This window comes from Parafrankia soli, assembly GCF_001854695.1.
Taxonomy (GTDB): domain Bacteria; phylum Actinomycetota; class Actinomycetes; order Frankiales; family Frankiaceae; genus Parafrankia; species Parafrankia soli.
In genome coordinates this window covers 1-57671 of sequence record NZ_MAXA01000001.1, presented here as the reverse complement: position 1 = coordinate 57671, position 57671 = coordinate 1, and the positions used below count along the sequence as shown (strand labels likewise).

45 protein-coding genes and 2 pseudogenes (1 of these 47 running past the window's edge) are annotated in these 57671 nt (G+C 72.0%); 21 read left to right on the top strand and 26 right to left on the bottom strand.

Annotation, left to right across the window (positions count from 1 at the left end):
- A protein-coding gene (locus BBK14_RS00225) for a glycosyltransferase (protein ID WP_071059151.1) crosses the window boundary here: on the bottom strand, nucleotides 1-148 show its beginning. Its footprint begins 776 nt before the window's first position; only the first 148 of its 924 coding nucleotides appear in the window; its start codon is at nucleotides 146-148; the stop codon falls past the left edge of the window.
- Entirely contained in the window at nucleotides 145-1464 is a 1320-nt protein-coding gene (locus tag BBK14_RS00220) for a glycosyltransferase family 4 protein (RefSeq protein ID WP_235014153.1), read from the bottom strand. Before BBK14_RS00220 ends, BBK14_RS00225 begins: the two co-directional genes overlap by 4 nt.
- A gap of 345 nt (nucleotides 1465-1809) precedes the next feature.
- Here BBK14_RS00220 and BBK14_RS00215 point away from each other — a divergent pair, with 345 nt between their 5' ends.
- A complete protein-coding gene (locus BBK14_RS00215) occupies nucleotides 1810-3339 on the top strand; it encodes a lipopolysaccharide biosynthesis protein (protein ID WP_071059147.1) in 1530 nt (509 codons plus the stop codon).
- A gap of 21 nt (nucleotides 3340-3360) precedes the next feature.
- The gene (locus BBK14_RS00210; RefSeq protein ID WP_071059145.1) at nucleotides 3361-4617 is read left to right on the top strand and encodes a glycosyltransferase; all 1257 of its coding nucleotides are present in this window, start codon (nucleotides 3361-3363) and stop codon (nucleotides 4615-4617) included.
- 53 nt (nucleotides 4618-4670) lie between these two features.
- On the opposite strand, the gene BBK14_RS00205 is transcribed toward BBK14_RS00210, so the two are convergent.
- The 5 genes from BBK14_RS00205 to BBK14_RS00185 form a co-directional block, all read right to left on the bottom strand.
- The gene (locus BBK14_RS00205; protein WP_241831000.1) at nucleotides 4671-6095 is read right to left on the bottom strand and encodes an O-antigen ligase family protein; all 1425 of its coding nucleotides are present in this window, start codon (nucleotides 6093-6095) and stop codon (nucleotides 4671-4673) included.
- 2 nt (nucleotides 6096-6097) lie between these two features.
- Nucleotides 6098-6934 carry a hypothetical protein gene (locus BBK14_RS00200; protein WP_241830999.1) on the bottom strand — a complete coding sequence of 279 codons (837 nt, stop codon included), beginning with the start codon at nucleotides 6932-6934 and terminating at the stop codon, nucleotides 6098-6100.
- Nucleotides 6935-7117: 183 nt separating this feature from the next.
- On the bottom strand, nucleotides 7118-8290 hold the full coding sequence (locus BBK14_RS00195) for a glycosyltransferase family 4 protein (RefSeq protein WP_071059138.1): 1173 nt from the start codon (nucleotides 8288-8290) through the stop codon (nucleotides 7118-7120).
- Nucleotides 8287-9348, bottom strand: a complete 1062-nt coding sequence (locus BBK14_RS00190; RefSeq protein ID WP_071059136.1) for a polysaccharide pyruvyl transferase family protein — start codon at nucleotides 9346-9348, stop codon at nucleotides 8287-8289. Before BBK14_RS00190 ends, BBK14_RS00195 begins: the two co-directional genes overlap by 4 nt.
- Before the next feature lie 57 nt (nucleotides 9349-9405).
- A complete protein-coding gene (locus tag BBK14_RS00185) occupies nucleotides 9406-10512 on the bottom strand; it encodes a hypothetical protein (RefSeq protein ID WP_071059135.1) in 1107 nt (368 codons plus the stop codon).
- Nucleotides 10513-11354: 842 nt separating this feature from the next.
- Between BBK14_RS00185 and BBK14_RS00180 the strand changes: the two genes are divergently transcribed.
- Both BBK14_RS00180 and BBK14_RS00175 read left to right on the top strand, forming a co-directional pair.
- Nucleotides 11355-12257, top strand: coding sequence for a tyrosinase family protein (locus BBK14_RS00180; RefSeq protein ID WP_071059133.1), 903 nt, complete (start codon nucleotides 11355-11357; stop codon nucleotides 12255-12257).
- Between the two features lie 9 nt (nucleotides 12258-12266).
- Nucleotides 12267-12626, top strand: coding sequence for a hypothetical protein (locus BBK14_RS00175; RefSeq protein WP_071059130.1), 360 nt, complete (start codon nucleotides 12267-12269; stop codon nucleotides 12624-12626).
- Nucleotides 12627-12771: 145 nt separating this feature from the next.
- Here BBK14_RS00175 and BBK14_RS00170 read toward each other — a convergent pair whose 3' ends face one another.
- Together BBK14_RS00170 and rsmI are read right to left on the bottom strand one after the other, a co-directional pair.
- On the bottom strand, nucleotides 12772-14301 hold the full coding sequence (locus BBK14_RS00170) for a carbohydrate-binding protein (RefSeq protein ID WP_241830998.1): 1530 nt from the start codon (nucleotides 14299-14301) through the stop codon (nucleotides 12772-12774).
- 929 nt (nucleotides 14302-15230) lie between these two features.
- On the bottom strand, nucleotides 15231-16232 hold the full coding sequence (rsmI, locus tag BBK14_RS00165) for a 16S rRNA (cytidine(1402)-2'-O)-methyltransferase (RefSeq protein ID WP_071059126.1): 1002 nt from the start codon (nucleotides 16230-16232) through the stop codon (nucleotides 15231-15233).
- 40 nt (nucleotides 16233-16272) lie between these two features.
- On the opposite strand from rsmI, the gene BBK14_RS00160 reads away from it, so the two are divergent.
- Together BBK14_RS00160 and BBK14_RS00155 are read left to right on the top strand one after the other, a co-directional pair.
- Nucleotides 16273-17877 carry a dolichyl-phosphate-mannose--protein mannosyltransferase gene (locus BBK14_RS00160; protein WP_071059124.1) on the top strand — a complete coding sequence of 535 codons (1605 nt, stop codon included), beginning with the start codon at nucleotides 16273-16275 and terminating at the stop codon, nucleotides 17875-17877.
- A gap of 447 nt (nucleotides 17878-18324) precedes the next feature.
- The gene (locus BBK14_RS00155; RefSeq protein WP_018502051.1) at nucleotides 18325-18525 is read left to right on the top strand and encodes a hypothetical protein; all 201 of its coding nucleotides are present in this window, start codon (nucleotides 18325-18327) and stop codon (nucleotides 18523-18525) included.
- Between the two features lie 63 nt (nucleotides 18526-18588).
- On the opposite strand, the gene BBK14_RS00150 is transcribed toward BBK14_RS00155, so the two are convergent.
- Nucleotides 18589-19935, bottom strand: coding sequence for a hypothetical protein (locus BBK14_RS00150; RefSeq protein ID WP_071059122.1), 1347 nt, complete (start codon nucleotides 19933-19935; stop codon nucleotides 18589-18591).
- Nucleotides 19936-20325: 390 nt separating this feature from the next.
- On the opposite strand from BBK14_RS00150, the gene BBK14_RS00145 reads away from it, so the two are divergent.
- From BBK14_RS00145 to BBK14_RS00115, 7 genes are all read left to right on the top strand, one after another.
- Entirely contained in the window at nucleotides 20326-22110 is a 1785-nt protein-coding gene (locus tag BBK14_RS00145; RefSeq protein ID WP_071059120.1) for a glycoside hydrolase family 15 protein, read from the top strand.
- 176 nt (nucleotides 22111-22286) lie between these two features.
- Nucleotides 22287-23981 (top strand): FAD/NAD(P)-binding protein, encoded by a 1695-nt coding sequence (locus BBK14_RS00140; RefSeq protein ID WP_241830997.1) that lies wholly within the window; start codon nucleotides 22287-22289, stop codon nucleotides 23979-23981.
- A gap of 29 nt (nucleotides 23982-24010) precedes the next feature.
- Nucleotides 24011-24445, top strand: coding sequence for a hypothetical protein (locus BBK14_RS00135; RefSeq protein WP_071059118.1), 435 nt, complete (start codon nucleotides 24011-24013; stop codon nucleotides 24443-24445).
- A 207-nt stretch (nucleotides 24446-24652) separates the two neighbouring features.
- The gene (locus BBK14_RS00130) at nucleotides 24653-26140 is read left to right on the top strand and encodes an FHA domain-containing protein (RefSeq protein WP_071059116.1); all 1488 of its coding nucleotides are present in this window, start codon (nucleotides 24653-24655) and stop codon (nucleotides 26138-26140) included.
- A gap of 164 nt (nucleotides 26141-26304) precedes the next feature.
- Nucleotides 26305-27264, top strand: coding sequence for a DUF305 domain-containing protein (locus BBK14_RS00125; protein WP_241831034.1), 960 nt, complete (start codon nucleotides 26305-26307; stop codon nucleotides 27262-27264).
- Nucleotides 27265-27520: 256 nt separating this feature from the next.
- Complete coding sequence (locus tag BBK14_RS00120) at nucleotides 27521-29203, top strand: SulP family inorganic anion transporter (RefSeq protein WP_241831033.1); 1683 nt, start codon at nucleotides 27521-27523, stop codon at nucleotides 29201-29203.
- Between the two features lie 111 nt (nucleotides 29204-29314).
- Complete coding sequence (locus BBK14_RS00115; RefSeq protein ID WP_071059111.1) at nucleotides 29315-30040, top strand: YceI family protein; 726 nt, start codon at nucleotides 29315-29317, stop codon at nucleotides 30038-30040.
- A gap of 104 nt (nucleotides 30041-30144) precedes the next feature.
- Here BBK14_RS00115 and BBK14_RS00110 read toward each other — a convergent pair whose 3' ends face one another.
- The 3 genes from BBK14_RS00110 to BBK14_RS41530 form a co-directional block, all read right to left on the bottom strand.
- Nucleotides 30145-31920, bottom strand: a complete 1776-nt coding sequence (locus BBK14_RS00110; RefSeq protein WP_071059109.1) for a regulator — start codon at nucleotides 31918-31920, stop codon at nucleotides 30145-30147.
- A 23-nt stretch (nucleotides 31921-31943) separates the two neighbouring features.
- On the bottom strand, nucleotides 31944-32666 hold the full coding sequence (locus tag BBK14_RS00105; protein WP_071059106.1) for a cysteine hydrolase family protein: 723 nt from the start codon (nucleotides 32664-32666) through the stop codon (nucleotides 31944-31946).
- 797 nt (nucleotides 32667-33463) lie between these two features.
- Nucleotides 33464-36049, bottom strand: a complete 2586-nt coding sequence (locus BBK14_RS41530; protein ID WP_338045404.1) for an MFS transporter — start codon at nucleotides 36047-36049, stop codon at nucleotides 33464-33466.
- Between the two features lie 143 nt (nucleotides 36050-36192).
- Here BBK14_RS41530 and BBK14_RS00095 point away from each other — a divergent pair, with 143 nt between their 5' ends.
- Nucleotides 36193-36921 carry a TetR/AcrR family transcriptional regulator gene (locus BBK14_RS00095; protein ID WP_071059104.1) on the top strand — a complete coding sequence of 243 codons (729 nt, stop codon included), beginning with the start codon at nucleotides 36193-36195 and terminating at the stop codon, nucleotides 36919-36921.
- A 159-nt stretch (nucleotides 36922-37080) separates the two neighbouring features.
- Nucleotides 37081-38895 (top strand): protein kinase family protein, encoded by a 1815-nt coding sequence (locus tag BBK14_RS00090; protein WP_071059102.1) that lies wholly within the window; start codon nucleotides 37081-37083, stop codon nucleotides 38893-38895.
- A 52-nt stretch (nucleotides 38896-38947) separates the two neighbouring features.
- On the opposite strand, the gene BBK14_RS00085 is transcribed toward BBK14_RS00090, so the two are convergent.
- From BBK14_RS00085 to BBK14_RS00035, 12 genes are all read right to left on the bottom strand, one after another.
- Nucleotides 38948-39427 (bottom strand): hypothetical protein, encoded by a 480-nt coding sequence (locus BBK14_RS00085; RefSeq protein WP_071059100.1) that lies wholly within the window; start codon nucleotides 39425-39427, stop codon nucleotides 38948-38950.
- 95 nt (nucleotides 39428-39522) lie between these two features.
- A complete protein-coding gene (locus BBK14_RS00080) occupies nucleotides 39523-40008 on the bottom strand; it encodes a DNA glycosylase AlkZ-like family protein (RefSeq protein ID WP_071059098.1) in 486 nt (161 codons plus the stop codon).
- Nucleotides 40009-40107: 99 nt separating this feature from the next.
- Nucleotides 40108-41436, bottom strand: coding sequence for a CE1 family esterase (locus tag BBK14_RS38650; RefSeq protein WP_241831031.1), 1329 nt, complete (start codon nucleotides 41434-41436; stop codon nucleotides 40108-40110).
- Between the two features lie 110 nt (nucleotides 41437-41546).
- On the bottom strand, nucleotides 41547-42956 hold the full coding sequence (locus BBK14_RS00070; protein ID WP_071059096.1) for a wax ester/triacylglycerol synthase domain-containing protein: 1410 nt from the start codon (nucleotides 42954-42956) through the stop codon (nucleotides 41547-41549).
- Between the two features lie 335 nt (nucleotides 42957-43291).
- Nucleotides 43292-43951: a DUF4232 domain-containing protein gene (locus BBK14_RS00065; RefSeq protein ID WP_071059094.1), complete on the bottom strand. Its 660-nt coding sequence runs from the start codon at nucleotides 43949-43951 to the stop codon at nucleotides 43292-43294.
- 54 nt (nucleotides 43952-44005) lie between these two features.
- The gene (locus BBK14_RS00060; protein ID WP_071059092.1) at nucleotides 44006-44761 is read right to left on the bottom strand and encodes an ABC transporter ATP-binding protein; all 756 of its coding nucleotides are present in this window, start codon (nucleotides 44759-44761) and stop codon (nucleotides 44006-44008) included.
- Nucleotides 44734-45684: an ABC transporter permease gene (locus BBK14_RS00055; RefSeq protein WP_420849104.1), complete on the bottom strand. Its 951-nt coding sequence runs from the start codon at nucleotides 45682-45684 to the stop codon at nucleotides 44734-44736. The genes BBK14_RS00060 and BBK14_RS00055 overlap by 28 nt, the downstream gene beginning before the upstream one ends.
- Before the next feature lie 49 nt (nucleotides 45685-45733).
- The gene (locus tag BBK14_RS00050; protein ID WP_071059090.1) at nucleotides 45734-46771 is read right to left on the bottom strand and encodes an ABC transporter substrate-binding protein; all 1038 of its coding nucleotides are present in this window, start codon (nucleotides 46769-46771) and stop codon (nucleotides 45734-45736) included.
- 82 nt (nucleotides 46772-46853) lie between these two features.
- Nucleotides 46854-47777, bottom strand: coding sequence for a TauD/TfdA dioxygenase family protein (locus BBK14_RS00045; RefSeq protein ID WP_071059088.1), 924 nt, complete (start codon nucleotides 47775-47777; stop codon nucleotides 46854-46856).
- Nucleotides 47778-48214: 437 nt separating this feature from the next.
- Entirely contained in the window at nucleotides 48215-49504 is a 1290-nt protein-coding gene (locus tag BBK14_RS00040) for an ROK family protein (protein ID WP_071059085.1), read from the bottom strand.
- Nucleotides 49505-49744: 240 nt separating this feature from the next.
- Nucleotides 49745-49828: a putative leader peptide gene (locus BBK14_RS41855; protein WP_368672142.1), complete on the bottom strand. Its 84-nt coding sequence runs from the start codon at nucleotides 49826-49828 to the stop codon at nucleotides 49745-49747.
- Nucleotides 49829-49941: 113 nt separating this feature from the next.
- Nucleotides 49942-50763, bottom strand: a complete 822-nt coding sequence (locus BBK14_RS00035; RefSeq protein WP_020458368.1) for an AraC family transcriptional regulator — start codon at nucleotides 50761-50763, stop codon at nucleotides 49942-49944.
- 409 nt (nucleotides 50764-51172) lie between these two features.
- Here BBK14_RS00035 and BBK14_RS00030 point away from each other — a divergent pair, with 409 nt between their 5' ends.
- From BBK14_RS00030 to BBK14_RS34290, 6 genes and pseudogenes are all read left to right on the top strand, one after another.
- Nucleotides 51173-51844 (top strand): TetR/AcrR family transcriptional regulator, encoded by a 672-nt coding sequence (locus BBK14_RS00030; RefSeq protein WP_020458367.1) that lies wholly within the window; start codon nucleotides 51173-51175, stop codon nucleotides 51842-51844.
- Between the two features lie 363 nt (nucleotides 51845-52207).
- On the top strand, nucleotides 52208-53473 hold the full coding sequence (locus BBK14_RS00025; RefSeq protein WP_020458366.1) for an amidohydrolase family protein: 1266 nt from the start codon (nucleotides 52208-52210) through the stop codon (nucleotides 53471-53473).
- 300 nt (nucleotides 53474-53773) lie between these two features.
- Complete coding sequence (locus BBK14_RS00020; RefSeq protein WP_071059084.1) at nucleotides 53774-54529, top strand: NPP1 family protein; 756 nt, start codon at nucleotides 53774-53776, stop codon at nucleotides 54527-54529.
- Between the two features lie 307 nt (nucleotides 54530-54836).
- Entirely contained in the window at nucleotides 54837-55046 is a 210-nt protein-coding gene (locus BBK14_RS00015) for a hypothetical protein (protein WP_116429947.1), read from the top strand.
- Nucleotides 55047-55162: 116 nt separating this feature from the next.
- Complete coding sequence (locus BBK14_RS00010) at nucleotides 55163-56659, top strand: flotillin family protein (RefSeq protein ID WP_071059082.1); 1497 nt, start codon at nucleotides 55163-55165, stop codon at nucleotides 56657-56659.
- 37 nt (nucleotides 56660-56696) lie between these two features.
- Nucleotides 56697-56908: pseudogene (locus BBK14_RS34290) on the top strand (ArsR/SmtB family transcription factor); the annotation flags it as partial.
- Between the two features lie 491 nt (nucleotides 56909-57399).
- Here BBK14_RS34290 and BBK14_RS37965 read toward each other — a convergent pair.
- Nucleotides 57400-57671: pseudogene (locus tag BBK14_RS37965) on the bottom strand (IS1634 family transposase); the annotation flags it as partial.

Sequence of the window (57671 nt, the reverse complement as noted above, 5' to 3'; positions counted from 1 at the left end):
GCCCGACGCTGAGCGCCGCGAGGCACCGTCCGATGACGGACTCCTCGTTGTGCGCCGGCACGACGACGCTGGCCAGGACGACGCTGGCTGGGACATCACCGACGCCGTGCGGCGCCGGGGCGGAGCCCGCGGAGAGCGGTGCCGTCACCCCGTCGCCGATCTGAGCTCGTCGCCCTCGTGGTCGCCGCCAGGTGCCGCCGCCGGTGTATGGGAGCCGGCCTGCTCGCGGCGGCGTGGCGCCGGGACGGCGCAGTCAACCGGCCTCGGGCGGACCCGCTCGCCGGCCGGGCGCTCCCGCCCGGTGATGCGGTCGAAGACATCCACGTAGCCGGGGACCTGCAGGCTCCAGTCCAGTACCTCTACCGCGCGCTGCCGGCCCCGCTTGGACAGGTCGGCCCGCCGCTCCGGGTCATCGAGCAGCCGCTCGATCGCGGCGGCGAACCCGTCGATGTCGCCGGGTTCGACGTATTCCGCGATGTCCGCGGCGGTGACCCTGGTCTCGACGAGATCGAACGTGACCACGGGCAGGCCGTAGGCCATGTATTCCATGGTCTTGTTCATGGTCGACACGTTGTTGAGCGGGTTCATCGGGTCCGGTCCGACCGCCAGGTCGGCGGTCGAGAGGTATTTGTCGATCATCTCGTGGTCCGCGCGACCGGTGAAGGTCACGTGGTCGTCAAGATCCAGCTCCGTGGCGAGCGCGCACAGATCGTCATAGCAGTCGCCGAAACCGAGCAGGGCCATGTGGACGTCGGTGCGGCCGCGCTGGTGGACGAGGATGTCGAGGGCACGCAGCGCGTTGTCCACTCCGTCCTGCGGGCCCATCACCCCGAGATAGCAGAGCAGGAACTCGCGGCCTTTCCGCAGTTCCGGGTGGACTGCGCCGGGCCGCATCCGATCGGTGTCCGGGCCGCTGCGCACGACCGTCGTGTCCTGCCTGGTCCGGCCGCCACGGCGGATCGCGATCTCACGGTAGGAGTCATTGGTGGAGATGACGTGGTGCGACAGCCCGTAGGTGATGCGCTCGAGCGCGAAAAGGAAGGCGAGAAGAATCCGCGACGGGCGCTCGAAACGGGACTGGTAGACCTCCGGGCAGAGGTCGTGCTGGTCGTACACGAGGCGCACACCGCGCCGCCGATAGAATAACGCGAGCAACGCGTAGGTGTCCGGCGGATTGCACACCTGGATAACGTCGAAGCCGCGTTCCCGGTAGACCCGGCGCGCCAGCCGGGCGGTGCGCATCCAGCAGACAAAAAACTCTTTCATATATGAGAATACGCCGGACGTTGCGACGTACGGCTCGTACTTGTAGAGGTACACGTCGTCGAGCAGCTCACAGTCCGGGTCACCCGGCCCCTTGGGGCATATGACCCGCACCTCGTAACCGGCACTCACCAGGGCCTGACATTCCAGCCAGACCCGTCGGTCGAGCGGTACCGGCAGGTTCTGCACTATGATCAGCACGCGATTACTCAACGTCACTGCTCCCCCAGATTGACCAAGCGAACCTGCGGTGAGCGCCGCTGCTGGACAGGTCACCCACTGACGACATACTAGAACAGATGTTGTTCGATCCGTCCGGCCCTTTGGGGAACTCGAGATGAACCGGGCGGTCAGGCCGGTCAACGCATCAGGGTACAGTGCCCTGACCATGCGTTTTAGCGGAAAGCTTGATCGTTTGTGGTGAAATCCCGCACCGAGCCGGCCTCGCGATCTGCTCGCCGACAAGCATTCTTAGACGGAAAGCAAGGACGCTGGCTCGACACCTCGGAACTGAACCAGGGCCTTGCCGGGCGGTCCCGGAGAGGTGTGGCGGCGACGGCCGGCGCCCAACTCTGGCGATTGTTCACCCAATTCGGCTCAACGATTATTCTGGCCCGGCTGCTGTCGCCGGACGCCTACGGCCTCGTCGGGATGGTGCTGGCGATCTCGGCTCTCGCCGACCAGCTGACGGACCTCGGGCTCTCCCAGGCCGTCATCCAGCGCAAGACGATCACTCACAGTCAGGTCAGCGCGCTGTTCTGGGTCAACGTCGTGGTCGGGTTCAGCCTCGCGGTGGCGCTGGCCGCGGCCAGCCCGCTGATCGCCCTGTTCTACGGGCACGACGAGCTCGTCGGAATCACCCTCGTCGTCGCGCCGTCATACCTGATCACCGGCGCCCTCGTACAGCACCAGGCGCTGCTCCAACGGCAGATGAAGTTCGGCTCCGTCGCGGCCCGCGACATGATCGGCCGGACCACCAGCATCGTCGTGGCCATCACTCTCGCGTCACTGGGGGCCGGCTACTGGTCGCTGGCGCTCATGCCGACCTCGGCGGCCCTCGCCCGGGCGGTTCTCGTCTGGACGGCCTGCGACTGGCGGCCGAGCCGACCGGCCCGCGCGGACGGCCTCGCGCCGATGCTGCGCTTCGGCGGCAGCGTCGCCGGCTCCGGCCTGCTCGGGTACGTCAGCCGCAACGCCGACAACGTCCTGGTGGGCCGGTTCGCCGGGCCGGCGGCCCTCGGCCTCTACTCCCGTGCGTACGCGCTGCTCCTGCTCCCGCTGCAGCAGGTCAACCAGCCGGTCAACATGGTCGCGATCCCCACCCTGTCCAGGCTCCACGACCAGCCGGACCGATTCCGCGACTACTACCGCGCCGCCGTGTTCACCGTGGCACTGCTCGCTCTTCCGCTGGTCGTGCTGATGGCGCTGCTCGCAGACGTGTTCGTCACCGGCCTGCTGGGCGCGCCGTGGAGCGGGGTCGTGCCGATCTTCAGAGTGCTGGCGATCGCCGGATTCGCCCAGGCGATCAGCTCGACGGCGACCTGGCTGTGGGTCTCGCGGAACCGGGCCGACAAGATGCTCAAGGTCGCCGCGGTGACCCGTCCGCTCACCGTGGCCTCGTTCTTCCTGGGGTTGCCCTGGGGGCCGGTGGGCGTCGCCTGGGCCGTCAGCATCGCCTCGGTGGTGACCGCCGTCCCGATGCTTGCCAGCGCCACCCGCGACACCCCGGTCAGGCTGTCGGATGTCGCGACCTCGATCGCGCCGGCCGTCCTCGCCAGCGCGGTGCTCGCCGCGGTGACCGCCGGGGTGCGGGCGGTGGTGGACCTGCCCCCGATCGCCGAGCTCGTCACCGCCGGGACGGCCGGCGTGGCGGCGTATGTGGCTGTCGTGTCGGCCATGCCGACCTGCCGGCGCCAGCTGCGCGGCGTGCTGCGCGGAAAGCGCGGGACGGCGCCGGGTCGGGGGCCGTCCGACGGCCCGGCTCCCGGATCCGTCCCGCCCCAGGATCAGTGGCCGCTCGCGGCGGCGGCCGAGCACGGCGCCCGACGCCGACGGTCACACCGGCGGTCTCGTTGATCTCGACGGAGGAACCGACCCATGCCCGAGCCCGACCCCCGCTCCGCCCCCGCGCGCGACGTCGTGTTCACCCTGTCCAGGGAGACGCTGCGGGACATGGCGATCCGCTCCTACATGCGGCCGCCGGACCGCGTCCTGCTCACCCTGATGCAGTCGCCGCGGGTGCGACGGCTACTCGTCGCCGAGCCGTTCCGCAGCCGGGTGACAGCGTTGGCGAAGGGCGACCCGGTGGTGGCCATTCCACCGACGAGCAGGCCGGACCGCTACGTCGTGTCCGCGCGCCGCTGGCGTCGCGAGGACCCGGTCTCGCCCGCGATGCTGCGCCACACCTACCGGCGCTACGACCGGGTGCTGCGACGGGCCGCGGAGCAGGCCCGCTGCGAGCGGCCCGTGGTCGTCACGACGTACCCGCTGCTGGCCGGGCTCGCCGAGCTGGAATGGGCCGACTCGGTCGTCTACTTCGCCCGTGACGACTGGGCGACCTACCCCCCGCTGGAACGCTGGCACCCGGCGTTCCAGGATGCCTACGCCGAGATCCGCCGCCGGCGGCGGCCGGTGGTCGCGGTGTCGGAGTCGCTGCGCCGGCGGCTCGCTCCCACCGGAGGCTCACTGGTCGTCCACAACGGCGTCGATCCCGCCGAGTGGGAGCGGCTGCCGCCGGCACCCGCGCTGACCACGGGCCTGCCCCGGCCGTGGTGCGTCTACGCGGGCACTGTCGACGACCGGCTCGACGTCGACATGGTCGCCCGGCTGGCGACGGAGAGCACGGTGATACTCGCCGGGCCCGTCAAGGACGAGCGACACGCCGCCCCGCTGCGGGCGTTGCCCTCGGTGGTCCTGCCAGGCCATCTCCCCCGGCCGGCCGTCACCGGGCTGATCGCCGCGGCGGACGTGTGCCTGCTACCGCACCGGGTGACCTCGCTGACGGAGGCGATGGATCCGATCAAGCTGTACGAGTACCTGGCGGCGGGGCGGCCCGTCCTGGCGAGCGACCTGACACCGGTCCGGGGCGTGGGACCGCGGGTCAGGCTGCTGGCGCCGGGCGACGATCCGGTGGCCGCGTTCAGGGAGGTCCGCGGCTGGCCGGAGGTGACCGAAGCGGAACGCCACCGGTTCGTCGCGGCGAACAGCTGGTCAGCCCGTCATGTGGAGCTGCTGGACTTCGCTCTTGGCGGCGATCCGGAGCGGCAGCGGCAGCGGCGGCCCGCGGCCCGGCCGGCCCCGCCGATCGAAGGCCACGCGAGGGCGACGTCAGCGAGGGCCGGCGAGGCGACGTGAGGCCGGCACCCGCGAGGGCCGGCGTACCCGCGGCCGGCCCTCGCGGCGCTGGTTCACGCGATGCCGGCGGGCTGCCGGGCCGCCGGGACGAGCTCCGCCACGCTTGGCTGGTCACCGCGCGGGTCCCGCCACTGGACGGGTGCCGCCGCGGCAGGCCCGGCCGGTGTGGGCACGGGCCGCTGTTCGAGTCGCCACAACGCGCCGGTGACACCCAGCGTCAGGTAGAACAGGCCGGCGAAGGCCGGGAACGACAGTGAGTCGAAGCTGTACGAGGCCGCCGCGACGGCGACGAGCATCGCGGCGAGGGCCTGGGCCAGTTCTCGGGTCGCCGCGTCGGCGGCGCGCCGGGCCACGCCGAACGCCATCGTGATCCCGCCGAGCATGACGATGACGAGCGCGGCCAGACCCACGTATCCGGAGGTGAGGATGGTCCCGAGGTACTGGTTGTCGAGGAAGAAGTACTTCGCCGGGATGAAGGTGCCCGGCCCGCGCCCGAACCACGGCCGCTCGCTGATGTAGGCCTGCGCGACCGCGTAGTCCGCGATCCGTCCCTGATAGCTGGGATCAGTCTTGTAGTTCAGGAACAGACTGCGCAGCGTGCCGAGCACGCCGGGCACGGCGGCACCGAACGCGCCGACCCCGATCACCAGCCAGACGAACACGTTGAAGCGCCGCCGCCAGCTCCACACGACGCTCTGGACCAGCAGCACGCAGCCAAGCCCGATGATCGCCGTCCGGGAGACGGAGAGGGGGGCGGCCGCCGCGGTCAGCACCAGCGCCCCGGCGGCACGCTGCCGGGCACCCTTGGTGACAGCGTGAGAAGTCCGGTACAGCGCCAGCGGGACGACCATGGCGACGACCACACCGAACTCGATGTAGTGCGACGCCGTGCCGGCGACCCGGGAGGTGCCGCCCCCTCGTGAGACGGACTCGAGCGCCGGGGACCACATCACGAACCCGGGAAGCCGCAGGTACCTGCTGTAGTCCTCGTGCGTCAGGTACTGGACGATTCCGAACAGCGCCATCACGGCCCCGAAGCACATGATGCGCGAGATCAGGACCTCGAGCCGGGCCCGCGAGGGAATTCCGTCGGCTGCCGCGAGCGCGATGCCGACGAGCGCCAGGACGGCCAGGATCGACCGGTCCGAGGCACGGGCCTCCACGCCGTCGAGCCCGCGGCGCTGACCGGCCACATAGGCGGCGAGCAGCGCACCCAGATAGATGAGCAACAGGCCCCGGACCGGCTGGCGGCCACGGCGGACCAGGCCGGGATGCAGCCAGGTGCACAGCCAGGCGCCGGCCAGCACCAGGCCGAGCAGGAACATCGGCCGGCCCGCAGCGCCGAGCGACTGCAGGGTGTTGCGCGCCGGGATGACGAACAGCAGCACGCCGAGGAGTGTCAGCACGCTCACCGCGTCCGGCCGCCACTTGGCGATCGGGAGCGCCGCCACCGTCCGGAGCGCCGCCCGTCCGGGCATCGTCACCGCGGGCGGCCGCTTCGGTCGAGGTCCGGCGGGACAGGCCCCGCCCCGAGTCGGCTGCCCGTCCGAATGGTCACCGTGTCCTCATTGACCGCCGCGGTCTCGTACTCCGGTGTGTCCCCGCCCGGTGTGTCCCCGCCTCGGCGCGGCGAGGCCAGTGGATCTCCCAGCGGATCCGGCTCCCGAGTCAGCGGGCTCCGCGGTGATCCGGCGTCCGGCAAGCTGTCGGGCCGGCCGGTTCCACCGGCCGCGGCGCGACGGCGGGCGGCGACGAAGCCGTCCAGCGCCACCGCGAGGCCCACCGCCGCGGCGAGCGCGACGACGCCGATGACGATCCGCTGGCGGGAACGACCCGGGTACTGGGCAGGTGAGAGGTTGGCCCCCTCCGCCGCCGACATGATCGAGTACTGTGCGCCCGGAGCGGTGACACCGGTGCTGGCCTGGTGCGCGACGAGGTGTCGGTTCGCCATCGCGACGACCTCCTCGACGGTGCGACGGGCCAGGTCGGGCGTCGGGCCCGTCACGCTCACCGACAGCACCAGCTTCGCCCTGGTCCAGCTGACCTTGTAGGTGGGGAGAAGGCCCATCTTGTGGATCTGCGCGCGGGACGCGTCGGCGTCCATGGCGCGTTCCTCGAGCGAGCCGGCGAAGCCGACGCCGCCGGAGTTCTCCACGCTGCCGGTCGGCGCACTCGCGCGGCTCGGCGGGGCGTTGACGAAGGCGTCCATGGCCGCGGAGTACTGCGGCTTCACTCCCGAAGTGGTGACCAGGGCGGTTGCGATCCCCACTGCCACAACCGCCAGGAACACATACCAGCGCCGAATGGTGATGCGCACGATCTGCCATATATCCATCTGAGCATTCCCTCCCCTCCCACGCCGCCGGCGCTCACCGACGGCAGATACTCTGATCGCCTTTTCGGCACGTCGTCAGACCCAGCGGGTCCTTGTTCCTCCCGTACTTCGCCTGGACAGCGCCGTCACGCGCCACCGGCGCCTTCTCGCCCGGCCCGCGGCAGATCACATCCCTCGCAACAGACCGGCCAACCGGCCCGCCTGCGCGCCGGTGTTGAACGTCGTCTCGACCGCCTGGCGGCCGGCCCGCCCCATTGCCGCGGCCCGGTCGGGGTCGAGCAGGAGCCCCGCCAGCTCCGCGGCGAGGGCGCCGGAATCACCCGGCGGAACAAGCAGTCCTGTCCGCCCGTGATCGACGTAGTCGGACATTCCCGGGGTTTCGGTGACCACGACCGGGCGGCCCGAGGCCATGGCCTCGAGAACGACACTGACGCCGCTGACATGTAGGTTCGGCCGCAGTGTAACCACCACCGCGGAGGCGCGAGCGTAGAGATCAACAAGATCGATGTGGCTCATTCTTGGATGCCGCTTCCCGAGCCTTGCGGGAATCGTCACCTCTCGGCCGGTCACCAGTTCCAGGCGCAGCCCGGTGACTTTTCCAGCCGCGTCCGCGATGGCGGCGAGAAGCGTATCGTGGTCCCGGTGCCGGTCGTTTCCGACGCTGACCACCAGGCCGGGTACCGGATCGGTTTCGGCCGGCCGGAAGAAGTCCGCGTCGATGCCGAAGGGCAGATGGGCGAGTCTGCGTTCGGCGACCTTCAGGACGTCCCGGAGCACCGGGAGCTGGGCGCTCGACAGCGCCCAGACCAGCTGGGYCGAACGCAGCGCGCGGGGCGCCAGCGCCAGTGCCCCCCGCGGCCGGCCCACCGGGTCGGTCAGCCAGATGACGCCGGTGGCGACCGGTCTGCCGCCCCGCCACCGCTCCATCGAGGCAGCCGGTACCCCGGCCCGTTCGTCCCAGCACAGCACCGCCTCCGCCGCCGCGTCGATCCGACGCGCGGCGACCTCCCGCCACTCGAAGCCCCCCAGCGCGCGGGTGGCTCTCGCGCCCGGCGCCCGGTGGCTCACGGCCGGCAGCGACCCGCTGGTCCGAAAGCCGTGGTCGGCAAGCCTGTTCAGCCCGTACGGCCAGACGTCCGGGACCTCGCCCCGGGCATGTCGACGTTCCCAGTCGTAGGGGTCGAGGCCCCGACTCAGGAGCACATCCACGACCGGCCGTGGCTCACGGTTCGTGTCGGCGGTGTCGGCACGAGCGGCCATCTCGGCACGAGCGGCCATCTCGGCACGAGCGGCGGTGTCGGCACGAGCACCGACGCCGTGTCGCGGTGGGGCGGTCACGGCGCGAACTCCCGGCACCTCTCCAGGGCCTCGTCCGCGCTGGTCGCCCAGTGCACGAGGTCGCTGTCCGAGGTCCACGCCTCGAAGGTCCCACTGACCTTTCCGTAGCTGTTGTCAAACACCGAGTGGGGGATGCCGAGAAGCAGGCAGAGAATGTGCGCGTGCAACCGGTCGGTCACCACGTAACGCGCGGTGCACAGGAGGCTCGTCGCCGTTCCCACGCTTATCTTCGCCATTGTTTCATAGGCCGCGTGCAGCGCGGGGCGGGCCGCCCGGTGCGCATCCGGATGCCGGCCCAGGGCATGCCGCTCGAGTTTCGGCAGCGCCTTCGCCGCTCTCCACCGCGCCGCGGGCAGGCCACGCATTCCCCAGTCGGCCCGACGTATGCCGGGGCCGGCCACGCCCGCGATGGCTCCGGTGCCCTCAACGTCATCGCGGGCAAGACACAGCACACCGTCGGGACGTACCGGCCGCGGCGGTCTCAGCGGGCCGTTGGCCAGGGCCGAGTCCGGCGCGAACACGAGCGGAACATCGAAGTTCTCGGTGGCGAACGAAAGGCTGCGCCGTTCACGGACCATGAGAGTGAAATGTGGGTGGGCCGCGGTCACGCGCTGGGCCTCGGAAAGCGCCGTCCGGCTACGGAAGGAAATACTCTGCGGAAGTTGGATCACGGTACGGTCCGGGAAGTCACGCAGGACCCGGACCCGGAGCTCCTGATGCCCCGGCCAGAGGTCACCGAAATTCCCCCCGCCGAGTAACAGGACAGGCCCCTCCGGCAGTGCCTCCCGTAACCGGTCCGGCCGGTAGCGCGCGGTGTCCGCGACGTAGGCGACCCTTACTCCCAGCTGTCGGAGAATCTGGCGTACGCCGAGCCAGATGGCCGAGTCACCACTGTTGCGGTGGTACGGGAAGTCGAGGAGCGCCACGTCGGTCGTCCCCGGCGGCAGCAGGTCGGCGACGGCGGCCGTGGCCCGCGTCGACAGGCTCTCGATCAGGCGGGCAGTGGATGCGACCGCTGCCGTCGAGGCGTACGAAACCCCTGTCGCGGCCTCCGTCATTACTCGCGTCCCCCAGCGTCCCGTAATCCTCGGATGGTCCGTCGATACAGCACCGCGTCAGGTCGTCGCGGCCCGGCCGTGCAGGGCCCGCCGCCACACAAGCCGGTGCACCCGCCGTGCGTCGGACCTCGCGATCGCCTCGGCAAGCGCCCTGACGAGCACGGGGTCACGGTTCGCCCGGCGAAGTTCACGCAGGTTCACGACCGCCCAGTGCCGGGGGCCTCGGCCGGGGAGGTCAACCCGCCGCACGACATCCGGATCAAGACCGGACGGGAAGCAGGTGAACTCGCCGAGCACGCCGAGGGACTCCAGGGCGAGCATCGTGCGCAGGCACTTCTCGCACCTGCCGCAGTTGAAGTCGCCGCCCGGGTTCTCCCAGCAGACCCTCAGGTTCTGCCGGACGACCGGGTGCCTCGCGATGAAGGCGACCTTCTCCTGGCGGGTGGCGTCACATCCGTCGTGCTCGATCGCGATCTGGTCGCTGGACAGCAACGGATCGGTGAGCGGGTGTGAGGCGAGCGGCTGCAGCTCGTGGTAGGCGAGAGTCCCGGCGACCAGCGCACGACCGAACCGCCGGGACAGCAGGTGCGCGACGGTGGCGAGCCCGGACGAGACGTAGGCGGGCCAGCTGACGTGCGGATCCGACAGCGCGCGCAGGTCGGTCTCGAGCTCGATCAGCTCCTTGCCGAGGCTCTCCACCGTCCGACGCAGGCTGTCGGAGACGACTCGTCGCAGCTCGACGTCCTCCAGACCGACGTCGAATCCGTGCACGTAGACGACCGCGTCCACCCTGTCGATGTTGCGTAGGAGCGTGTAGAAGCTGTCGACCCCGCCGGAGAAGAAGCAGAAGGTCTCGGCCGCCGCCGGCCGGGCCGAGCGGGCGGTCCCGGTCAGCACCTGTACCGGCTCGAGGGTGGGATACCACCGCGACATCAGTGCCTGGTAGTCGTCCACCCTGGCGGCCAGCACCTCGCTGATCGGCCCCGCGCACTCCAGAGTCACGCCGCGCCGCATGGCGATTGTCAGCGCAGTGGTCAGGCCGGCGTTCGCCGTCTCGGCAAGCTCGACGTCCGAGGAACGGAAGTACGCCTCTTCCACTCCCCTCAGGCCACGCACACCGATGGAGACCAGATCGCCCGGCGCGGACGAAACCTCCACCTTCATGGCTTTCCCCCCAATTATAGCCCTGATAGTGAGCAGGGTCGAGCATAACGGGATGGGGACACCGAGATACGGGAATTCTTGGATGTCCTCGCCCCATCTCGTCGAACGGTACTACCTCGGCGGAAGATCCGCCCGGAGCGGCTACGCGGCCACCGAGGGGAGCCGGCGCGGCCGCGCCGGCTCCGACGGCCCGAGAGCATCATCGGATGCCGATTGTTTGCTTGTCGTCAGAATTTGTTTGCTAGACGCCAGGAATCCGAAAGTGGCGCCACGGCCACATCTCCGGCGGCCGGCCCGGCGCCCGCCGAGCCGAATCGACTGCCACGAAAGAAGATCGGCCGCGGCACCCATTCACCAGCCCCCACCATCATGTAGCGGCGCAAACACGGAGAGTGCTTGGACGGTTTCCGGCAAGAATTCAAGCCGATTTGCAGCTACGCCCTCCGGTGTGTGCTTAAACTGGTGGGGCTCTCGCGCAGACAGGGTTCAAAGCATGAAGGTCGCAACGTCTCCATCATTCAACAATCCGATGCCGGTCCGTTACATCCGGTCGACCGGCAGAGAGTTGACCTGCCCCCGGCCGCCACGGACCGGCGGGGGATCAGGAAGGTGGACGGCAGCCAGGGATGCGTGTGGGCGCAAGGGAAGTCCACGCCAGGAACACCGCCGCCGGGTCGGTGGCGCGGGCAGCGGCAGCGGCTTCCAGGAACCAATCGGCCGGCGTCGGATATCCGACATCGACCGGCCCGGCCCCGAGGGGCCATCGCAGGTCGCAGTGTCGAGTCGTTCACAGGAATGCGTCGACGCGCCTACCGGGCGCGTCGGCTAGGGGGGAAGGTTACATGCCTGTTCGTCGAAGTATCTACGCACTCAGTCTGGCCGAGGTCCAGRCGTTCACCGACGCACTGAACACCCTGAAGCAGTCAGGTGTCTACGACCAGTTCGTGACACGGCATCACACCGCAATGATGACTTTCACACCGACGTCACAGACCGTACGGAACGCCGCACACAAGGGACCGTCGTTCCTGCCCTGGCACCGCCAGTCACTCCTCGAGTTCGAATCCGCGCTCGGTGYGGTCCTGCCCGATTTCGGAATCCCTTACTGGCCGTGGGAGGCCGACGCCGCGTTACCTGACCCGAAACAGGCGCCGATCTGGACGGCGGACTACTTCGGCGGGAACGGTCTGCAGAGCAACGGCTGGTATGTACAGGACGGGCCGTTCGTCAGCTGGCAGGCGATCATCCTGAACAGCTCGACGGGTCAGCTCGTCCCCCGTTCAAGGGCTGGACTCATCCGGAAGTTCGCGGTGGACACCGGCGCGACAACCCTGCCGACACAGGCGGACGTCACCGACTGCCTCACCGAGTCACAGTACGACCGCTCCCCCTGGATCGACTCCCAGAGCACGAGTCCGAGTTTCCGTAACCGGATAGAGGGCTTCCTCCGGCACTCCGGCGAGTCGTCCACCCAGGCGAGAATGCACGGCCGGGTGCATCGGTGGGTCGGCGGCGACATGGGCGTCAGCACGTCCCCGAACGACCCGATCTTCTGGCTGCATCACTCGAACGTCGACCGGATCTGGTCGGTGTGGCAGGCGTCCGGGCACGCCACCGACTACCTCCCGGTCACCGGCGGGCCGACGGGCCACAACCTGAACGACGCGCTGCTGGGTCTTGCCACGTCGGGAGTCACGCCCGCCTCGTTGCTGGACATCACCGCACTCGGCTACAGCTACGAGTAGGGGAAAGACATGACCGAGATGTCGCGCCGGCGGATACTGAGCAGCGCCGGAGTCGCGGGTGTGCTGGCTGCCACCGGGTTCGTCGCCACACGGCCGACCGAGGTGGAGGCCGCCACCGCGGATTCCCTCCGGTCCTTCCGGTCGGGCCAGATCAAGGACCTCAGGATCGGCGGGCGAGCAGTACGGATCGCCGAGAGCTCCAATGATCTCGTCGTCACCGTCGACGGGCGGCAGCTGAACCACGTGCAGATCCATCGGGACAGCCCCACCCGATACCTGTCCCACGTCTTCCCGCACCACGAGTTCGCGGACGTGAAGTCACTGGTCGCGGCCCTGGTCGAAGGCGACCGAACGCTCCTCGTTCTCTGAGATTCGCTGAGGCGAGTCTCCGCGCCAAGCGGCGGCCAGACGCAGCTGTCCGTGGGTCCTGGTCGCGACCGGGACCCACGGATCCGTACGAGTGGTGGATCAGGGGGCCGTCGGGCTCGGAGCGCCCGACGGCCCCCTGATCAACTCAGCATTTGGGGTCGTCGTTCACCGGACGGCCGGTGTCGGCCCAGATGTTGGACTGGTCGAACTTCACCTGGCTGCCCTTGAACGACTTGATCCCGTACAGGCAGTTGCGGCCGAACCGGTTGTTCACGAAGGTCACGTCACCGGCACCGTTGAGGGTGAAGCCGCCGCCGTTGATGAAGTTTCCGTCGAAGACAACCCGCGAGATCGGCCCGATGTTCTGCCCGAACATGTAGCCGGCGTTACTCGACTCGCCGGTCGTCTCGTTGATGGGAATCAGGGTGTTGTGGCGCAGCACGATGTTGCTGCCGCCGGTGGTCTGTACCGCGTCGTTGTGGCTGGACGGGGTCTGGGCGAGGTGATGAACGTACGAGTTCTCGATGAGGATGTTGTCGTTAATGAAGAAGCCGTCGATCGTGTTCGAGATGTTCAYCCGGCGGGCGGTGAAGTCGGCGGTCGACATACCGGAGTTCGAGGCGCCCTGCCCATCGATGGTGACGTCCTCGACCAGCAGGTTCTGGCCGAGGTTCTTGATCACCGCGGAACCCGACGACCGGCAGGAGACCCGGGAGTTCCGGATGACGACGTTGTCGGCCTCCACTCGGATGCACCCGCGCACATCCCTGTTCTCGATCACCGTTCCCGCGCGGGTGATGCGCTGGTCACCGGAGAGGAGGGTCAGCAACGTCCCCGCCCGGACGCCAGTGGTGCTCGCGTTGGGCATGCCGGCCGGGATCGGCGTGATACCCGACCCACCCGGTGCGGGCGGTGCCGTGCTCGGGCGCGGTTGCTCACTCGTCGGCGCGCTGGGAGTCGCGCTCGTGCCAGGCCGCGGGCTGCCGCTCACCGGCGGGGACGCGCTCGGCTGGCCGCCTGTGGTCGCCGCCGGCCCCGTCGGGGCCGGCGATGACGGCCTCCCGATGAGAAGGGACGCATCGTCCGCGTAGAGGAACTGGCCGGCGGGAAGCCGGTCGGCGACGACCGCGAAGTCCAGCCGGTGGCCCGTGGCGGTCGCCCGCAGGGAGACCTCGACCTTTCGCCAGGTGGCATCGTTCAGGGTGACGTTGGTCAGGGCGCGCGCGGCCGTGCGGGCACCGTCGAACTCGGTCAGCTTCAGCTGGACGCGGGTGCCCGGGGCGGTCGTGCGCACCCAGACGGCGCCGAGATAGGTCAGCCTGCCGCCGGTCCAGGTCACGGCGTCCGGAGTGTCGGTCAGGGTGATGGCGGGTACCCGGGCCCTGGCCGTGACGACCGCCGCGCCGGACCCACTGCGGCCGGGCACCGTCGGGGACAGGCGAGCGCTCTCGGACGGCCCGGCCGACCAGCCCGCCACCGTGTTCTCGAAGCCAGGGTTCGGAAGGAAGTTCACACCGGTCTGGTATCGCGGCTCGGTGTCGGCCAGCTGGATGGGCTTCCCACCCGCGTCGTCGCCCCCGAGCGCGGAGTGCAGGATCACGCCGGTCGTCCCGCCGACCACGACAAGGAGACAGAGGGCGGATAGCAGGATCTTGCGTCTGGCGGTTCGAACCACGCGGTCACGCCTGCGCCGGTCACGCCGCCCCACCCGGCGGCCCGCGCCACGCGAATTCTGTGCGGGGCCGTCCGGCCTTGCCTCGTCCTCGATGATGCTCTGATGCATCTGCAGCCAGCTCCAGAAGATGGATGGCCGGGTTCACGGGAGCTGTCGCCTGCTGGCGGCCAGCGGCTTGGAACCCGTTGACAGAATGTGCACCCCCCCGTTGAGAGCACTCCCACCGGGGCAGCCCGGTTCAGCGGGCGCGGGCGGGATGCATTCATCAGGATGCTTTCAAACTGATTCCTCTGATTCCGCCGGTCTTTCTTGACATAAAGCAAGCATCGGYGGCCGGTCGACAGCCACCGCCCGTCGACAGCCAGGGTCGCCAACAGCCAGGGCCTCGGAATTTGACACACAGCCGATAATCCATGCCTGGCAGGGTGGCTTATCCTACCCCGACCACTCCGCCTCGCCAATGGATACTCGTGGGGAGAGTGTGACGTCCGGTCTGATGGACGCCATCGGATGGACGTGGTCGGGCAGGCGCTGTCGGGAAGTGCTGTCGGGCAGGCGCTGTCGGGCAAGTGCTGTCGGGCAGGCGCTGTCGGGCAAGTGCTGTCGGGCAGGCGCTGTCGGGCAGGCGCTGTCGGGCGGATGCCGGAACGGTTGCTGAACGTCTGGGGGGCGCGGTAACCGTACGAGACCGCCGGCACCCCGGTACGGCCAAGCGGAAGGAATTCCACACCGAGACCACATATGAGAAAGGACCTGCCGTGGCCTCGCAAACCGCCGCGGCACGACGTGGCTCCAGGCCCTCATGGTCCGCGCGATGGTCTGTGCGAGCGGCACTGCACGGCACGACATCGCCAGGAATCACCGCCCCGAAGTGCGAGTTCCGCACCGGCGCCCTGGCGCCCCCGGTCACCCGGGCGGGCCGGGGCGGCTCACCCCTCGTCTGTTCCCGGGGTCTCTGTCCGTTCCAGGTCGCGGGCGGCGATCACCGCCGCGTACACCTCCCGGGGTGACAGGGAGTACTCGGCGGCCACCGCCTTACGCGCGTCCCGCGCCGGCATGCCGCCCGCCGTCAGGCGGGCCACCGCCGCGGCGAGCACCTCCGGCCCGGCCTGAGTGGGCGCCGCGGGACCAGCCCCCGGCCCGGCCGCGGCCGCGGCACCGGCCTTGTGCGGCCCCGTCTCTGCCCAGAGCGCGCCAACTGGTGCGCTCGCTCCGGCCTCCCGGGCGGGCCTGGCCGTCCCGGCGCTCGCGTCGCCGGCGATCACCAGGGTGAACTCGCCCCGGACGGTGCGCCCGTCGCCGGCCCAGTCGACCAGGCCGGCCAGGTCGGTGCGGACGATCTCCTCCCAGGTCTTCGTGAGCTCCCGGCACAGCGTCGCCCGGCGCGGCCCACCGAAGGCCTCCGCCAGGTCACGCAGCGACGCGCCCAGCCGGTGCGGCGACTCCAGGAAGACCATCGTCCGGCTCTCCGCGGCGAGCCCGCGCAGCCGTGACCGGCGTTCGCCCGCCTTGCGGGGCAGAAACCCCTCGAAGGTCCAGCGGTCCGAGGGCAGCCCGCTGACGGCCAGCGCCGCCGTGACCCCCGACGGCCCGGGGACCACGGTGATCGCTACCCCGGCCGCGGCCGCCGCCGCGACGACCCGGTAGCCGGGGTCGGAGACCGCGGGCATGCCCGCGTCCGTGACGAGCGCGACGGTGCGGCCGGCGAGCAACTGCTCGGTGAGCATCTCCGCCCGGGCACCCTCGACGGCGTCGTAACAGGAGACGACCCGCCCCGTGATCGTGATCCCGAGCGCGTGCGCGAGCCGGCGCACCCGGCGGGTGTCCTCGGCGGCGATCACGTCGGCAGTCGCGAGCACCTCGCCCAGCCGCGGGCTCGCGTCGCGCACGTCACCGATCGGGGCACCGCACAGCACGAGGGTCCCGGACACCCGACCAGTCTGCCAGGGGGCAGGACCTACCCTGATCGGTGTGACGGCGACGACGGCGCACCTACCCCGTTCCGAGACCGGCGCATCGGAGCCCAGCCGCCCGGAACCGGCCACTGCCGCCAGAACCGGCCGTACGCCGCGCGAGCGGCTGTGCCCGCCGATGCCCGGCGACCGCGCCGTCGGATGGCTGGCGCCCCTGTTCGTCGCGGTGACCGCCGGGATCCTGCGGTTCTGGCGGCTCACCGAGCCCCGCGGGCTGTACTTCGACGAGGTCTACTACGTCAAGGACGCCTGGGGCCTCATGACCGCCGGGTACGAGATCAACTCGAAGACCTGTGACGGGCCCGCCTACGTCGTCCACCCGCCGTTCGGCAAGTGGCTCATGGCCGCGTCGCAGTGGCTGTTCGGCCACGTCGACTGCGCGGGCACCCCGCACGGCAGCCCCGAGCTGGGCTGGCGCTTCTCGTCCGCGCTCGCGGGCACGCTGGCGGTGCTCGTGCTCGCCCGCGCGGCCCGCCGGATGTTCCGTTCGACGGTGCTCGGCTGCTTCGCCGGCCTCCTGCTCTCCATGGACGGGCTGGAGTTCGTGCAGAGCCGGATCGGCATCCTCGACATCTTCCTGATGACGGGCATCGTCATCGCCCTGGCCTGCCTGGTGCACGACCGTGACGACGGCCGGCGCCGGCTCGCCGACCGCCTCGACCGGGCCGCGGCCGGCGCCGGCCCGACGCCGGCCGACACGCGGTTCGGCCCCCGGCTCGGCCTGCGCCCGTGGCGGCTCGCGATGGGCGTGGCCCTCGGCGCGTCCATGGGGGTCAAGTGGAGCGCGCTGTACACGATCGTCGGCTTCGCCGCGCTCGCGCTGGCCTGGGACGTCGGTGCCCGCCGCACTGCCGGCGCCCACTCCCCCGTGCTGGGCGCACTGCGCCGGGACCTGCCCGGATGGCTGACAGGCTGCGTCGCGGTGCCCGTCGTGACCTTCCTGGCGACCTGGACGGGCTGGTTCGTCACCGACGGCGGCTGGTACCGCGACYGGCACGGGCACGGTTTCCTCGCCGCCTGGCACGGCTGGTGGGACTACCAGATGGAGGTGCTGCACTTCCACGAGGGCCTGTCCGACTCGCACCCGTTCCGGTCGACCCCGATGAGCTGGCTGGTGCTCGGCCGGCCGATCGCCTACTTCTACAGCTCCCCGGCGTATGGCGCCGAGGKCTGCACGGCGGTCAACGGCTGCTCGCGGGAGGTCATCGCGCTGGGCAACCCCGCCGTGTGGTGGGGCGGGACGGCGGCGCTGGTCGGCTCGCTGGCGCTGTGGGTGCGCGCCCATGACTGGCGGGCGGCACTGGTGCTCGTCGGCTTCGGCTCGGCGTTCCTGCCCTGGCTGCTGTTCCCCAGTCGGACGATGTTCTTCTTCTACGCGCTGCCCTCGCTGCCGTTCCTGGTGCTGGGGCTGACGGCGATGGCAGGGCTGGCCCTCGGGCCGCGCGACGCGTCCGAGACCAGGCGGCTCGCCGGCGCGCTGTCCGTCGGCGTGTACACGGTGATCGTGGTCCTGTTGTTCGCCTACTTCTACCCGATCCTGGCCGCCGAGGTGATTCCTTATTCATCTTGGCGAATACGTATGTGGTTTCCCGGGTGGATCTGACGGAATCAGCCCCGGACAGGGCCTCCACCCAGGGCGGGAGCGCCCGGAGAGAGCCGCCCGGGGCCCGCCGATCGGCGTGACGGCGGGCGCCAGCCCGACAAACAGACCACAGCCGTGTCTCATGTCACCTTTGCCGGAAAGTCCCCCTACCGGCGGCCACATCATGAAGTGGCACCATCACTGAGAGAAGGTCTTGGCAGAGTAAGGCCGGCACGGGGGAGACATTTCGACATGGCCAGTCACCGAAAGTCCACACCGACGGTAGCTAGCAGCAGCACACCACCGCCGAACGAGGGGGGTCACRCACGCCCCGACAACCCGATCGGGGATCGTGGATCGGTCACCACGTCCCTTGGCCGCGGAGACGGGGAGGCCCTGACAGGTCTCCTCGACACGATCGGTCACCGGCCACGGGTGTCCGGGGGACCAGGACTGAGAGGAAAGAGCATGGCGGATGTGTCGGTGCGCTTCGCGATGACCGATGACAGCGAGATCGTTCTGAACCTCTCGCTCACCCAGGCGATCCGTCTCACCGAGGCGATCGCGTCCAAGGTCAGCCAGGCCATGACCGAACAGCCGCGGGCCGGCATGAACGGCAGCAACGCCTATGGCCCGGGTGTGCGTCCGGGGCCGTACTCGACCTCCTGAGTCCCCACCGGGCAGCGTCCCGGCGAAACCTTGGGCGGCGCCGGCCGGGTGCGGCGCCGCCCGTCACCGCAGCGGGTACCCCGACGGCGGTCCGGCGGGCGGCCCCGCCCCCGGCCGGCCGGGGGTTCCCACCACCACGTCGGGACGTACCCGATCAGCCCGCACGGCGTCGCCGCGGGCCGCTTCGCCGCGGGCGGCTTCAGCCCGCATCGCTTCGGCCCGCTGTATTTCGGCTCGCAGTATCTCTGCCCGCAGCGTTTCGGCCCTCGCCATCTCCAGGCGCGCCGCCTCCGATCGGCCGAGGTCCGAGCGGTCAGGGTCCGAGCGGTCGAGGTCCGAACGCCCAGGGCCAGACCGGCCGACGTCGGACCGTGCCGGATCGACGCGTCCGACGAAGACATCGGGCCGCGGCGCCTCGCGCCGAGCCGGGTCCGCCTGGCGTCCCACCTCGGCGACCGGCCGGTCCCCACCAGGGCTCCCGACCGTCACGTCCTGGTTCCCCACCGCCACGGGATGCCCCGGCCCGGAGCCCGCCACGAGCACGTCGGGGCGCCGCACCGTCGGCGGACGTCCACCGGCGGGCAGCCCGGCCGCGCCGCCGGGAACGCCCGCGGGAGCCTCGGGCCGCCCCACAGCCACATCGGCCCGCCCGACAGCGACCTCGGAACGCCCCCCGGCCATGTCGGTACGCCCAGCGCCGCGCGCGCCCCCGGCATCGGCACGGGCGGCGTCCAGGCGGGCCGCGTCGAGGCGCGCGATGTCCCGGCGGGCGGCGTCCAGACGGGCGGCGGCATCGCGGCGCGCGGCGTCCGGGCCCGCGGGATCCAGGCGCGCGGAGTCCGGGTGCGGGACGTCGTCCGGCGGCGGGCCGGTGAGCTCGGCTATCAGCGCGTTCAGCAGGCTCAGGTCGCGGCGGCGGATCTCCGCCGCCGACGCGGCGTCGCCGTGGCCCGGGGCCAGCGCCGCGCGCACCCGGCCAAGCCGGGCACGCAGCGCGCCGACGTCCGCCGCGGCCAGCAGCCCCTCCCGCAGCACCAGGACGACGTGGCCGCCGTGGTCGACGACGTCGAAGGGCTGGCTCATCTCCATCGTGACCACCCGGATGCCCACCGGGGCCTCCTGGTCGTAGACCAGGCAGAGCTTGTCCTCGGCGAGGACCTCCGCGGAGCCGTCGTCCCACAGCACCGTCGCCCGGGCGGTCGACGGCGCGGCCGAGAGCACCGCATCGACCCGGACGCCGCCCCCGACCGGCTGCGCCTCCTCGTGTGACGCCGGATGCACGGACAGCACCGTGCCACGACGAGACCACACCCCGCCGCCAAGATCGTCCACCGGGAAAACCCGGTCGCCACGGGCGAACATGACAAGGCTGGCTCGACCGTCCGCGATGGTCGGCAGCTGCTCGGTCATGGCGCGATCGTAGGGCGCCCGCCCAGGCACCGGGCACCCGAGACCCTCCACAGCCCGCCGGGCCCTCCGCCGCGCCCCCCTCCCGCGACGGTCGCCGCAGCGGCGACTTCACCGTCAGAACAGGGACTTCCGCCCCGGGCCACCCGCCCGGAGCCCCCCGCGCCGGGCTACTCCCGGCCTACCCCGATCGGGTAGTGGGGGGCACTTTCGGCGGTGGCCGCCGGCCCGGCGGGACGGGCGGGATGGCCTGCCCGCTGGGATACCTTCGGCTGACCACGCCGAAGTGGGCTGCAGTGACCACTCCCCGAGGCGACGCACCGCCCGCCCGGGGGCTTCCCGCAAGGCCCGTCCTCCGGCCGCGCCCGGACATCCCCACCCGCGGAGGTCCGCATGCCCGCATCCGACTACCCGCCGATCGAGGAGCACGCGGTCATCGGCGACCTGCGCACCGTGGCCCTGGTCGCCACGGACGGCACGATCGACTGGTACTGCCCGCAGCGCTTCGACGGCCCGTCGGTCTTCGCGAGCCTGCTCGACGCCGACCGCGGCGGCTCCTTCCGCATCCACTGCTCGCAGTCGAAGGCCAAGCAGCTCTACCTGCCCGACTCGAACGTCCTGATGACCCGCTTCCTCACGCCGCACTCGGTGGGCGAGGTCGTCGACTTCATGGTCCCGGTCGACAACGACCTGACCGAGACGCCGCACGTGGTCGTCCGCCAGGCCCGCGCCGTGCGCGGCACCGCCGGGTTCCGGCTGCGCTGCGACCCCCGGTTCGACTACGGGCGGGCCTCCCACACGGTGACGCTGGTGCCCGGCGCCGGCGCGGTCTTCGAGTCGGCCACCGGCACCCTCGTGCTGCGCACGGCGCTGCCGCTGCGGATCGAGGGCACCGCGGTCGCCTGCGACTTCGAGCTGACGATGGGCGAGACGGCCGACATCGTCCTCGAGTGGGACTCCCGCATCCGCCCGCTGCAGCCCGGCGAGGCCGACAACCTGTTCACCCGGACGCTGGAGTACTGGCAGACGTGGGTGCGCCGGGGCCGGTACCACGGCCGTTGGCGGGAAATGGTGCTGCGCTCGGCGCTGGTGCTCAAGCTGCTGGTCTACCGCCCGACCGGAGCACTCATCGCGGCGCCGACCACCTCCCTGCCGGAGGAGCTGGGCGGGGTGCGCAACTGGGACTACCGCTACACCTGGATCCGCGACGCGGCGTTCACCACCTACGCGCTGATGGCCCTCGGGTTCACCGAGGAGGCCGCCGCGTTCATGGACTGGCTCGAGCAGCGCTGCAAGGAGGCGCCGCCCGAGCTCGGCCTGGGCGTGCTGTACAGCGTCGACGGCAACGCCGACCTGGACGAGATCGTCCTCGACCATCTCGAGGGCTACCGGGGCTCGAGGCCAGTGCGCATCGGCAACGGCGCCGCCGGCCAGCTCCAGATCGACATCTACGGCGAGCTGATGGACTCGGTGTACCTGTACAACAAGCAGGTCCCGATCTCCTTCGGGCTGTGGGAGGCGCTCGGCCGTCAGCTCGACTGGCTGGCCAGGCACTGGGAACAGCCCGACGAGGGCATCTGGGAGACCCGGGGCGGACGGCAGCGCTTCACCTACTCGGCGGTCATGACCTGGGTGGCGTTCGAGCGTGCCTGCCGGATCTCCCGGCAGCGCGGTCTGCCCGGGCCCACCAACGACTGGAAGGACCACGCCGGGCGGGCCTACCGGTTCGTCCAGAACGAGGCCTGGGATCCCCGGAAGGGGGCCTACATGGAGTTCCCGGGCTCGCCGCGGCTGGACGCCTCGCTGCTGTGCATGCCGCTCGTGAAGTTCTCCGGCCCGACCGACCCCCGCTTCCTGTCGACGCTGGACCGGGTCGGCTCGGAGCTGGTGAGCGACAGCCTGGTGCGCAGGTACGCCGCGGACGGCAGCGACGGCCTGACCGGGGACGAGGGCACGTTCAACCTGTGCTCGTTCTGGTACGTGGAGGCGCTGACCCGTGCCGGCCGCACGACCGAGGCCAGGCTGGTCTTCGAGAAGATGCTCACCTACGCCAACCACGTGGGGCTCTACGCCGAGGAGATCGGCCCCTCCGGCGAGGCCCTGGGCAACTTCCCGCAGGCCTTCACCCACCTAGCCCTGATCAGCGCGGCGATTCACCTGGACCGTGCCCTGGGCTGAGCCGACCGGGCGGTGTCTTGCCTCGGACACCCCGCCCGGAAGGGTCACCGGGCCACCTATCCTGGCAATCCGGTCCCCGGTGGCCCGGTTCTGGCGGTCCAGCCCTGGCGGCGGTCCGGTCCCGGTAGTCCGGTCGCGGCGCCGGCGGTCGCACCGGCGCGCGGCGGCAGGCCCGGGTGAGCGCGCCCGGCGAGGAGGTGGAGGCGTTGGTCGGCCCACACCCGCCCGGCGGCCCGGACGACCCGCTCCACGGCCCCACCACCGTGCTCGGCAACTCCGCGGCCCCGCAGGCGCCACCCGTCACAGCACCGCAGGCACCACCCGCACCAGCCCGGGTGGGCGGGGGCGAGACCCATGGCGACCTCACCCGACGGCTGATCGAGACGTCGGTCTGGACGGACCGCATGCTCGCCGACGCCGGCATCCCCGTCCACGACGCACCCCTGGTCACGGTGGGCGGTGGGATCGGCTCGTTCGTCCTGGTCGACTACCTGCGCATCGCGGGCGCGCCGACCTCGGCGATCCGGGTGCTGTCCAACATCGACACCCCCTGGCAGACCTACCGGTACCTGACCCGGGTCTCGCAGATCCCCGACCACGAGCGCATCCGCTCGGACTCGAGCTCGACCCCGGACAACATCTGGGCCTTCCCGTCCTACGCGGTACGGGAGGCGTTCGCGGCCCGAGGCCTGCGCGGGTTCGTCGAACCGCTGTGGCGGGTCGCGACCGAGCCACTGCTGTCGGACTACTTCACCCCCCGCATCAGGATGGTCTTCGACGGCATGGCCCGGGAGGCCGCCCGGATCTCGTACCCCGAGATGCTGGTCTCCGGGCAGGTGCGGATGGTCCGCCGCCGCGCGGGCGGGGGGTACCTGACCGTCCTCACCCCCCCGGCCGGACGGTCCGCGACGAAACGGATCGCCTACCGCAGCCGGTACGTCCACCTGGGCGTCGGCTACCCGGGGCTGAAGTTCCTCCCGGACCTGCAGGAGTACCGCTCCCGGTACGGGGACGTGCGGCGGGTCGTCAACGCCTACGAGCCGCACGAGCACGTCTACGACGAGCTGATCCGGCACCCGGCGACCGTCGTGGTGCGCGGGGCGGGCATCGTGGCCTCCCGCATCCTCGACCGGCTGATCACCGACCGCGACCGGCACGGGGCGAGGACGCACATCGTGCACCTGTTCCGCACGTATGTGCGCGGCTCGCACGGCCCCAGCGTGTTCATGCGCCGCCGGGGCGGCGACGGCTGGGCCTACCAGGGGTTCAACTACCCGAAGTCGGTCTGGGGCGGCCAGCTGAAGGCACGCATGCGCATGCTGGAGGGCGACGAGCGTAAGGCGCTCTACGACACGATCGGCGGGACGAACACCCCCCGCCGGCRCCGGTGGCAGGCTCAGCTCGCCCGCGGCCGGCACGAGGGCTGGTATGTGACCCGGGTGGGCGAGGTGGAGCGGCTCACCCCCGGAACGGACGGGACGGTGGTCACCCGGGTCCGCACCGCCGACGGGATGCTGGAGGTGCCGGCGGCGTACGTCATCGACGCCACCGGCCTGGTGGCGGACATCCGCGAGCACCGGGTGCTGGCAGACCTGCTCGACCACTCCGGAGCCGGGCACAACCCGCTCGGCCGGCTGGACGTGGAGCGGACCTTCGAGGTCCGCGGGACCCGCAACGGGCCGGGGCGGCTCTACGCCTCGGGCGCGGCGACCCTCGGCGGCTACTTCCCGGGCGTCGACACCTTCCTCGGTCTGCAGATCGCCGCCCAGGAAATCTGTGACGACCTGGCCGCGGAGGGATTCGTGCCCCGGATAGGGGTGGCACGTTCGGTGTCGCAGTGGGTGCGTTGGATGCGCAACCAACCGGTCTGACGCCGCACACGATCGGAGAAAATCGCCTCATGGTGCCGACCCTGGCCGGACGGCTTCAGACCCGCCTGTTCCTACTCGCCACCGTCGGGGTCGTTCTGACGGCGCTGATCGCCCCGCTGCTGCCCACCGAGGCATCTGCCGGGGCCGCGTGGCGGGCGAGTTTCGGCGTGCTGTGCGCGGTCGCCCTTCTCGGGCTGGGCTGGGAGCTCGTCTACCACGGGCTGCAGCAGTTCCGCTGGGAGAAGGACTGGCCGACGATGTTCGGCCTGCTCACCGCGGTGAACGAGGGCCTGCTGGTGTGGCTGGCGGCGCGGGCGGGCGCCGTTCCGGGTGCGGACGGCGTCGAAGGAAAGGCCTTCCTCGTCCATTTCGGGCTCGTCTGGCTGGCGGTGTGGCTCTGCGCGAACGGCCCGATGCGCGTCCCGTTCCTGCGGTGGCGTTTCCACGGTGGCCGACTACTCTGACGGCGGTGCCGCCGCCTTCCCGGGGCCTTTACCACGTTCGCCGCGGCCGCCGCGCCGCTGCCCCGCCGGTGGGGTCCGCACAGCGACACCGGAGGTTCCAACCACCGCTCTCGCGGCAGGATAAGTGCGGTACGCCGTGCGCGGGTGCCGCTAGTCTGAAGATCGGTACCGTTTGCACGGCGCGGGTGGGCGGCGAAGGGCGAGGCAATGGCGGGACTAGACCGTTTCCGGGTCGTGGTCGGCACGGGGCACGGCGGGCACACGGGCGTGGTCGTCAGACTGCCCGGGGTGCTGGTCGTCGCCCACGTGGGCCGGCCCGAGACCACCGAGACCACCAAGCGGCTGCTTGCCCTGTGCGCCGAGGTGGCCGGCGAGGCCGGCACGGCGGCGACGATGGGCCGCCGCCTCGTCCGCCGCGTCGCCGGACTGCTGGCCGACGCCGATCCGGACCGCGTCCCCGACTTCAGCCTCCTCACGACGGTCAACGACCGGGTCGCCGCGCTCGTCCACGGCGCGATGGACGTCGTCGCGACCGGCCCGTCCCCCGTCTCGCTGTCCGGGGTGGATTCGGCTACCTGGGTCGACCGCCTGCTGCCCGCCGAGATCACCCGGCTGGAGGTCGGGCCGACCGGCACGATCGGCGACGGCGCCCCCACCGGCGGCATCGACGACCTGGGCTTCCCGCTGGACCTGCGGATCGGCGCGGTGCCGGGCACCGCGGTGAGCCTGGTGGCCGACGACTCCCCGGCGCTGCCCGCCCCGAAGGCCTCGACCGACGCGCTGCTGGCCGGCTTCGAGTCGCCGCGCGAGCCGATGACGGGGGCGGCGCCGATCCCCACCTCGGGCGCCCGCATGCCCGACCCGCTCTCCACAGCTCCGCCGGCGCTCACCCCGCTGCTGAGCAAGGAGGAAGAGGCGCACCGGATGCGCGCGGCCGCCGAGCCGACGCAGGCCGCCGACTTCGACGAGCTCGAGGAGGACCCGCCCACGGAGCTCGCCGGTCGGGAGCCGGCGCCCTCCGGGCACTCGTCCGGGCACCAGCACGGGGGCGGGCACAGCTCGATGGGCCACACTCCGGGCGGCCCTCCCGGCCTGCACGACGATCTCGGCGACGACCTCGACGACGACCACGACGCCATGACGCAGCTGCCGGGGCAGACCTTCACCGTCTCCGACCTCATCGAGGACGACGAGGCGCAGACGATCCTGCCGAACCCGTCGCAGCCCCAGGTCGAGGGCGTCCTGTGCGCCCACGGCCACTTCAACCACCCGCAGGCGCCCTACTGCGCCGAGTGCGGCCTCTCGCTGGCCCAGCAGACGAACCGGACGGTGCTCGGCCCCCGGCCGCCGGTGGGCGTCCTGGTGTTCGACGACGGCCAGACCGTCAACGTCGACATGGACCTCGTGATCGGGCGTCAGCCGGACCGCGACGAGGCCGTCCGCGCCGGCAACGCGCGCCCGCTGCCCGTCGAGGACGGCGAGAGCGCCGTGTCCCGGGTCCACGCGGTGATCACCCTGACCGGGTGGGACGCGGTCATCACCGACCGGGGGTCGGCGAACGGCACCTACATCGCCCCGCCGGAGGCGACGGTGTGGACCCCGCTGAACCCGCACCAGCCCGCCCCGCTCGTCCCCGGGACCCGCGTCCAGGTCGGCAAGCGGACCTTCGTCTTCAACTCACACCTGCAGGTCTGAGCGCCCCGGGAAGCGCCCCGGGACGGCCGGCCCAGTGCCGGCCGGATGCTCACCGGGGGCCGGGTGACCTGGCCGCGCGGGCGGTTCGCCCCTGACCGGGCGCCGACCGTGGGCCACACTGGACGGTGATGAGCCGAGCCGACGAAGACCGGGGCGTGAGCGCCATGCCACGTGACAGCAGAACCGCAGACGGCACACGCGCCGAGACCGACGCGGCGGCGCCCATGGCCTCCGCCGCGGCCGCCACCGCGACCAAGCCTTCCGGTATGACCCCCACCGTGACCGAGGCCGCCGGGTTGTCCGACGCCGCGGAGGCCGAGCGGACGAGCCCCGGAAGCGACGAGGACGTCCTCGTCGGCGCGGCTGGAAGCGGGCCGACGGCGGGGGCACGGGCCGACCGCGCGCCGGCCTGGGTCCGGCTCTGGTGGACGCCGCTCGTCCTGTTCGCCGTCCTCGGGCTGCTCGCCGGCGGCGCCGGCCTGCGCGTGCTGCTGGACCGCCCGCCCGCCGACAACTCGGTCGACGTGGGCTTCGCCCGGGACATGTCCGAGCACCACTCCCAGGCCGTCCAGATGGCGATGGTCGAGTTCAACCACGGAGGCAATGCGGACGTCCGCAACATGGCCCAGGACATCGCGCTCAGCCAGCAGCGGGAGATCGGCGTCATGGACGCGTGGCTGTCCGGCTGGGGCCGTACCTCGACGTCCGCCAACGCGCCCATGGCCTGGATGGCCGATGACAGCGCCGGCGGCCACGGCGACCACGGCACCGCGGGGACCGGCGCGATGACCGACGGAACCATGCCCGGCGGCGGCATGACCGGCGGCGGCATGACCGGCGGCGGCATGACCGGTAGGACCGGGGAGACCGTGCGGATGCCGGGCATGGCGACCGAGTCCGAGCTCGGCGCGCTCGCGGCGGCGAGCGGGCGCGACCTGGACGTCCAGTTCCTGACCCTGATGATCCACCACCACCGCGGCGGCGTGGCCATGGCGCAGTACGCCTCGATGCACGCCGACGACGACCGGGTGCGGGCGCTGGCCCGGGCGATGGTGGTCAACCAGGCCTGGGAGATCGACCAGATGCAGCGGTACCTCGAGCAGTTGGGCGCGCCGCGGGCCTGACCCGGAGGGCCCGTAGATCCGGTTTCGAGGGCTTTGTATCGTCATATCTGACCTACCGGAAGAGTTGGGGGACGTCCCCGCCGCCGGGCCGGGATGGCATGCCACCCGTCCGGGCGGGAGAGGCGAGGGTGTCCCGACTCCGGTGGCGTGTGCCCGCCCTGGCGGGACGCCCCGGCGTGCCGACCGGTTCACCGAGGTGACGTCTCGACGCCGCGACGTCACCGCCTCGCGCCTGTGAGAGTTCCGCGTGCCTGAGATGTCCCGGGGCCAGCCCTTGCCCCAGCCCGCCGTTCGCCGTGCCCGCCTTCCCCGGGCCCGGCCACGGCTGGCCGGTGCCCGCTGGGCGGCGCTGGCCGGCGTCCGGTGGGGCGTCCGGTGGCCGGGGCTGCGCGTGGTCCGCGTCGAGCTGCTGGCCGGCCTGGTCACCGCGCTGGCGCTCATCCCGGAGACCATCTCGTTCTCGGTCGTCGCCGGGGTGGATCCCAAGGTCGGCCTGTTCGCGTCGTTCACGATCTCCGTCGTCATCGCCTTCACCGGCGGCCGCCCGGCGATGATCTCGGCGGCGGCGGGCTCGATGGCGCTCGTCGCGGCACCGCTGGTCCGCGACCACGGCCTGGACTACCTGCTCGCGACCACGGTCGGCGTCGGCGTGACGATGTTCGTGCTCGGCCGGCTCGGGGTCGCGCGGCTGATGCGCTTCGTGCCGCGCACGGTGATGATCGGTTTCGTCAACGCACTGGCCATCCTGATCTTCATGGCGCAGATGCCGCACGTCATCGGCGAGTCGCTGCCGGTCTACCTGCTGGTCGGGGCCGGCCTGGCCATCCTGCTCATCGTCCCGCGGCTCACCCGGGCCGTGCCGCCGCCGCTGGTCGCGGTCGGCCTGCTGACCCTGACGACCGTCGCGTTCGACCTGTCGGTGCCGACCGTCGGCGACGAGGGCGCCCTGCCCGGCTCGCTGCCCGTCCCGGGGCTCCCGTCCGTCCCGATGACCTGGGAGACGCTGCGGATCATCGCGCCGTACGTTGTCACGCTCACCGCGGTCGGCCTGCTGGAGACCCTGCTCACCGCGCAGATCGTCGACCGGATGACCGACACCACGCACGACGCCAACCGGGAGGCGTGGGGACTGGGCCTCGCCAACGTCGTCAACGGCTTCCTCGGCGGCATGGCCGGCTGCGCCATGATCGGCCAGACGATGGTCAACGTCTCCTCCGGCGGCCGGACGCGCCTGTCCACCTTCGCCGCCGGCGCCTTCCTGCTCCTTCTCGTGGTCCCGCTGCGGGGGATCGTCGGCGTGATCCCGATGTCCGCCCTGGTGGCGGTCATGATCCTGGTCTCGGCGATGACCTTCGAGTGGCGCAGCGTGGCGCCGTCCACGCTGCGGCGGATGCCGCGCTCGGAGACCCTGGTGATGGTCGCGACCGTCGCGGTGGTCGTGCCCACCCACAACCTGGCGTACGGGGTGCTGGTGGGTGTCGTGCTCTCCGCGCTGCTGTTCACCCGCCGGGTCGCGCACCTCACCGAGGTCACCAGCGTGCTCGACCCGGAGGGGGGCGAGCGCCTCTACGCCGTGGGCGGCCCGGTCTTCTTCGGCTCCAGCAACGACCTGGTGAACGCCTTCGACTACGCCCACGACCCGCCCCGGGTCGTCATCGACCTCGCCGACGCCCAGATCCTGGACTCCGCCGGGGTGGCCGCGTTGGACGACGTCCTGCAGAAGTTCGCCGAGCGTGGCACCACCGTGCACCTGGCCGGCGCGACCGGCGGCACCGAGGCGATGCTCGCCCGGCTCTCGACCGCGCCGCCGGACCGGGCCGCCGGCCGCGAACCGCGTGAACCGTGCCCGGAGGAATCGCCTGGCGCAACGAAGAAATCCCGGCCCCGAACGGCCGACAGACCCGATGCCGAAGCTGGGCCGAGCACGCCCCGACGGTGATCGGGCGGCGTGGGCCGACACGCGCCCGTCGCCGTGCCATCAGGTTTAGCTCAGGTTGCCTGTGCAACATTGCCCCCAGGATGATTGAACCTTCAAGAAGGTAGGTACCTGGTGGCAGACAGCACGCCTCGTAAAAAGCGGCGCTGGCCGCTGATCCTGGTCGGCGCCGTCGTGGCCGTGGCGGTCCTGGTCGTGGGCGGCACCGCGTTCTACATCAACGTGATCAAGGAGGACGCCCCGGAGGAGTTCGCACTCGACGACCCCGGGCCCAGCACCTCGTCCGCCGGTTCCACGGCCGGCGACTCGGTCGACGGCGTGTGGCGGATCACCGACGGGTCCGAGGCCGGCTACCGGGTCGAGGAGGTCCTCTTCGGCCAGAAGACGACCGCCGCGGGCCGCACCTCGGAGGTGTCCGGGTCGATGACCATCGCCGACGACGGCGTCACCGAGGCGCAGTTCGAGGTGCAGATGGCGTCGGTGAGCAGCGACGAGGATCGTCGCGACAACCAGTTCCGCGGCCGGATCATGGACGTCGACACCTATCCGACGTCCCAGTTCACGCTCACCGAGCCGATCGACCTGGGTTCGGTGCCGGCCGCCGACGAGACGCGCACCTACCCGGCCACCGGAACGCTGACCATGCACGGCACCGCCCGCGAGGTGACCATGAACCTGCAGGCCCGCCGCGCCGGCGACCAGATCCAGATCGTCGGCCAGATCCCGGTGACCTTCGCCGACTACGGCATCCCGAACCCGAGCATCCCGGGTATCTCAACCGAGGACCACGGGATCATGGAGGTCTCGCTGAAGTTCGTGCGCGGCGAGCCGACCGAGTAGCTCCTCAGCACGCCCGCCGGGCGATCCGGCCGCTGACACCCCCGGCCGCCGACACCCCCGGCCACGCTGGCCGGCCGGGCCAGGCGGCCGGGGGCGCCCGGCAGTCAGGACGTCGCTGCCGCCGGCTTCCCGGTCGCGGGCTGAGCCGTGGCGGGCTCAGCCGAGGACGGCTCGTCCGCGCCCGGTCGCCCGCCGTTCACGGCCGCCGGCACCGCCGTCGGCGCGGGTTCCGGCACGGCTGCCGGCGCGGCGTCGCCGCGGGAGCGCTGCGGGGGCACGCCGTGCACCCGTTCCAGCTCGATCTCCTCGGCGTCGGGCACCCGCGGCGCGGGCTTCGTCAGGGCCCAGATCGCGCAGACCACCGCGAGGAACAGATAGCCCAGCGCGACCTGGCCGCTGGCGTTCCACTCCACCTTCTCGCCGTGGATCAGGCCGACGAACGCCAGCACCGCGCCGGCCGCGGACGCGATCGTCGCGTGGACGAACCGCTTGTCGATGATGAACGCCACGATCGTGCCCAGGACCAGACCGGCGAGGACGGCCCCGTCGCCGAGGACGTGCAGCCCGTGCAGCAGCACGCTGTTCGCCTCGAGATCGTCGTCGGTGACGGTGAGCTGGACCGACGGGTTGAGGTTGGACGCCACGCCGACCGCGGTGGTCACCGTGTTGTCGATGAGCCCCGCCGCCCAGGACGCGATGTTCGGGATGATCGCCGCCACCACCGCGGCGCCGTGCGCCTTCGGTGACACCTGGAAGGCCTGCGCACCGATCAGCAGCCCGATGTAGAGCAGGATCGGCACGATCGCCGGCAGCGGGAGCACCGCGTTGAGCAGGCTGAACATCCCCAGGAAGCACAGCAGCGCGATGACGGCGCCGGTCGCCAGCGAGTACCCCGTCCGGCCACCGGCCGCCTTCCAGCCGGGATGGCCGATGTAGACCGCGGGCGGGAACGGGGAGCCCAGCGCCGCGCCGACGACCGCGCCGAGGCCGTCGGCGAGCAGGATCGGCCGCAGGTTGTAGCTGTCCCCGGCGGACGCGGCACTCTCCACGTTGGTCATGCCCTCGGTGAAGTTGTAGACCCCGAGCGGGATGGCCGTGGCGAGCAGCGGCGAGATGTCGGACAGGCCGTCGATCAGCTTGTCGAAGTGGAACGTCGGCAGCGAGACAGCGATGTCCTTCGCCGCGTCGCCGACCGCGGGGGCGTCCATGAAGCCGCCGATCCAGCCGATCGCCGTCCCCAGCAGCAGCGCGACCGCGCCGATCGGCAGGTTCCACGGCAGCTTCAGGTCGGTGAGCAGCCCGATGAGCAACAGGCCGAAGACCGGCAGCGCGATCCAGGCGGCGTCCCACATCTGCGCGGCCGGCCGCATCGAGATGAACGCGATGGAGATGCCGGCGAGCGTGCCGAGCATGGCCGCGCGCGGGGCGTAGCGGCGGATCGTCGGGCCGACGAAGGCGCCGATCATGACGATGATCCCGATGATGAACGCCCAGGCGAGGCCCGCCTGCCAGGCGGCCACCGGGTCCTTCGTCTGCAGGTAGATCGGCAACATGATCACGAAGACGACGATGAACATGTGCGGAACGCTCGGCCCGTACGGCATGGCCGTGACGTCGCCACGGCCCTCCTTGAGGGCCAGCCGGCGGCCGAGCCAGGCGTAGAAGAAGTTGCCGAGCAGCATCGCGATGCCCAGCGCGGGCAGGATCGCGCCGAACACGTCCTCCTTGGGGATGTTCACCACGAACAGGCACAGCGACGTCAGGACGATGACGTTGACCAGGACGTTGATGCCCAGGCCGAAGAACGCGTTGGTGTCGCCCTTCGTCCAGTAGGGCAGGTTGACCGACCGCTCGGCCGGCGGGCTTCCGATTTTGATCATGACGGGTACGGTCTCCCTGGGATTCAGGACGCGGCGACGGCGGACGAGGCGACAGCGGAGGCGCCCAGAACCGCGAGGGCGTCGAGGAACTGCTCGGAGGAGGCGACCCAGCCGAAGATCCCGCCCTGCGCGGCGATCATCTCCAGGGCGACCCGCTGGAACTCGGGAAAGTAGGAGCCGACGCAGTCGGAGAGGACGAGGCACTCGTAGCCGCGGTCGTTGGCCTCGCGCACGGTCGTGTGCACGCAGACCTCGGTGGTCACCCCGGTGACGACGAGGCTGGTGATCCCACGCGCTTTCAGGACGTCACCGAACTCGGTGGCGTAGAACGCGCCCTTGCCGGGCTTGTCGATGACGGGCTCGCCCTCGGCCGGCGCGAGCTCGTCGATGATGTCCTGGCCGTACTCGCCGCGGATCAGGATGCGTCCCTTGGGGCCCCCGTCACCGATCTTCAGAGTGGCGCCGCCCCGGTTGAGCTTGGCCGGCGGGAGGTCGGAGAGGTCCGGCAGGTGCCCCTCCCGGGTGTGGATCACGGTGAGACCGACGGCCCGGGCCGCGGCGAGCACGGCCGCGAGCGGCTCGATCGTGCTCCGCAGCTGGGAGACGTCATTGCCCAGGCTCTCGCCGAAGCCACCCGGCTCCAGGAAGTCGCGCTGCATGTCGATGAGGACGAGCGCGGTCGTCGCCGGGTCGAACGTGTACTCGTAGGGACGCGCACTCACGGTGAGCGGTGCTGTGGGTGTCATGACGTGTCTTTCGCGCGAAGGGATGGGAGATCCCCTCCGGCCGGCCGGCCGGCGCGGGGCCCGTGCGAGGGCCGCCAGGAGGATCAGGTCCAGGGGCGAATCCGCTGCCGGGCGGGCGGATCCGCGCCCCGTCGGCGGTCGGGCGTCCGAAGACCATCCCCCGGTGTGCTGCATGCAGGTCAGGGTCGAGCGCGGTCGTTTCAGCTCACGTCCTGTCACGTAACACGGCGATGAACATGTATCCCGACTTGTATCCATCTCCGTATACAGATCTTGGTGACGGGTCGACCTCCGACTCCTCCCAGGGCTCGGGCGACTCCTCCCAGGGCTCGGGGTGCCGGCGCGAGGCGGACCCCGAGGCGGGGACAGCCACCGGCCACAAGGCAGGCCGGCCGGTCTCAGCCGCCACCGGCCACAAGGCACACCAGCCGGTCCCCTGTCTCAGCCGCCACCACCCCCACCCCAGACCGCCCGCCCGCGGCTGACCCGCCACGCTTCGCCGTCGCCGCGGGTCAGCCAGGCGAGGCGGGGTCCATTCTCGACGTTTGGCTACTTTGGGAGTTTGAGAAACTACTCTGTGTTCGATCCGATGCCGCAGAGAAGCGTTGGGGCCCGTCACCAGTGGTGACGGGCCCCAACGCTGGCTGTTCGATTCTCCGCGCCCGGTGTACCCGGAGCCCGGGACGGGCGCCTGGAGGGTCCGGAGGGCCTGGGCGCGGAACTCGGCGTTCGTCTGCGCGGACCGCGGACCAGCGGACCGGCGGACCGGCGGACCGGCGGACGCGCAGATGGGCGGGTCAGGCTTCGGCGAGGGCCTCCACGCGCTCCGGTTCCGGGCGGGCCTGGGCGGCACCAGCCGGGACGACCGGTGACTCCTTGCCCGGCATGAACACCGCCAGCGCGGCGGCCCCGAACATGAGCGCCGCGCACACCAGGAATCCCAGCGAATACCCCGACGTCAGCGCGTCGGCCCGGTCGGCTCCCGCGGCCAGCTCGCTGTCGGTGTGCGTGTCCGCGACGATCGCCAGGACGGCCAGGCCGACGGCGGCGCCGATCTGCCGCGCGGTGTTGAGCAGCCCGGACGCGAGCCCGGCGAGCTGCGGCGGCACCCCCGCGGTGGCGGCTGTCGTCACCGCGACCATGTTGATGCCCATCCCGAATCCCAGCAGGGTGAGCGGTCCGAACACCTCGCTCCAGTACGAGCCGTGCGCGCTCAGCGCACTGAGCCAGCAGACACTCGACGCCACGATCACGGACGCGCCGATGATCAGCGGACGGGGGCCGAACCGGCCGACCGTCCGGGAACTGACCTGCGACCCAACAATGATCATGATCGGCATGGGAACCAGCGCCAGGCCGGCCTCGAGGGGCCCCTGCCCCTTCACCTGCTGCAGGTACAGGGTCAGGAAGAAGAACAGTCCGAACATGATCGAGCCCATCACGACGCCGATCGTGTTCGCGTACCGCAGCGCCCTGCGCCGGAAGATGCCCAGTGGCACCAGCGGGTTCTCGGTACGTGACTCGATGATCAGGAACGCCGTGAGGAGCACAGCCGCGGCAACCAGCCAGCCGACGGTCACCGGCGAGCCCCAGCTGCTGGACTCCGTCCGCACGATGCCGTAGACCAGCGCCGTGAGCCCGGCCGTGACGGTCACGGTGCCGGGGATGTCCAGGTCGCGCACTCCGCGAGCCTGACCACGGGACTCGACCAGCGCCGCCCGCGCTCCGACAAGCAGCACCAGCCCGATCGGCACGTTGACGAACAGCACCCACCGCCAGTCGGCGATCTCGGTCAGCACGCCCCCGGCCAGCGCACCCATCGCGCCGCCGCCGGCGGCGGTCGCGCCCCACATGCCGAGCGCCCGGGCGCGCTCCCGCGGATCCGGGAACGAGGTCATCAGGATGCTCAGCGTCGCGGGCGCGAGCACCGCACCGCCAAGCCCCTGCACCGCACGAGCGACGATCAGCATGACCTGGTTCTCGGCGAGGCCGCCGGCGAGGCTGGCCGCGGTGAACAGCACCAGCCCGGAGATGAACACCCGGCGCCGCCCGAACAGGTCCGCCGCCCGCCCGCCGAACAGCAGCAGCCCGGCGAAGGCCAGCGTGTAGGCGTTGACCACCCACTGCAGACCAGACGAGCTCAGATCCAGCTCGGTCTGCATGGACGGCAGCGCGACGTTCACGATCGAGACGTCCAGGACGACCATGAACTGGGCGAAGCAGCACACGGCCAGCACCGCCCAGGCCGGCACCCGCCGCCCCCGGCCTGCCGGGGCGGCCGTCTTCTCCCCGGCGACCTGGCCCGGCGCGAGCGCCTCCTTCTCCGCGGCTCCGGCCGGCGCGACCGTGCCCTCCGGAGACGCCGTGCCCTCCGGCGAGTCCAGGCCCTCGGACGTCACCGCATCCGCCGACGTCACCGCGACCGGCGGGGCGGCCGGGGTCGCCGCCACCGCGGCCACCGCGACCGTGGCAGCGGTCGCCTGCTCAGGAACGACGATCTCGACCGGCTCCGCACCGGCCTCCGGCTCCACCGCGCTCCCATCCGCGACCGCGGCCTGCGCCTCGACGTCGGATCCGGCCTCGGTCCCAGATCCGGTCTCGGTCTCGGTCCCGGTCCCGGTCCCGGTCCCGGTCCCGACCTTGGTCCCGGTCCCGGCCCCGGTCTTGGTCGCAGCCTCGGACTTGACCTCGACCGCCTCCGTGGGCTCAGCCGCGATCTCGGGCTCGACCGCAACCGCCGGCTCGGCCACAACCGCAGCCTCGGCCGCGATCTCGGACTCAGCCTCGACTTCGGGCTTGGCCTCAGGCTCGACTTCGGGCTTGGCCTCAGGCTCGGGCTCAGCTGGCGGGCTCTGCCCCTCAGCCTTCTCCTCGGCCACGCCCGCGCCAGCGGCCACCGCTTCGGCCGTCACCTCGGCCTTCTCAGCCGCCGGTTCGTCGGTAGCCACCGTCCCGGCCGCCACCTCGGCCTCTTCGGCAGGCGCCTCGCCGGCCCCGGCCACCACGTCAGCCTGTTCGCGGTCAGCCGCTTCGCTGTCAGCGCCTTCGCGCGCCACCCCGGCGCCCGCGGCCGCCGCATCGACAGCCTCGCCGTCGGCACTCTCCCCGTCAGCACTCTCGCCGTCGACACTCTCGCCAGAGGCAGCCTCACCAGCGACGACCTCACCAGCGGCAGCCCCACCGGCAGCAGCCCCAGCCGCGGCGTCGTCGCCGCCGGTGGGTCCGAGGTCGCCAGCGCCCGCGGCGGCATCCGCCGGGGCTTCGGGCGTCACCGCCTCGCTCGCCGCGGCCGGCGTCGCCGTGCCGGTCCGCCTGCGCGCCTGCGCCCCGGCACCCCTGGATCCCGCGGATCTCGCTCTCGGCTTGCCCCTGCTCTTCGCCATCGCGCCCTCCCACAGCCGCACCGGTCGTCGATCTGGCGGCCGCGCCGGCCCGCGACCAGGTCCCCGTACACCGTACGGACGTCCGACCGACCCTACGTCGTACGCTGTACGGAATCCAAACCGTATCCGGGGAGCAACGTGCGATGAACACCACATCCGTCGACCCGGCCAGGCCCCGCGGAGCCGGTGACCGACCGGCCGCCAGCCGGGCCGGGCTGTCCCGTGAGCGGATAGTGGCCGTGGCCCTGGAGATCGCCGACGCCGAAGGACTCGACGCGGTCTCGATGCGGCGCGTCGCCGCCATGCTCGGCGTCGGCACGATGACCCTCTACACCCATGTCCAGGACAAGGAAGCACTGCTGGAGCTGATGCTCGATGCGCTGACCTCCGAGCACCTCCTCGCCGACACCGGCCCGGACTGGCGCACCGGCCTCACCCGGATCGCCCGCCTCACCCGCCAGAGCCTGCTGCGCCATCCCTGGGCGCTGGCGCTCGGCCTGCGCCCCGCTCTCGGGCCGAACAAGCTGCGGCACATCGAGCAGTCCCTCGCCGTCGCGTCCGGGCTCACCACCGACCCGGCGGCCCAGCGAACGATCGTGCACGCGGTCGACGACCTGGTCGTCGGCTGCGCGATGCGGGAGCTCGCGGCGCGGGCCATCGAGGCCGACGTCCCGCGCCCGTTGTGCGGGCTGCGGCGCCGCATCGACGCCGAGCCCACCCTGCGGGAGCTGCTCCACAGCGGGGAGTTCCCACACCTGGCCCGGATGCTCGCCGGGGACGCCCCCTTCGCCTCGGAACGGTTCGAGCAGGCGCTGACCTGGCTACTCGACGGCATCGAGCGGACGTACCGGCCCGATTCCCCCACAGCCTGAAGCCCTCGCCTCCACCCGCGGCTCGCGGGTCGAGGCGGCGCGAACCGGGGCGAAGAGCAGCGAAGAACGCGGACCGGTCTTCACGGAAACGGCCCGAGCGGCTACCTTCGACCGGGTGAGCACCGTCGGTCAGCACGCCGCCACCAGGCGGGAGTCCGTATGACCACGGCCGCGTCCGGAATGACGGCGGCCGCGTCCAGGCCGGCCACAGCCCTGCCCAGGCGGGTGCGGCCTCTGCTGGACGGCGACCCGTCCACGATCGGCCCCTACGCCGTCCTCGGCCGGATAGCCCAGGGCCCGGGCGGGCTGGTCTTCCTGAGCCGCGCCGTCGGCGGCGCCCAGGTAGCGCTGCGCGTTCCGGAACCACCTCCCACTGTCAGCGAACGGGACTCGGAGCCACCACCCACAGCCACCGGGCAGGGCCCGGACGCGGCGCGGCGGCTGCACGCGCACCTGTGTGAACGCTTCGCCGCCGCTGCCAACAGCGCCCGGGCCGCCGCCGGCCCGCACCGCTGCGCGGTCCTGGACTCCGGAGTCGTCGCCCCCGACCCCGATGTCCATCTCCCGGCCAGCGCAAGCGCCGACGGCGGCGCCGAGCCAGCGGCACCGTCGCGGTTCGCGGGGCTGCCCTACCTGGTCACCGAGTTCGTCGACGGACCCACACTGGCCCGGGAGGTCGCCGAACGCGGGCCGCTCTCCCCCGCCGAACTGCACGTCCTCGCATCGGCGCTGCTCGACGGACTACGCGCCGCCCGTCGGGCCGGCGGCCCGGCCCGGGACCTGTGCGTCCCGACCCCCGACGACATCGTGCTCTCCCTCACCGGCCCACGGCTGGTCAACCTGGGCCTCGGCATGACCGCCCGACCCGGTGGCGACGACGGCCCGCCGGACCCGGCGGTCGCGGCCTGGGCCCGCGTCGTCGCGCTTGCCGGCACCGGCTGCCTTCCCCCGCCTGGCTGGCCGAACAGCGGTGGGATGGACGACCCCGCCACCGTCGCGGTGCTCAACGCCATGCCGCGGGGCCAGGTCCGCACCGTGCTGAGGGACGCCCTCACGAGCCCTCGCCCGACACCCACGCCGGCCCGCACCGCCGGCGGAAGCAGCGGAAGTGGCACGGGCGCAAGAATCGCCACGGAGCGGGATGCCGCCGGGCTCGCCCGACTGGACAGGTTGCGGGCCAGTCTCGACGACCGACCCGGCATGCCGGTACGCGGACGCCGCCGCGCCGGATCACGATCCCGGTCCCCGGTTCGCCAGGCCCGCGAGGTGGTCGGTGCCGGCGCCGCCGGCGAGATCCGCCGGGCCGGCGGCAGCGGCAGCGGCAGCGGCAGCGGCAGCGAGGGTGTCCGGTCCGGCGACGCGGCGCGCGGGCGCGGGCGCTGGCGGCCGGTCGCGGCCGGGGTGATGACCGCGGTCACGGTGGTCGCGGTGGCGGCTTCCACGGGTCCCTCGTCGGGGCCGACCGCTGTCGTCGCCGGTGCCACCGTGCCGCTGGCGGGTGCCCCGCGGGGCACGCCTGTTCCGACACCCGTCCCGGATCAGCCCGGCGACCCGCGGCGACCCGGAGGGGCTCGGGTCGCACCCGCCCCGCCACCCGCCGAGCCGGCCCCGCCTCCTGAGGAGCCGGGCACGGCGGAGCAACCCGCGGTCACCGAGCCGGGCACTCCGCTGAGCCAGCCACCGAGCGGCCCGACCGCGTCCGGCGGAACAGGCGGGTCCCCGGCCCGTGCCCGCCCCCCGGGGCCGGCCGGCCGGCCGGCCCCGGCGCGCCTCGCGGTTGCCGCACCTACCCCGGAGTCGGCGACCACCCCGCACGCCTCGACCCCACCGGCCGCCCCGATGCCCCCGGCCGCCGCCGCGGGCGCCGGACCGGCACCCAACGGCCCCGGCCCAGCACCGGCCTCGCCGACGCCGCCACCGACCAGCGGTCTCACCCCCGTCCAGATCGGCGTGGTCCCGCTGTCCCCGCGCTGACCCGCAGGAATCGCCGCGCCGGCGTGGCCAGGGCGGATGTCTGATGCGGCGACTAGTCCCGGACGGCGCCCGCGAGCCACACGACGTGGACCGGCTTGTGCTGGCTTCGCGCGTACGCGACGACGTCCGCGGTGCCGGCGTAGTCGCGGGCGGGCTGGCCGTCCCAGACGGCGATCAGCTCGTCCACCTCGTCGACCAGGGCCTCGCTGGCTGCCATCAGCGCCGCCAGGTCCACCTCGGGCCCCGGCAGTGTGCGCACGCGCGTGGCGGCGGCGCGCAGGCGGTCGTAGTCCGCTCGGTGCTCCGGCGGCAGGAACTCCCGGTAGTCCCGCGCGGGCAGGACGGCCACAAGCCGGCCCCCGAGGCCGAGCACCAGGTCGGCGAAGACGCTGTCGGTGCCCTCGGCGAGGCAGCTCACACCGACCAGCTCAGCGGCCCGGTGCCGGCCCAGCAGGCGCCGCATCTCGGCGGTCGTGAACGTCTCGACCTCCGGCGACAGGACGCGGTGCCCGGTGATCCCCACGACGGCCATCTTGCAGGCGCTCCTCTCACTCCGCTCCCCTGCCACAGGGCACTCCACTCACCAGGCCCCCCGCCGCAGGGCGCTCCTCCCGCCGGGAACCCCGGTCACACTGCGCTGCGCTCGCTGGACGTTCCGCTCACCGAGCGCGACCCGAGCTCGCAGGCGAGGGCGCCGGCCAGCGAGCCCCGCGGCTCGACCTCGATGCCGTCCAGCTCCAGCCAGCGGGCCAGGGTCCTGAGCTCGGTCGCCAGCGCCCGCTCGGCCCGCCAGCGGAACAGCGGCTGCCACTGCACGGGAACGAGGGACGCCTCGTGCGCCCAGTACTCGAACGCCTTGCGGTCGGTGTGTACGTGGCTGTCCAGGGCGTTGGTCGGGTAGGGGCCGAAGCGGGAGAAGCCGGGCAGGTAGTGCGCCCTGGCCAGCACGTTCGCCGAGTCGATCTGCACGACGCCGACCAGGTCGAACAGGTTCCGGATGGCGCGGGCACCGGCCGGGGCCGGCCCGTGGGGACGGATCAGCCCCTGGGCGGCGAGCGCGAGCCGCCGGACCTCCCCCGGGGTGAGCTCGTCGCCCCGCCCGGATTTCCCCACGGATCGCAGCGTATGCGGGATCCTCCGTCGCGAAGGTTGCTTCGAGCCAAGTGGCGGACCCGCCAGCGGCCAGGCCACCGCTGCCCACGCCCCGGCCGGTCAGTTCCCCAGTCGGAACCGCGACACGAAGCTCCAGATCACGGCGTTCGCATCGAGATCGCCGCTGACCCGACCCAGCACGTCGACCGGGAACAACGAGACACCGCCGGGCCAGGTGTGGCCGCCGCCGACAATCTCGTAGAGAACCACCGGCGTGCCGGCCTGGCAGCCGGCGAACCCGTGTCGGACGACGGTCGTGCCGTCGGCCGGGGCCCGGTCGGGCAGGGGGGTGTCGACGGTCGTCGCCGCGCAGCCGGCGGACCGTGCCCAGGCCTGCGCCCCGGCAGCCGCCTCCGCATATTTGAGCACCCGGTCGTCGGCGCCGTGGAGGACCACCATCGGCACCGGGGCGGGCCGGGCCCGCGGGTAGCCGGGACATCCGGCTCCGGGCGCCGACCCCGCCACCGTGGCGAACGCGGCGAAGCGGTCGCGGGCCCGGCAGGCGAGCGACTGCGTGAACAGACCGCCGTTGCTGGTGCCGGAGGCGTAGAGGCGGGACGGGTCCGCCCCGAACCTGGCGATCACCAGGTCGGCGAGCGCGCGGGCGAACCCGGGGTCGTCGACGGGCGGGGAGTCCTCCCCGCCGGGCACCCCCTGCCAGCCGATCCCCTCATGCGCCGGGACCACCAGGAGGTAACGCTCGCGGTCGGCGGACGACGACAGCCGGCCCGTAAGCTCCGCCACCGCCGGGGTCTCGAACATCCCCGGGAAGTGGAACAACGCTGGGAGCGGGCCGGCCGGCGCCTCGACCGGAACCCGCACCGCCGCCCACCGGTCGACGCCCGCGTGCCGGAGCCGGACCACGTGGTCACCGGGATCAGGCACGCCGTCCACGATGGTGATCTCGGCCGTCGAGGGCCGCCCGGGACCGCTGGCGGCGTCCAGGCCGCGGACACGAGCCGGGCCGGACCAGGTGGCGGTTCCGTCGGCGGGCCGCAGCACCTCACCGCGGACGTCCGCGGTGATCTCGATCCCGGCGGACGGGTCCCGCAGGGCCCACGAACCCGACCACGGCCGGTCGGCCGCGGCGTCGCGGCTGGCGGCGATGGTGATCGTCGCGCCGCCGCGCAGCTCGGCGGCGCCGCCCACGGACCGGGTCCGCTGCTCCCAGATGTCGTCGAGGACGGCGATCCCGCCCTCGGTCGCGTCGCCGGCGGCGCCGGTCAGCGCGTAGCCGTCCCCGGGGCCTGGCCCGGTGTCGCGGAGCCGGACCGACACGTGGTCGAGGCGGTCCGAGGCGGCGGCGGACGCCACGGTCAGCTCGGTGGCGCCGCGTGCCGGCCCGCCGGCACGCGCGGCCACCGGGGTGACGCAGGCCACGACAAGCATCACCACCGCCGGCAGCACCCGCCCAGCCGAGCCCCCCGACACAAGCCAGCCCCCTCGCCCAAGCCAGCCCCCTCGCACAGCCCGGGCCCGGCGCGGGGCCGGCGTCCGGGTCATGGCAGCGCCCGGTTCCCGGCGAACGCCCGGACGGCGTCGGCGAGCAGCGTGACCTCCGCCGCCCACAGCCGGGCGAGATCGCGCGATCCGGGCAGACCGGCGTCCGCGGCCGTCCCGACGCTCACGGTGTCACCGAGGCCGCCGAGGTGGCAGGCGAGCCGCTCGCCCGGGAACAGGGTCGGGACGGGCACGGCCGTCGTGATCGGCCGTCCGGCCGCGGCCAGTGGGCCCGGCGCCCCGGCCTGGTTGGACACCGACAGCACCGACGAACGTCCACTCAGCCCGGCGCCGAACAGGCGGGGCCGGGCCCGCGCGGGCAGCAGCTCGAAGAGCAGGCGCTCGCCCAGGCCGAGCGTGCCGCCCTGCTTGAGACGATCCGTCCGGTCACGTACCGCGAACAGGCGGCCGAGTGGGAGCGGCTCGGCGCACGGCAGGACGACGCGGGCACCCGCCACGAAGTTCGCGAGCATCGCGCGCTCCCCCGGCTGGCGGGTGCTGACGGCCATCGCGACCGCCATCCCACCGGCCCGGCCGGACAGCGCACCCCCCGCCCTGACCATGCCGCCAGCGCCACCCACACCAGCCGCATCGCCCGCGCCGTCCGCGCCGTCCGCGCCGGTCCACCGTCGCAGGGCGCCGGCGAGCGCCGCCAGGAAGGCGTCGTTGACGGTGCCGCCCACCGCGGCGCCGATCGAGCGCAGCAGCGACAGGGACGTCGTCTCCCAGCTGTGTGTGGTCCGCCCCGCCCACGGAGCCGCGAGGACCGCCGACCCGGCGGCGGGGGTGAGCCACCGCAGGGAGCGCGCGGCGGCGGCTCCGACCTCCCGGGCCCGGGCGCGACCGGGTTCGCGCCGCTGCGGCGGGACGAACGCCATCGGGTCGGTACCGATGCCGAACAGGGCCGAGAGGACGAGGTTCTTCGCCGTGCCGTCCTGCTGGATGTGGCTGGCCCGGTAGAACAGGGCGAACTCGGTGTCGTCGGCGGAGCGCAGCAGCCACAGCTGCCACGGCGGCCCCGACAGCGGCACCACCGCGCCGCTGAGCCGTTCCACGAAGTCGCGCAGCGCCGTCCCGGCGAACCCCGGTGCCGCCGCGGCCCCGTCCACGGACGGGGGTGCGGGCGCGGCCGACGACACCGGGTGCTCGCGGACGAGGCAGTCCAGGTCGACCTCGGGATCGGCGCGCCAGCCGTATCTCGCGCGGCGCCCCGGCAGGCAGACGAGCCGCTCGGTCAACAGCGGGAACCGGCGCAGGCGCTCGGCGACAAAAGCGCGCAGCTCGTCGATTCCAGGAGCCGGTCCGGTACCGAGAAGCAGGCAGTTCACGTTTATCGGCACGTCGGCGTGTAGGAGCTGGTATTCGAGCAGGGCGGTGTCGAACGCGTTGAGGAAGCGGATGCGGTCCATCGACTGCGGGCTCGCTCTCTGCTCCGATTTCAAGCCACGGATTCGACGCGGTGGCAACCGGGGCAGGGGCCGGAGAAAATCCGCTGAGCCGGCGCGCCAGGAAGACGACGAAGGCGTTGGAACTGGGACCGGCGCGCATCGCCTCGAAAGGCGAGCGGAGAAGAATTCGCGGACGGGTTCGGCGACCGGGCGGCGGCGTGCCACCGTTGGACACCGTAACCCGGCCGGCTGGTCCGGGCTGGCCCGCCGCCCCTTTCGGTGGCACCCACCCCGGAATTCGACCGCCGGGCGGAATCGTCACCGCGGCGCGGCGCGCGCGCCGGTGACCAGGACGGTCAGGGCTGGCCGAAGGCACCGACCGCGAGCTGGTGCACAGCCGGATCCCGACACGTCTCGACACCGGCCGGCAGTGCCGCTAGCAGGCTCCCACGGTCGTCGGGCGGGTACACGCGCAGATTCGAGCCCCGCACCGCCTGACCTGGTTCCTCGCAGCCCGGAAGCAGCCCGGCCTGCGTGATCGCCAGCGTCGCGCCGGTGCTGCCGCCCGGTGGCAGCGTCACCGGGGTGCCCGCCGGCCCCGTGCGGTCAGCCGCCGCCCCGACCTGGCCACCGGTGGCGTTTACCACCGACACACCGGGGTAACCGACGACCGAGCAGGTGCCGGGACCGGTGTTCCTGAGCACGATCCGCCCGTAGACATGACCCGCCGCGCCCTGGACGTCCTCGAGGGACGCGGCGAGGCCGGTGGACACGCAGGCCGGCCCGGCACCGCCGGCACCCGTGACCGGGATCCCGGCGGACGGGCCGGTCGAGCCCGTCACGGCGGTCGGCCGCGCGGTGGACGCGGCTGGCGGCTGGCTGGTCCCGGAGACGACCGGCGGGCCCGGCGGAGCCGACACGGCCTGGTCCGCCGGTCCGTCCGACCCACCGCAGCCGGCGACCGACGCCGCGAGCGACAGTGACGCCACGATGAGCATGCCTCGGCCTGTGCGCATACCGGCCTGCCTACCCCGCGCCCGGCCGCCGCAGACCACGGCCCCGTCGGGGTGTCAGGTTGCGGCCTCGGCCAGGTCACGAACGCCCAGCTCGGTGAGCAGCCGGGCGCGCAGGGCGGCGAAGGCGGGATGGGCCCGGGGCCGGGGAGTCGGCAGGCCCACGGGGACGTCGAGGGAGAGCCGGCCGTCGGTCAGGACGAGGACCCGGTCGGCCAGCAGGATCGCCTCGTCCACGTCGTGGGTGACGAAGAGGACGGCGGGGCGGTGCCGGCGGCACAGCTCCTGGAGCAGGGCGTGCATCCGGATGCGGGTGAGCGCGTCGAGCGCGCCGAACGGCTCGTCGAGCATGACCAGATCCGGTTCGCGGACGAGGGCACGGGCCAGCGCGACCCGCTGGGCCTCGCCGCCGGAGAGGGTGACCGGCCACGAGCGCTCGCGCCCGGCGAGCCCGACCTCCGCCAGCGCGGCGCGCCCGCGCCGGTCGACGTCCGCGCCGGGCAGGCCTAGGACGACGTTGCCCAGCGCCCGCGTCCACGGCAGCAACCGCGGCTCCTGGAAGACCACCGCGCGCCGGCGGGCGGCGAGCACCTCGCCGCTGACCTCGTCGTCGAACCCGCCGAGGATCCGCAGCAGGGTGCTCTTGCCCGACCCGCTGCGCCCCAGCAGGGCCACGAACTCGCCGGGCGCGACGGTCAGGTCGAGGCCGTCCAGCACGACGTGGTCGCCGAACACCCGGGTCAGCCCGCGGACCCGGATCGCCGCGGCCGCCTCGTCGGCGCCGGTCAGGTCCCGGAGAATCCGCGTCGCCATGACAGCAGGCTCCTTTCGAGCAGGCGGACGAAGCCGTCGCAGAGCAGACCGAGGAGTCCGTAGATCACCAGGCAGAGCACCATGATGTCGGTCCGGTTCCAGGCCTGGGCGCTGTTGAGCAGGTAGCCGATGCCGGAGTCGGTGTTGACCTGCTCGGCGAACACCAACAGCAGCCAGGCGACGCCGAGAGACCAGCGCAGCCCCACCAGGAAGCCCGGGAGGGCACCGGGAATGATCACCCGTCGGACGAGACCGGCCCGGCCGAGCCCGAAGGCCCGGCCCGCCTCGACGAGCTTGATGTCCACGCTCCGGATCCCGGCGAAGGTGTTCATGTAGATCGGGAAGACCACGCCGGCGGTGATGAGGAAGATCTTCGCCTCCTCGCCGATGCCGATCCACACGATGATCAGCGGGAGCAGGGCGATCACCGGAATGGTGCGCAGGAAGTTCATCGCCGAGTCGACGACGTCCTCCCCGAACCGGAAGAAGCCGGCGATCACGGCGAGCGCCAGGCCGATCGCCACCCCGAGCGCGCATCCCCAGCCGACCCGGTAGAGGGACACGCCGAGGTTGTCGGCCAGCTCGCCCGAGCCCCACAGCTCCCGGGCGGCGTCGAGCACCGCGCCGGGCGAGGCGAACGCGCGGTCGCTGACCAGGTCGAATCCGGTGACCGCGAACCACCCGAGCAGCAGCAGCGCCGGACCGGCCAATCGACGCGCCCACGACGGGACGGCCCGTGCGCGCCGCGCGCGGTTCCGCTTGCCGGTCGGATCCTCGAGCAGGGGAGCCACGGGCCCGTCAGGTCCGGCGCCAGCGGGCTCGCCGGACGCCACAGGCACGCCGGACGCCACAGGCACGCCGGACGTCACGGGCACGTTGACAAGGCCGGGCGCGGGAGCGGCTTCACCGATGACCTCGGTCATGTCGTCCTCCCTTCGACTTGCCGTGGGCGGAGAGTGCTCGGGAGAGTGCTCATGTCGGCAGGCTCGCGGTGGTGAACGCCGCGGTCAGCTCGGTGGTGAACGCCTTGTCGACCTCGTCGTCGACGTTCAGCGACGGGGGCAGCTCCCCGACGTCGGCGAGCAGCTTCGCCTGGGTCCGCTGGCTGTCGACGAACGCCGCCGTGACCGGGGTGTACCTGCTCTCCGGCAGGCTCTCGAAGTACTTCCGCGCGGCGACCGGATCCTGTTTGAGCGTCTCCACGTAGTACTTCTGGATCCACTCGTCCGGGTTCTGCTTGGGCCACGCCGAGGCCCGGGAGAGGCGGAGCACGAAGTCCCGCACCGCCTCGCGGCGGGCCGGGTCCGCCAGCGCGTCCTTCGCCGCGAGCAGCACCGAGTACTGCGGCAGCGGCTTGGTCTCCACCTCGTAGGACCCGGCGCTCTGCGCGGTGACCGCCGCGCCGAACTGGCGGACGTACACCACGGCGTCCACGGCTCCGGAGGAGAAGGTGGCGGGCAGGCTCGCCGCCGGGACGTTGACCGGGGTGACGTCGTCCTGGGTGAGCCCGACCGAGTCGAGCTGGTTGAGGAGATAGCCGTGCAGGGAGGTCCCCCGGGTGAACGCGACCCGCTTCCCCTTCAGGTCGGCGAGGCTGTGGATGCCGGAGCCGGCGGAGGCGAAGATGGTCTGGCTGTTCACCCTGTTCTCCGCCACGGCCACGGCGACCACTCCGGCGTCCGCGGCGTTCGCGAACAGGACCGGCGTGTCGCCCATGAAACCGACGTCGAGCCGGCCCGCGCTGAACGCGGCGTTCATGTGTGGCCCGTCGGCGAAGTTGTTCCAGTTCAGCTTGTAGGGGGTGTCACGGCCCGCGCCCGACAGCGCGATCGGGAGCTCCAGGAACTTGCTCTGGTCGCCGATCCGCAGCGTGCCGGCCTTTCCGCCGGACGCGGGGGCGGCCGGGTCCGAGTCGCCGCCGCCGCACGCGGCGAGGCCGACCGTCAGCAGGGCGGCCAGGCCGGCGGACGCGAGCGCCAGCCGCCGCCCACGGGTCCGTCGATGGTGCATGGGTTTCTCCAGGTGGCAGGAGCCGCCGGCGCCGACTGGGTCGGCGCCGGCGGTCAGGGGTTCAGGACGCCGCGGGCGACGGTCAGGAGCCGAGGAACGGCCGGCCGGCGACCAGCTCCGACTCCGCCCCGTCGACACCGACCGGGACGTCGCCCTCGAGGGTCACCCGGTAGAGAACCCGGTCGAAGTCGAGATGACCGAGGTCGGACGGCCCGAGGTGCGCCGTGGCGCGGTTGTCCCAGAAGGCGATGTCACCCGGGTTCCACTTGAACCGCACCGTGAACTCCGGCCGGGCGATCTGCTCGTAGAACAACTCGAGGACACGGTGGCTCTGCCGGGCGGACAGGCCGATGATCTCGTTGTCACGCGCGGTGAAGCTGGGGCTGACGAACAGGGCCCGCTCGCCGGTCTCCGGGTGCACCCGGACCACCGGGTGGATGGCGACCAGCGGGTTCGAGGCGATCCGCTTCCCGTACTCGCCACCGTCGAAGATCGGCAGGCTGAAGCTGTGCCGCGCGCGCAGGCTGTCGGCCAGCGTCCGCAGCGGCTCGGGCAGGGCCTGGTAGGCCGCGACCAGGTTCGTCCAGGCGGTGTCACCGCCGTAGGGCGGGACGATGTCGGCGCGCAGAATTGACCCGGCGGGCGGGTTGACCAGCGCCGTCACGTCGGTGTGCCACCCGTTGTCATAGGTGACCTTCCGGTTGCCGAAGAGCTGCGCGTAGCGCCGGCTGTCGATCGGCAGGATCTCGGGGAACCCCTCCGGGGGCGCGGTCTCGTGCGGGTGGGCGGGAGTGAGCTTGCCGAAGCGCCGCCCGAACGCCACCTGCTGGGCGTGGTCCAGGTTCTGGTCGCGGAAGAACACCACCTTCCAGGTCAGCAGCGCGGACCGGATCTCGGCGATGGTCGCGTCGTCGAGTTCCTCCCGCAGGTCGACGCCGTGGATCTCGGCGCCGGTGTATCCGGACAACGGCCGGACGTCGATCAGTGTCTGGACCTGACTGGTCATCGTCACATTTCCCTTCGGATCGCGAATGCGTACGGGTACCGGGAGAAGGACCGCCTGAAAACGCGGTCGAGAACATGCCGGCACCGGTTTCGGGAATCATCCCGAATACACGCGCCAACCATCCTCCCGGCAACCAGCGCGGGCAGAGATTGACAATGGAGCGCGGTTACGGGTCACCGGTGCGGCGCGACACTCCCCCGGCCAGCATTAATCCACCGGGGATGGTGGARATTCAGCGCTGGACGAGGACGGAACAGTGGGAGCCACGCCGGAAGAAGCCGCCGGAGCGGCGCCCACCCGGAGCCGTACATCGATCCACGGAGACCGGGAGAACATTCCCCCGAGTTCCCACGGGGCGCTGCCCGGCGGCGTCCTTCACAATTCCATCGTTGCTCGGTTAATTCGCCAGGTCAATGATTTCCGATCGGATGGAAATATTACGGAGCCGCTACCGGGGGTCGTGACCACTCGGCCGCCCTGGTGGCCTGCCGGTCGCGGCGGGTGTGCACCGTGCGCGGGCTGCGGTGCACCGAGTCGAGTACGGTCGCCGCCGCGGCGACGGCGAGCACGTCCGTCCCGAAGCTGCTGGGGCGCACGACCCGCTCCGGGTCCCCGCACGCGCGCGAGAGCCGGGCGATCTCCTCGTACAGGTCCGGGAGCAGGTGCGGCAGGTAGATCGCGGACATCTCGGTCAGGACGAGGAGTTCCGGGTCCAGCATGTCGAGCAGCGTCGCGGCGATCCTGGCGACCCCCCGCAACCGTTGGCGCAGCAGTCCCACCACGAGGTCGTCGCCGGCACGGGCCGCCCCCAGCAGGAGCTCGGCCTCCGGTCGCGGTATGGCTCCGAGCTCGACGGCCTTCACGAGCAGCGCGCGGTCCGACAGTGCGGTCTGGGCGCAGCCCCGGCCGCCGCAGGAGCACGGCAGGTCGGCCCCGGGCAGGTTCAGGTGCGCCACCCCGCCCGCCGCCGAGCGAAGGCCGTGATGCACGACTCCGCCGGTGGCGATGGCCGCGTCCACCACATGGCCCACGAACAGGTGCACGAGGCTTGCCCGGGCCCGCGGCTCACCGAAGAGGATCTCCGCCTGAGCCAGCGCACGGGCATGGCCGTCCACGCTCACCGGGAGGCCGGTGCGGGCGGCCAGCAGCGGGCCCAACGGCAGGTCCCGCCAGCCCAGCGGCTCGTGTTCGACCACGACGCCGGTCCGTGCGTCGACGTGGCCGCCCGTGACCACGCCGAGTCCGAGGACCCGGCGGTGGCCGGCGTGCCGGCGCAGGAATCCGGGCAGGTGCCGAACGATGGTCGAGAGCGTGTCGTCGGCCTCGCCCCGGTGCGGCAGCTCCTCGCGGGCGACCACCCGGCCCCGCAGGTCGACGATTCCGAAGGTGAGCATGGGGACGGCGATGTGCACGCCGCAGGCGAGGTGGGTGTCGGTGTCGACGTCGAGCGGCACGCTCGGCCGCCCCGCCCGCGGCGCGCCGGCAGCGACCGGCAGCTCCCGCAGCAGCCCGAGCGAGATGAGGTCGGCGGTCTGCCGTGAGACCGCGGCCGGGCTGAGACCCGTCGCGGTGCCGATGAACCCCCTCGCGACGGGCCCGTGATCGAGGACGGCGCGCAGTACGGCCGCCGCCGATCCGGCGCCTTTCGAGGTGTCCCTGCGATCGTTTCCGGGCCCGGCGAGGCCGGTCGGCGAGATGGTGGGCGGGTTCGCGCTCCGGATGGGCACGGAGATCCTCCTCACGCGCGTGTCGACCCACCGGGTCGACGACCGTCGAAGGCCTGCACGGTGGGGCGCCTCCCGCACCGGCGGCGGGAGTACGCGGATGTCTGGCGGTGTGTGCGCGGCACGGTTCGGCTCAGCGGGAGACGCGGCCAGTAACCGGGGGCGGCAGACGCCACGGGAGCACTACCCGCGTGGCGCGACCCGCGGCCTACGGCCCGCGGCGTTCCGGGCAGTGGCGGGCGGTCAGCCGACCGGCAGACAGAGCGCGCTGGCGACGCGGCGGAGGTCAACATGAGCACGACGAACAAGGCGCGGGTGCTCAGCCATGGTCAGAACGTAGGTATTGGAGGCACCATTTGTCAACTAGTTCGGTAGACATAGTGTCCATACGTCCGCCGCCGAGCTGGTCGCGGGCACACGTCGCCGGGCTCGCCGGGTGGTCAGCGCCCGCCGCGGTGCGGACGCCGTCCCACCGGGGCCAGGGCCGGAGGGACCACCCCGATCCGCTGCCGGTAGGCCGACGGGCGCTCGCCGCAGTACTGGGCGAAGGCCCGGGCGAAGGCGCTCGGGCTCTCGAAGCCGACGGCGGTCGACACCTCGAGCACCGACCGGGTGGGGTCGGCGAGCAGCGCCATCGCCCGCAGCAGCCGGGCCTGCACCAGGTAGTGCCGCCACGAGAGGCCGAGGGCGGTGCGGAACAGGCGGCGCAGGGTCCGTTCCGAGACGCCGACCGCCCGGCCGACCTCGGCCACGGAGACCGCGTCGAGGTGGCGCTGGGTATAGGAGATGGCCGCGGCGACGACCGGATCGGTCGAGGTCGGCAGGCTCAGCGGAGCCTCGTGACCGAGCGCCTCGACGACGAGGTGGCCGAGCGTGCGAAAGAAGCCGTCGGACACCGGATCACCGCTCGGGCGGGTGATCGGCCAGCGCCGAGCGTAGATCATCATCTCCCGGACGAGCGGCGGCGCGGCGAGGATCCGGGCGCGGTCCCCCGGCCGGTCGATCAGCCGGGGGTCGAACAGCACGGCGATCGAGCGGACCGCCGAGTTGATCGTGACCCTGTGCTCGAGACCGGCCGGGATCCACGCTGCCTGCCGCGGCGGCAGGAGGTAGTGGGTGCCGGCGGTCTCGACCTCGACCATCCCGGAAATGGCGTACTCGATCTGGTGCAGATCGTGGGAATGCCAGCCGGTGACGAGCCGGTCACCTTCGTAGTGGTGGCTGCCGCCGAGAACCCGCGCCCCACGCCGCATGTCGACCATGCCGATTGCGCCGGCTGTGCCGGCCGCATCGGCTGTGCCGGCCGCATCGGCTGTGCCGGCCGCATCAGCTGTGCCGGCCGCATCAGCTGTGCCGGCCGCATCAGCTGTGCCGGCCGCATCAGCTGTGCCGGCCGCATCGGCTGTGCCGGCCATCCGTGCCAGGCCGACGCCGACGGGTTCAAAAGCTCCGCCGGACGAATATACGGAGGCGGTCACGTTACGAAAGAATAGTTGAGATTCCCGACACTCGCGGCGTAATGGCGCGACACCGTTGTTCAGACCAGTCGGAAGGCTATGCTCGGCGGGTGCACAGCGCCATGCCGCCGAATGGTCAAGGAAACACCGGACGGACACCGCGCTCCGCACCAGCCGCGCCACACGGCCGCGCCCCGGGCGCGGCGGTGACGGCATGACCTCGCCCCGCCGCCTCGGCGCGGAGGACTCGAGCACCCGCACGACCCTGCTCGACGCGACGGCCCAGATCATCCTCGAGGAGGGGTACGCCGCGGTCAGCTCGCGGCGGGTGGCGGCGAAGGCCGGCATCAAGCCCGCCCTCGTGCACTACTACTTCCGCACCATGGACGACCTGTTCCTCGCCGTCTTCCGGCGCGGCGCGGAGGCCAACCTGGAGCGCCAGCGGCGCGCACTGGCCTCGCCGCGGCCCCTGCGGGCGCTGTGGGACGTCGACCTGGACTCGCGCGGCACGACCCTCATGGTCGAGTTCATGGCGCTCGCGAACCACCGGAAGGCCATCCGGTCGGAGATCGCCGCCTACGCCGAGCGGTTCCGCGAGGCGGAGCTCGCCACCCTGTCGCGAGTGCTGACCGCCGCCGGAGTCGATCCGGCCACGATCCCGCCGGTGGTCGTGACGTGCCTGATGGCGAGCGTCTCCCGGGTTCTGGTGATGGAGGGCGCGCTGGGCATGACCATGGGCCACCGCGAGACGATCGACCTGGTCGAGCGATACCTGACCGAGATCGAGGCCCGCACCCCGCCCGACCCCGTGGACGCCGCCGACGCGCCCGCCCCCGCGGTGAGCCCCACCGCCAGCCCCGACGGGCCCGCGGGTCCCGGGGGCTGAACAAGCGCGCGGAGCAGCCGGACGGACCGGGCAGAGCGGGTGGAGCGGCCGGGCCCGGCCACCACGGCTGGCCGTTCTGGACGGATCCCTGACCGGGCAGAACGTCGACGCCGGGGATTGGTCTGAATTACGCTGCCATCCTTAGCATTGTCCGTCGCCCGGCGCCCCGCCGGGCGACGAGGATCACAACCACGGCTCGGCGACGGGAGGTGGCCACCCGGCTCCCGTGCGCGCCGGAGTGTGCGCGCCGGAGGGCGCGGTACCGCCACCGGAGACAGCGGCCCACCTCCCGTCACGACCAGTCGGTCCACGACGGCCGGTCCACTCACCACGGATCGGTCCACAGCGAGAGGAATCCGGACCATGCACATGGACGACATGATTCTGCTGAGCATCGACGACCACGTGATCGAGCCGCCGGACATGTACAAGAACCATGTCCCGGCGAAGTGGCTCGATTCCGTGCCGAAGGTCGTCCGGAACGAGGCCGGCGTCGACGAGTGGGTGTTCCAGGGCGAGAAGACGTCCACACCGTTCGGTATGGCGGCGACCGTCGGCTGGCACCGGGAGGAGTGGGGATTCAACCCCGGCGCCTTCACCGAGTTACGTCCGGGCTGTTTCGAGGTCCACCAGCGGGTCCGCGACATGAACGCCAACGGCGTCCTCGCCTCGATGTGCTTCCCGACGATGGCGGGCTTCAACGCCCGCACGTTCTCCGAGGCCCTCGACAAGGACCTCTCGCTCATCATGCTGCAGGCCTACAACGACTGGCACATCGACGAGTGGTGCGGCGCCTACCCGGGCCGGTTCATCCCCCTCGGCATCGTGCCGATGTGGGACGTCGAGCTCGCGGTGAAGGAGATCCGGCGGATCGCCGCGAAGGGCTGCCGCTCCATCAGCTTCCTGGAGGCCCCCCACGCGCAGGGCTGGCCGAGCTTCCTCTCCGGCCACTGGGACCCGATGCTGCAGGCCCTCGTCGACGAGAACATGGTGCTCAGCCTGCACATCGGCGGCGCCTGGGACATCGTCAAGCTCGCCCCCGAGGTGCCGATCGACCACATGATCGTCATTCCGTCCCAGCTCACCATGCTCACCGCGCAGGACCTGCTCTTCGGCCCGACGCTGCGGCGCTTCCCCGAGCTGAAGGTGGCCCTCTCCGAGGGTGGCATCGGCTGGATCCCGTTCTACCTGGACCGCGTCGACCGGCACTTCCAGAACCAGAGCTGGATCCACAACGACTTCGGCGGCAAGCTGCCCTCCGAGGTGTTCCGGGAGCACTTCCTGGCCTGTTACATCACCGACCCGGCCGGGCTGCGCCTGCGCGAGCAGATCGGCATCGAGACCATCGCCTGGGAGTGCGACTACCCGCACACCGACACGACCTGGCCCGAGTCACCCGAGCACGCCTGGAACGAGCTCCAGCAGGCCGGCTGCCGCGACGACGAGATCCACCAGATCACCTGGGAGAACGCCAGCCGCTTCTTCGGCTGGGACCCGTTCTCCCACACGCCGAGGGAGCAGGCCACCGTGGGCGCGCTGCGCGGGCTGGCCGCCGATGTCGACGTCACCCGGATGTCGCGCGAGGAGTGGCGCAAGCGCAACGAGGCCGCGGGAATCGGCGTCTTCTAACCCCAGGCCGGCGGGAGCCCGGACCGGGGCTCCCGCCGGAGCGTCGCGGCGATCTCCCGCCGCGGAGTTCGCAGGCGCTTCCCCGGCATCGAACCAGGTGAACCGCCCGGCGCCAGCACTGTAACGCCGGGCGGGCCGGGGACGGCGCGATGCCGACCTGCGCGTTCATTCCCAGTATTGGCCAACGCTTCATCACGGGGAAACCCGGCCCGGCCGCGGTTGTCGGGGGGAGCCGAAATGCTGGAGACAGCATGCCCATCCGACCGCCCTGCCCATGCTGCGGTCGACCAGGAGGACGTGGTGAGGAAGAAAACGCGCATCCGCCGGTTCTCGCTCGTGATCGGCGGCGCCCTGGCGCTCGTCGTCGCGCTTCCGAMGATTGCGCTCGCGGCACCCCCGGCCGCGCTGCCCGGAAACGCCGACACCATGGAACAGACGTACCAGCCGGCCTACGACTACGACACCGACGGGTGCTACCCGACGCCCGCCATCGGGGCGAACGGAGCCGTCAACGGCGGGCTCAACCCGTCCGGCGCGCTCAACGGTGGCTGCCACGACCTGGCCGACCTCAACAACACGAACGGCTACGCCCGCTACAAGTGCAACAACGGCTGGTGCGCGATTCTGTACGGCCTCTACTTCGAGAAGGACCAGGCGACGATCGGCGGCCACCGGCACGACTGGGAGCATGTCGTGGTCTGGGTGCAGAACAACCAGGCCCAGTACGTCTCCGCCTCGGCCCACGGCAGCTTCAACGTCTACCCCCGCAGCCAGGTCCGCTGGGACGGCAACCACCCGAAGATCGTCTACCACAAGGACGGCGTCGGCACCCACGACTTCCGTCTCGCCAACTCGGGCGACGAGCCGCCGGAGAACGAGCTCCACACCTGGCGTTACCCGACTCTGGTCGGTTGGAACGGCTATCCGGCCGGGGTCCGTGACGCGCTGAGCGCGGCCAACTTCGGCAGCGCGGTCTTCGGTCTCAAGGACGGCAACTTCAACTACCACCTCGAGCGCGCGATGCCTGCGGGCATCTCCTTCGACCCGAACGCCTGACGGCGCGGGCTCCGGCTTCGCCGCGGCGAGTGGGCGGGGTGGTCACCCCGCCCACTCGTCCCGGCCGCCAGGCCCCGCACGGCAAATCCCCAGGCGGAGCAGACCTCGCGCGGCCAGACCCCGTCACCGGGCGGGGAGCCGGTCCCGACTTCCCACCGGCCGGCGCACGGGACCGCCATCCACCTGACAACCTGCGATGATTGTGAAGTGCGGCCACAGTCGCGCTGACGACAGCTTTTCGCCGGGCACAGGCATTGCCAGTCGACCGGAAAAGCCTACGATCATTAATTGTCGCGTGGAGGGGCCGATGGCCGACCAGACAGTGATCGGCAAAACAGGACGGGTGACGGGAAAGATAGCCCCGGGCATGGTCGGTGAGGTCATGCTCGCGGTACGGGGCGGCTCCGAGGCATTCCACGCTTATGCGGCCGACGACGGGGTGACCTTCGCCGTCGGCTCGCGCATTCTCGTCGTCGAGTATTTCCCTCCTCGCACCGTGCTGGTGATCAGACTGTGACCGCGGTCGTGGCCACCCACCGGCCAACGGTGCCCCGGCGCGCCAACCGCTGTGCCCCGCCGCGGGCCGGCTGACGCCCGTTGACCAGATCTCCCGTGGGGTGAAGCGGAGGCAACATGATGATCATCCTCATCTCGGTCGCGGTCGGCGCCGTGCTGGCCGTCGCGTTGTTCAAACTGATGTGGCGGGTGGCCGAACCGAACGAGGCACTCATCATCTCCGGGATGCGGGCGTACAAGGACCCGAACGACGCCGTGGCCGAGAGCCTGGGATTCAAGATAGTCACCGGAAAGGGCGTGCTGGTACCGCCGGGCGTGCAGACCGTCCGCCGGATGTCCCTGGATCTGCGGGCCGCCCAGCTCGGCATCGAATGCGTCACCCAGCAGGGAATCCCGGTCGGTGTCCGGGGTGTGGTCATCTTCAAGGTCGGTGACGACTACGCGTCCATCGCGAATGCCGCCCGCCGGTTCCTCGACCAGCAGGACAAGATGGACACCCGGGTGCACAACGTTTTCGCCGGCCATCTGCGCGCCATCGTCGGCCAGCTGACCGTCGAGGACCTCATCCGGGACCGGGAGAAGCTGACGCAGCTGACCCGGGCGAGCTCCGGAACCGAGATGGAGAAGCTCGGCCTGATCGTCGACTCGCTGCAGGTGCAGGAGATCGACGACCCGACCGGTTACATCCGCAACCTCGGGCGCCCGCACGTGGCCACCGTCGCCGCGCAGGCCAGGATCGCCGAGGCGGAGGCCGACCGGGAGGCCACCGAGCAGGAGCAGATCGCCATGGCTCTCAAGGCGGAGGCGAACCGGAACAGCTCGATCAAGCAGTCCGGGTTCCAGGCTGAGGTCGACGAGGCCTCGGCCCGCGCCACCCAGGCCGGCCCGCTGGCCGAGGCCACCGCGCACCAGCAGGTCGTCGTCGAGCAGACCAAGGTGGCCCAGCTCGAGGCCGAGCTGGAGGAGCAGCGTCTACAGGTGTCCGTGCGCAAGCCGGCCGACGCCCGCGCCTACGAGCAGACCACGCTCGCCCGCGCCACCCGTGACGCCCAGATCAGCTCGGCCGAGGCGGCCGCCCGCCAGATCGAGCTGGCCGCCGCCGCGGACGCCACCCGGGTCCGGACGGAGGCGGACGCCCGGGCGCAGCAGGTGCGAGTCCTGGCAACCGCCGAGGCGGCCTCGACCCGCGCGATCGGCGACGCGGACGCCCACGCCAAGCGGGCCGTCGGTTCGGCCGAGGGCGACGCGATGCGGGCCCGCGGCCTGGCCGAGGCCGAGGCGATCAAGGCCCGCGCCGACGCGCTCGCCGTCAACCAGGACGCCGTCATCGGCCAGCAGCTCGCCGAGCAGTGGCCGGCCATCGTCGAGGCCGCGGCCAAGCCGTTCGGCGCGGTCGACCAGCTGATCGTCCTCAACGGCGCGGCCGGCCTGGGCGAGGTGCTGACCCAGGCGCTGTCACAGGGCGCGGCGGGCCTGCAACTGGCCCGTTCCCTGCTCTCCAGCGGCACGCCGGGCTCCACCCCGGCCGTGCCCACCGCGCCCGGCGCACCGGCGCCTGGTGCACCCGCGCCTGGTGCACCCGTGAACGGCACGGCCAAGCCGGCGGACAGGTAGGCATCTGAATCCCGCGACGCCTGGCCATCACAACCACCCATCGATGATCTACGCCGGGGACGGCGGCGAGGCGTGCGTCTGCGAGCTGACCGAACCGCTCGGGCGGAGCCAGCCGACGGTCAGCCACCACCTGAAGATCCTCGTTGACGCCGACCTCGTCACCAGGGAGAAGCGGGGCGTGTGGGCCTACTACCGCGCCGTGCCGACGCCCTCGCCGCACTGGCCACCGCGTTCACCACGCGCCGGTGACCTCAACTCACATCCAGCCGAGCCTCACCGCCGTGAGCCGCGTGGGCGGCCGAGCACGGGACGGCACCATCGTGCCGGCACGATGGTGCCGGCGGATCGAGCGTGCCCCGATGGGCACCAGGCTGCACGGACTACGCACGGCCGCCCGAAAAGCCTGGTCACGACGCCACTAGCAGGACATGGGACCGATCTCAAGAATCACCGACCGACCATGGCCTCATTTCCTCCGGTAATTGCACTTGTTACCGAACGGTAGCTAACTATCTCCATCTGCTCCCTGATCTCCGTCCCCCAGGTGCTCCTGAGTGTGCCGGGCGAGATCTCGGCGGCAGTTCCAAGGAGGTAGTCCGTGAAACTCGACCGTTCCCGAGTCCGTCTCCGAAACCGATTAGGGCGCCCCGCATGGCTGCTGAACCTTCCGGCCGTGCTGAGCGCGGGGCTCCTGTACTCCGCACGTTTGGTTTTCATGCTTTGACCTGCCCGTTTCGTGATCACGGGGGTTTGGTCGGGTCTACTCCGAGGAGGTTGAGTACGCGCTGCTGGAGCGGTGTGGGCCGGGGGATGTAGGCGGGCTGGCCGTCGCGGGCGGGCACGAGACGCAGGCCGGAGAGGGCTTCGAGTAGGAGCCGGCCGGTGGGCTTGGCGGGTCGGCCAGCGTAGAGACCGGCGACCGTTCCGGTCGGACCGGTGGAACGCCGGACCTCTCGTTCGATCAGCGAGAACAGCAGCAACGCGAGGCCGACGACGTGGAGCAGTCCGTGGA

Bases quoted from the DNA above. Each gene is read 5' to 3' on its own strand.
- BBK14_RS00110 (WP_071059109.1), bottom strand. From the start codon at position 31,920: ATGATCAAAATCGGAAGCCCGCCGGCCGAGCGGTCGGTCAACCTGCCC.
- BBK14_RS00150 (WP_071059122.1), bottom strand. From the start codon at position 19,935: ATGACCGAGCAGCTGCCGACCATCGCGGACGGTCGAGCCAGCCTTGTC.
- BBK14_RS00145 (WP_071059120.1), top strand. From the start codon at position 20,326: ATGCCCGCATCCGACTACCCGCCGATCGAGGAGCACGCGGTCATCGGC.
- BBK14_RS00090 (WP_071059102.1), top strand. From the start codon at position 37,081: ATGACCACGGCCGCGTCCGGAATGACGGCGGCCGCGTCCAGGCCGGCC.
- BBK14_RS00185 (WP_071059135.1), bottom strand. From the start codon at position 10,512: ATGAAGGTGGAGGTTTCGTCCGCGCCGGGCGATCTGGTCTCCATCGGT.
- BBK14_RS00095 (WP_071059104.1), top strand. From the start codon at position 36,193: ATGAACACCACATCCGTCGACCCGGCCAGGCCCCGCGGAGCCGGTGAC.
- BBK14_RS00050 (WP_071059090.1), bottom strand. From the start codon at position 46,771: ATGCACCATCGACGGACCCGTGGGCGGCGGCTGGCGCTCGCGTCCGCC.
- BBK14_RS00025 (WP_020458366.1), top strand. From the start codon at position 52,208: ATGCACATGGACGACATGATTCTGCTGAGCATCGACGACCACGTGATC.
- BBK14_RS00065 (WP_071059094.1), bottom strand. From the start codon at position 43,951: ATGCGCACAGGCCGAGGCATGCTCATCGTGGCGTCACTGTCGCTCGCG.
- BBK14_RS41530 (WP_338045404.1), bottom strand. From the start codon at position 36,049: ATGGCGAAGAGCAGGGGCAAGCCGAGAGCGAGATCCGCGGGATCCAGG.
- BBK14_RS00120 (WP_241831033.1), top strand. From the start codon at position 27,521: ATGTCCCGGGGCCAGCCCTTGCCCCAGCCCGCCGTTCGCCGTGCCCGC.
- BBK14_RS00135 (WP_071059118.1), top strand. From the start codon at position 24,011: ATGGTGCCGACCCTGGCCGGACGGCTTCAGACCCGCCTGTTCCTACTC.
- BBK14_RS00060 (WP_071059092.1), bottom strand. From the start codon at position 44,761: ATGGCGACGCGGATTCTCCGGGACCTGACCGGCGCCGACGAGGCGGCC.
- BBK14_RS00190 (WP_071059136.1), bottom strand. From the start codon at position 9,348: ATGACGGAGGCCGCGACAGGGGTTTCGTACGCCTCGACGGCAGCGGTC.
- BBK14_RS00055 (WP_420849104.1), bottom strand. From the start codon at position 45,684: ATGACCGAGGTCATCGGTGAAGCCGCTCCCGCGCCCGGCCTTGTCAAC.
- BBK14_RS00045 (WP_071059088.1), bottom strand. From the start codon at position 47,777: ATGACCAGTCAGGTCCAGACACTGATCGACGTCCGGCCGTTGTCCGGA.
- BBK14_RS00205 (WP_241831000.1), bottom strand. From the start codon at position 6,095: ATGCCCGGACGGGCGGCGCTCCGGACGGTGGCGGCGCTCCCGATCGCC.
- BBK14_RS00010 (WP_071059082.1), top strand. From the start codon at position 55,163: ATGATGATCATCCTCATCTCGGTCGCGGTCGGCGCCGTGCTGGCCGTC.
- BBK14_RS00070 (WP_071059096.1), bottom strand. From the start codon at position 42,956: ATGGACCGCATCCGCTTCCTCAACGCGTTCGACACCGCCCTGCTCGAA.
- BBK14_RS00130 (WP_071059116.1), top strand. From the start codon at position 24,653: ATGGCGGGACTAGACCGTTTCCGGGTCGTGGTCGGCACGGGGCACGGC.
- BBK14_RS41855 (WP_368672142.1), bottom strand. From the start codon at position 49,828: ATGGCTGAGCACCCGCGCCTTGTTCGTCGTGCTCATGTTGACCTCCGC.
- BBK14_RS00015 (WP_116429947.1), top strand. From the start codon at position 54,837: ATGGCCGACCAGACAGTGATCGGCAAAACAGGACGGGTGACGGGAAAG.
- BBK14_RS00155 (WP_018502051.1), top strand. From the start codon at position 18,325: ATGGCGGATGTGTCGGTGCGCTTCGCGATGACCGATGACAGCGAGATC.
- BBK14_RS38650 (WP_241831031.1), bottom strand. From the start codon at position 41,436: ATGCTTGTCGTGGCCTGCGTCACCCCGGTGGCCGCGCGTGCCGGCGGG.
- BBK14_RS00105 (WP_071059106.1), bottom strand. From the start codon at position 32,666: ATGACACCCACAGCACCGCTCACCGTGAGTGCGCGTCCCTACGAGTAC.
- BBK14_RS00030 (WP_020458367.1), top strand. From the start codon at position 51,173: ATGACCTCGCCCCGCCGCCTCGGCGCGGAGGACTCGAGCACCCGCACG.
- BBK14_RS00035 (WP_020458368.1), bottom strand. From the start codon at position 50,763: ATGGTCGACATGCGGCGTGGGGCGCGGGTTCTCGGCGGCAGCCACCAC.
- BBK14_RS00210 (WP_071059145.1), top strand. From the start codon at position 3,361: ATGCCCGAGCCCGACCCCCGCTCCGCCCCCGCGCGCGACGTCGTGTTC.
- BBK14_RS00175 (WP_071059130.1), top strand. From the start codon at position 12,267: ATGACCGAGATGTCGCGCCGGCGGATACTGAGCAGCGCCGGAGTCGCG.
- BBK14_RS00085 (WP_071059100.1), bottom strand. From the start codon at position 39,427: ATGGCCGTCGTGGGGATCACCGGGCACCGCGTCCTGTCGCCGGAGGTC.
- BBK14_RS00125 (WP_241831034.1), top strand. From the start codon at position 26,305: ATGCCACGTGACAGCAGAACCGCAGACGGCACACGCGCCGAGACCGAC.